The organism is Orrella sp. JC864, from assembly GCF_037026685.1.
In the GTDB taxonomy this organism is placed as follows: Bacteria; Pseudomonadota; Gammaproteobacteria; order Burkholderiales; family Burkholderiaceae_B; genus Orrella.
The window spans coordinates 56,293-111,484 of the sequence record NZ_JBANET010000011.1; the positions used below are offsets into that span (position 1 = coordinate 56,293).

General features: G+C 69.7%; 50 protein-coding genes and 2 tRNA genes (2 of these 52 running past the window's edge). 23 read left to right on the forward strand and 29 right to left on the reverse strand.

Translation table 11 applies throughout. The features are described 5' to 3' along the window. The 5 genes from V8Z80_RS11805 to V8Z80_RS11825 form a co-directional block, all read left to right on the forward strand. Positions 1-998: the 3' portion of an NAD(P)/FAD-dependent oxidoreductase gene (locus V8Z80_RS11805; RefSeq protein ID WP_336062094.1), read on the forward strand. Its footprint begins 136 nt before the window's first position; the window shows 998 of its 1,134 coding nt (coding positions 137-1,134); its start codon lies beyond the left edge, outside the window; the stop codon is at positions 996-998. Next, positions 988-1,344 carry a (2Fe-2S)-binding protein gene (locus V8Z80_RS11810; RefSeq protein ID WP_155193102.1) on the forward strand — a complete coding sequence of 119 codons (357 nt, stop codon included), beginning with the start codon at positions 988-990 and terminating at the stop codon, positions 1,342-1,344. Before V8Z80_RS11805 ends, V8Z80_RS11810 begins: the two co-directional genes overlap by 11 nt. Continuing rightward, positions 1,334-2,716 (forward strand): FAD/NAD(P)-binding oxidoreductase, encoded by a 1,383-nt coding sequence (locus V8Z80_RS11815; RefSeq protein ID WP_336062095.1) that lies wholly within the window; start codon positions 1,334-1,336, stop codon positions 2,714-2,716. The genes V8Z80_RS11810 and V8Z80_RS11815 overlap by 11 nt, the downstream gene beginning before the upstream one ends. 79 nt (positions 2,717-2,795) lie before the next feature. Continuing rightward, positions 2,796-3,167, forward strand: a complete 372-nt coding sequence (locus V8Z80_RS11820) for a RidA family protein (protein WP_336062096.1) — start codon at positions 2,796-2,798, stop codon at positions 3,165-3,167. A 105-nt stretch (positions 3,168-3,272) separates the two neighbouring features. Continuing rightward, positions 3,273-3,764 (forward strand): LEA type 2 family protein, encoded by a 492-nt coding sequence (locus V8Z80_RS11825; protein WP_336062097.1) that lies wholly within the window; start codon positions 3,273-3,275, stop codon positions 3,762-3,764. A gap of 106 nt (positions 3,765-3,870) precedes the next feature. Here V8Z80_RS11825 and V8Z80_RS11830 read toward each other — a convergent pair. Beyond that, a tRNA-Lys gene (locus V8Z80_RS11830) sits at positions 3,871-3,946 on the reverse strand. Between the two features lie 161 nt (positions 3,947-4,107). Between V8Z80_RS11830 and V8Z80_RS11835 the strand changes: the two genes are divergently transcribed. Then, positions 4,108-5,691 carry a sensor domain-containing diguanylate cyclase gene (locus tag V8Z80_RS11835; RefSeq protein ID WP_336062098.1) on the forward strand — a complete coding sequence of 528 codons (1,584 nt, stop codon included), beginning with the start codon at positions 4,108-4,110 and terminating at the stop codon, positions 5,689-5,691. A gap of 47 nt (positions 5,692-5,738) precedes the next feature. Here the strand turns inward: V8Z80_RS11835 and V8Z80_RS11840 are convergent, their stop codons facing one another. Together V8Z80_RS11840 and V8Z80_RS11845 are read right to left on the reverse strand one after the other, a co-directional pair. Continuing rightward, positions 5,739-5,918: a hypothetical protein gene (locus tag V8Z80_RS11840; protein ID WP_155193112.1), complete on the reverse strand. Its 180-nt coding sequence runs from the start codon at positions 5,916-5,918 to the stop codon at positions 5,739-5,741. An 86-nt stretch (positions 5,919-6,004) separates the two neighbouring features. Then, positions 6,005-6,214 (reverse strand): hypothetical protein, encoded by a 210-nt coding sequence (locus V8Z80_RS11845; protein ID WP_155193114.1) that lies wholly within the window; start codon positions 6,212-6,214, stop codon positions 6,005-6,007. A 234-nt stretch (positions 6,215-6,448) separates the two neighbouring features. Between V8Z80_RS11845 and V8Z80_RS11850 the strand changes: the two genes are divergently transcribed. Further along, a complete protein-coding gene (locus tag V8Z80_RS11850) occupies positions 6,449-6,829 on the forward strand; it encodes a response regulator (RefSeq protein WP_155193115.1) in 381 nt (126 codons plus the stop codon). Further along, positions 6,829-7,491 carry a hypothetical protein gene (locus V8Z80_RS11855; RefSeq protein ID WP_336062099.1) on the forward strand — a complete coding sequence of 221 codons (663 nt, stop codon included), beginning with the start codon at positions 6,829-6,831 and terminating at the stop codon, positions 7,489-7,491. The genes V8Z80_RS11850 and V8Z80_RS11855 overlap by 1 nt, the downstream gene beginning before the upstream one ends. 70 nt (positions 7,492-7,561) lie before the next feature. Here the strand turns inward: V8Z80_RS11855 and V8Z80_RS20905 are convergent, their stop codons facing one another. The 8 genes from V8Z80_RS20905 to mdcA form a co-directional block, all read right to left on the reverse strand. Continuing rightward, positions 7,562-8,671 carry a hypothetical protein gene (locus V8Z80_RS20905; protein ID WP_442951968.1) on the reverse strand — a complete coding sequence of 370 codons (1,110 nt, stop codon included), beginning with the start codon at positions 8,669-8,671 and terminating at the stop codon, positions 7,562-7,564. A 98-nt stretch (positions 8,672-8,769) separates the two neighbouring features. After that, positions 8,770-9,690, reverse strand: a complete 921-nt coding sequence (locus tag V8Z80_RS11870; protein ID WP_155193123.1) for an acyltransferase domain-containing protein — start codon at positions 9,688-9,690, stop codon at positions 8,770-8,772. After that, the gene (gene mdcB / locus V8Z80_RS11875) at positions 9,687-10,571 is read right to left on the reverse strand and encodes a triphosphoribosyl-dephospho-CoA synthase MdcB (RefSeq protein ID WP_336062101.1); all 885 of its coding nucleotides are present in this window, start codon (positions 10,569-10,571) and stop codon (positions 9,687-9,689) included. Before mdcB ends, V8Z80_RS11870 begins: the two co-directional genes overlap by 4 nt. Further along, complete coding sequence (gene mdcG / locus V8Z80_RS11880; RefSeq protein WP_155193125.1) at positions 10,565-11,284, reverse strand: malonate decarboxylase holo-[acyl-carrier-protein] synthase; 720 nt, start codon at positions 11,282-11,284, stop codon at positions 10,565-10,567. Before mdcG ends, mdcB begins: the two co-directional genes overlap by 7 nt. A 4-nt stretch (positions 11,285-11,288) precedes the next feature. Then, positions 11,289-11,990: a biotin-independent malonate decarboxylase subunit gamma gene (locus tag V8Z80_RS11885; RefSeq protein WP_336062102.1), complete on the reverse strand. Its 702-nt coding sequence runs from the start codon at positions 11,988-11,990 to the stop codon at positions 11,289-11,291. A gap of 12 nt (positions 11,991-12,002) precedes the next feature. Next, on the reverse strand, positions 12,003-12,908 hold the full coding sequence (locus tag V8Z80_RS11890) for a biotin-independent malonate decarboxylase subunit beta (RefSeq protein WP_442951971.1): 906 nt from the start codon (positions 12,906-12,908) through the stop codon (positions 12,003-12,005). Beyond that, positions 12,908-13,225: a malonate decarboxylase acyl carrier protein gene (mdcC, locus tag V8Z80_RS11895; protein WP_155193128.1), complete on the reverse strand. Its 318-nt coding sequence runs from the start codon at positions 13,223-13,225 to the stop codon at positions 12,908-12,910. Before mdcC ends, V8Z80_RS11890 begins: the two co-directional genes overlap by 1 nt. Positions 13,226-13,238: 13 nt before the next feature. After that, entirely contained in the window at positions 13,239-14,906 is a 1,668-nt protein-coding gene (gene mdcA, locus V8Z80_RS11900) for a malonate decarboxylase subunit alpha (RefSeq protein ID WP_336062104.1), read from the reverse strand. 124 nt (positions 14,907-15,030) lie between these two features. Here mdcA and V8Z80_RS11905 point away from each other — a divergent pair, with 124 nt between their 5' ends. From V8Z80_RS11905 to V8Z80_RS11920, 4 genes are all read left to right on the forward strand, one after another. Further along, positions 15,031-15,681 carry a GntR family transcriptional regulator gene (locus V8Z80_RS11905; protein ID WP_336062105.1) on the forward strand — a complete coding sequence of 217 codons (651 nt, stop codon included), beginning with the start codon at positions 15,031-15,033 and terminating at the stop codon, positions 15,679-15,681. A 155-nt stretch (positions 15,682-15,836) separates the two neighbouring features. Further along, positions 15,837-16,916 carry an alpha/beta hydrolase gene (locus V8Z80_RS11910; protein ID WP_336062106.1) on the forward strand — a complete coding sequence of 360 codons (1,080 nt, stop codon included), beginning with the start codon at positions 15,837-15,839 and terminating at the stop codon, positions 16,914-16,916. A gap of 299 nt (positions 16,917-17,215) precedes the next feature. Continuing rightward, positions 17,216-18,448, forward strand: coding sequence for an amino acid ABC transporter substrate-binding protein (locus V8Z80_RS11915; RefSeq protein ID WP_155193133.1), 1,233 nt, complete (start codon positions 17,216-17,218; stop codon positions 18,446-18,448). Between the two features lie 13 nt (positions 18,449-18,461). Continuing rightward, positions 18,462-19,298 carry a phytanoyl-CoA dioxygenase family protein gene (locus tag V8Z80_RS11920; protein WP_336062107.1) on the forward strand — a complete coding sequence of 279 codons (837 nt, stop codon included), beginning with the start codon at positions 18,462-18,464 and terminating at the stop codon, positions 19,296-19,298. A 68-nt stretch (positions 19,299-19,366) separates the two neighbouring features. On the opposite strand, the gene V8Z80_RS11925 is transcribed toward V8Z80_RS11920, so the two are convergent. The 5 genes from V8Z80_RS11925 to V8Z80_RS11945 all read right to left on the reverse strand — a co-directional run bounded on the left by V8Z80_RS11925 (position 19,367) and on the right by V8Z80_RS11945 (position 25,081). Beyond that, a complete protein-coding gene (locus V8Z80_RS11925) occupies positions 19,367-20,404 on the reverse strand; it encodes an ABC transporter ATP-binding protein (protein ID WP_336062108.1) in 1,038 nt (345 codons plus the stop codon). Beyond that, a complete protein-coding gene (locus V8Z80_RS11930; protein ID WP_336062109.1) occupies positions 20,401-21,480 on the reverse strand; it encodes an ABC transporter ATP-binding protein in 1,080 nt (359 codons plus the stop codon). Before V8Z80_RS11930 ends, V8Z80_RS11925 begins: the two co-directional genes overlap by 4 nt. Before the next feature lie 2 nt (positions 21,481-21,482). Continuing rightward, positions 21,483-22,403 carry an ABC transporter permease gene (locus V8Z80_RS11935; RefSeq protein WP_336062110.1) on the reverse strand — a complete coding sequence of 307 codons (921 nt, stop codon included), beginning with the start codon at positions 22,401-22,403 and terminating at the stop codon, positions 21,483-21,485. Further along, positions 22,403-23,356 (reverse strand): ABC transporter permease, encoded by a 954-nt coding sequence (locus tag V8Z80_RS11940; RefSeq protein WP_155193142.1) that lies wholly within the window; start codon positions 23,354-23,356, stop codon positions 22,403-22,405. The genes V8Z80_RS11935 and V8Z80_RS11940 overlap by 1 nt, the downstream gene beginning before the upstream one ends. 102 nt (positions 23,357-23,458) lie before the next feature. Then, positions 23,459-25,081: an ABC transporter substrate-binding protein gene (locus V8Z80_RS11945; protein ID WP_336062132.1), complete on the reverse strand. Its 1,623-nt coding sequence runs from the start codon at positions 25,079-25,081 to the stop codon at positions 23,459-23,461. Positions 25,082-25,448: 367 nt separating this feature from the next. On the opposite strand from V8Z80_RS11945, the gene V8Z80_RS11950 reads away from it, so the two are divergent. From V8Z80_RS11950 to V8Z80_RS11960, 3 genes are all read left to right on the forward strand, one after another. Then, positions 25,449-26,750, forward strand: coding sequence for a ribulose-bisphosphate carboxylase large subunit family protein (locus V8Z80_RS11950; RefSeq protein ID WP_336062111.1), 1,302 nt, complete (start codon positions 25,449-25,451; stop codon positions 26,748-26,750). Continuing rightward, positions 26,747-28,186 carry a four-carbon acid sugar kinase family protein gene (locus V8Z80_RS11955; RefSeq protein WP_336062112.1) on the forward strand — a complete coding sequence of 480 codons (1,440 nt, stop codon included), beginning with the start codon at positions 26,747-26,749 and terminating at the stop codon, positions 28,184-28,186. Before V8Z80_RS11950 ends, V8Z80_RS11955 begins: the two co-directional genes overlap by 4 nt. Positions 28,187-28,294: 108 nt before the next feature. Then, positions 28,295-28,735, forward strand: a complete 441-nt coding sequence (locus V8Z80_RS11960; protein WP_336062113.1) for a YkgJ family cysteine cluster protein — start codon at positions 28,295-28,297, stop codon at positions 28,733-28,735. Between the two features lie 63 nt (positions 28,736-28,798). Here the strand turns inward: V8Z80_RS11960 and V8Z80_RS11965 are convergent, their stop codons facing one another. Both V8Z80_RS11965 and V8Z80_RS11970 read right to left on the reverse strand, forming a co-directional pair. Continuing rightward, the gene (locus V8Z80_RS11965; protein ID WP_336062114.1) at positions 28,799-31,261 is read right to left on the reverse strand and encodes a penicillin acylase family protein; all 2,463 of its coding nucleotides are present in this window, start codon (positions 31,259-31,261) and stop codon (positions 28,799-28,801) included. Positions 31,262-31,616: 355 nt separating this feature from the next. Continuing rightward, positions 31,617-32,552 (reverse strand): LysR family transcriptional regulator, encoded by a 936-nt coding sequence (locus V8Z80_RS11970; RefSeq protein WP_155193152.1) that lies wholly within the window; start codon positions 32,550-32,552, stop codon positions 31,617-31,619. Positions 32,553-32,700: 148 nt separating this feature from the next. Here V8Z80_RS11970 and V8Z80_RS11975 point away from each other — a divergent pair, with 148 nt between their 5' ends. Continuing rightward, positions 32,701-33,678 carry a Bug family tripartite tricarboxylate transporter substrate binding protein gene (locus tag V8Z80_RS11975; RefSeq protein ID WP_155193154.1) on the forward strand — a complete coding sequence of 326 codons (978 nt, stop codon included), beginning with the start codon at positions 32,701-32,703 and terminating at the stop codon, positions 33,676-33,678. A gap of 133 nt (positions 33,679-33,811) precedes the next feature. Here V8Z80_RS11975 and V8Z80_RS11980 read toward each other — a convergent pair. The 7 genes from V8Z80_RS11980 to mnmD form a co-directional block, all read right to left on the reverse strand. Further along, positions 33,812-33,887 (reverse strand) — tRNA-Lys (locus V8Z80_RS11980). A 70-nt stretch (positions 33,888-33,957) separates the two neighbouring features. Then, positions 33,958-35,214, reverse strand: coding sequence for an acetylornithine deacetylase (gene argE / locus V8Z80_RS11985; protein ID WP_336062115.1), 1,257 nt, complete (start codon positions 35,212-35,214; stop codon positions 33,958-33,960). A 7-nt stretch (positions 35,215-35,221) separates the two neighbouring features. Beyond that, positions 35,222-36,019, reverse strand: coding sequence for a MetQ/NlpA family ABC transporter substrate-binding protein (locus tag V8Z80_RS11990; protein ID WP_155193158.1), 798 nt, complete (start codon positions 36,017-36,019; stop codon positions 35,222-35,224). A gap of 35 nt (positions 36,020-36,054) precedes the next feature. Continuing rightward, entirely contained in the window at positions 36,055-36,708 is a 654-nt protein-coding gene (locus V8Z80_RS11995) for a methionine ABC transporter permease (protein WP_155193159.1), read from the reverse strand. Further along, on the reverse strand, positions 36,665-37,750 hold the full coding sequence (locus V8Z80_RS12000; protein ID WP_155193161.1) for an ATP-binding cassette domain-containing protein: 1,086 nt from the start codon (positions 37,748-37,750) through the stop codon (positions 36,665-36,667). The genes V8Z80_RS11995 and V8Z80_RS12000 overlap by 44 nt, the downstream gene beginning before the upstream one ends. A gap of 171 nt (positions 37,751-37,921) precedes the next feature. Further along, positions 37,922-40,147: a glycoside hydrolase family 31 protein gene (locus tag V8Z80_RS12005; RefSeq protein WP_336062116.1), complete on the reverse strand. Its 2,226-nt coding sequence runs from the start codon at positions 40,145-40,147 to the stop codon at positions 37,922-37,924. Positions 40,148-40,362: 215 nt separating this feature from the next. Beyond that, a complete protein-coding gene (gene mnmD, locus V8Z80_RS12010; protein ID WP_336062117.1) occupies positions 40,363-42,228 on the reverse strand; it encodes a tRNA (5-methylaminomethyl-2-thiouridine)(34)-methyltransferase MnmD in 1,866 nt (621 codons plus the stop codon). Between the two features lie 88 nt (positions 42,229-42,316). Between mnmD and V8Z80_RS12015 the strand changes: the two genes are divergently transcribed. Continuing rightward, positions 42,317-43,189: an inositol monophosphatase family protein gene (locus V8Z80_RS12015; protein WP_155193164.1), complete on the forward strand. Its 873-nt coding sequence runs from the start codon at positions 42,317-42,319 to the stop codon at positions 43,187-43,189. Here the strand turns inward: V8Z80_RS12015 and V8Z80_RS12020 are convergent. Further along, positions 43,173-44,951 (reverse strand): AMP-binding protein, encoded by a 1,779-nt coding sequence (locus tag V8Z80_RS12020; RefSeq protein ID WP_336062118.1) that lies wholly within the window; start codon positions 44,949-44,951, stop codon positions 43,173-43,175. The two genes, V8Z80_RS12015 and V8Z80_RS12020, sit on opposite strands and share 17 nt — an antisense overlap. A gap of 118 nt (positions 44,952-45,069) precedes the next feature. Here V8Z80_RS12020 and V8Z80_RS12025 point away from each other — a divergent pair, with 118 nt between their 5' ends. Continuing rightward, the gene (locus tag V8Z80_RS12025) at positions 45,070-46,266 is read left to right on the forward strand and encodes a M20 aminoacylase family protein (protein ID WP_336062119.1); all 1,197 of its coding nucleotides are present in this window, start codon (positions 45,070-45,072) and stop codon (positions 46,264-46,266) included. Positions 46,267-46,274: 8 nt separating this feature from the next. On the opposite strand, the gene V8Z80_RS12030 is transcribed toward V8Z80_RS12025, so the two are convergent. After that, positions 46,275-47,168 (reverse strand): LysR family transcriptional regulator, encoded by an 894-nt coding sequence (locus tag V8Z80_RS12030; RefSeq protein WP_155193169.1) that lies wholly within the window; start codon positions 47,166-47,168, stop codon positions 46,275-46,277. Positions 47,169-47,282: 114 nt separating this feature from the next. Here V8Z80_RS12030 and V8Z80_RS12035 point away from each other — a divergent pair, with 114 nt between their 5' ends. The 5 genes from V8Z80_RS12035 (at position 47,283) to pagP (ending at position 51,906) form a co-directional block, all read left to right on the forward strand. Beyond that, complete coding sequence (locus tag V8Z80_RS12035) at positions 47,283-48,323, forward strand: YeiH family protein (RefSeq protein WP_336062120.1); 1,041 nt, start codon at positions 47,283-47,285, stop codon at positions 48,321-48,323. A gap of 85 nt (positions 48,324-48,408) precedes the next feature. Beyond that, on the forward strand, positions 48,409-49,335 hold the full coding sequence (locus tag V8Z80_RS12040; RefSeq protein WP_336062121.1) for an HpcH/HpaI aldolase/citrate lyase family protein: 927 nt from the start codon (positions 48,409-48,411) through the stop codon (positions 49,333-49,335). A gap of 79 nt (positions 49,336-49,414) precedes the next feature. Beyond that, positions 49,415-49,831 (forward strand): acyl-CoA thioesterase, encoded by a 417-nt coding sequence (locus V8Z80_RS12045; RefSeq protein WP_155193180.1) that lies wholly within the window; start codon positions 49,415-49,417, stop codon positions 49,829-49,831. Between the two features lie 24 nt (positions 49,832-49,855). Continuing rightward, on the forward strand, positions 49,856-51,322 hold the full coding sequence (mgtE, locus tag V8Z80_RS12050; protein WP_155193182.1) for a magnesium transporter: 1,467 nt from the start codon (positions 49,856-49,858) through the stop codon (positions 51,320-51,322). A gap of 23 nt (positions 51,323-51,345) precedes the next feature. Beyond that, positions 51,346-51,906, forward strand: a complete 561-nt coding sequence (pagP, locus tag V8Z80_RS12055) for a lipid IV(A) palmitoyltransferase PagP (protein WP_155193183.1) — start codon at positions 51,346-51,348, stop codon at positions 51,904-51,906. A gap of 73 nt (positions 51,907-51,979) precedes the next feature. Here pagP and secA read toward each other — a convergent pair whose 3' ends face one another. Further along, a complete protein-coding gene (secA, locus tag V8Z80_RS12060) occupies positions 51,980-54,736 on the reverse strand; it encodes a preprotein translocase subunit SecA (RefSeq protein WP_336062122.1) in 2,757 nt (918 codons plus the stop codon). 96 nt (positions 54,737-54,832) lie between these two features. Next, positions 54,833-55,192 carry the final stretch of a M23 family metallopeptidase gene (locus tag V8Z80_RS12065; protein WP_155193187.1) on the reverse strand. It continues 621 nt past the right edge of the window, so 360 of the gene's 981 nt are visible here — the last part of the coding sequence; its start codon lies beyond the right edge, outside the window; the stop codon is at positions 54,833-54,835.

A 55,192-nucleotide genomic window follows, 5' to 3' on the forward strand; every position in this document is an offset into this window, starting at 1 on the left:
TCGGCCTCATCTGGATGCAAAGCAAGGGCGCCGGCTTTCCCCGCTACGCGCGCTGGTGCCGCGACGCGGTCGACTTCTGGCAGCCGCTGGCGCAGGAGCTGCTGACACTCACCGGCATCGACGTGCACCTGCAACAGCCGGGCGGATTCTGGATCGGCTTTAGCGAATCCGAAATGCAAGCGCGCGCGCAGATGCTGGAAGCGCTCAAGGACATCGGCAAGGGCATTCCTTACGAAATGCTCGACCATGCCGAACTCAAGCACCGGCTGCCCGCCATCGGGCCGACCGTGGCCGGCGGCAGCTTCTGTCCGCTGGACGGCCACGTCAATCCGCTCAAGCTCTTGCACGCCCTGCATGCGGGCCTGAGGGCCCTGGGCGTGCAGATATGCCCAGGTGTCGATATCGCCGAGGTGGTGCGCGGGCATAACGGCGACTACACGGCGCGCAACCGCGACGGCCGAAGCTGGCGCGCGCCGCGCATCGTGCTGGCGGCAGGATTGGGCAACGCCACGCTGGCCGGGCAGCTGGGTTTGCATGCTCCCGTGAAACCCAATCGCGGGCAAGTGCTCATTACCGAACGGTTCCGGCCCTTCCTGCCCTATCCCACCAACAAGGCGCGCCAGACCAACGAAGGCACCGTCCAGCTGGGCTATTCGATCGAGGATGTCGGCCTGGACGACGGCACGACGGTTCCGGCCATCGAATGGATCGCCAGGCGGGCCCTGGCCACCTTCCCGATCCTGTCCGAGGCGCGGCTGGTGCGCGCCTGGGGCGCCCTGCGGGTGATGACGCCGGATGGCTCGCCCATCTACCAGGAGTCGCCCACCTGCCCGGGCGCATACGTCGCCACCAGCCACAGCGGCGTCTCCCTGGCCGGCCTGCATGCCTATGTCGTCGGCCCATGGATGGCCGGCCTGGCCGCGGCGCCCGAAGCCATCGAAGAATTCGCCGGTGACCGCTACCTGGATCCCGGCAGGAGCTTTTCCCATGCACACTGAATCCGTATCCCCGGCGCCGGCGCTCTTTGCATCGGAAACCCCGGCCGCATCAAGCCTGGTCACGCTGCAATTCGAAGGCCGCCCCTTGCGCGTGCCGGCTGGCATCAGCGTGGCCGCCGCGCTGCTGCTGCACGGCGGTGCCCCTTACCGGAGCACGCCCGTGAGCGCCGCACCACGTGCGCCCTATTGCATGATGGGCGTGTGCTTCGAATGCCTGGTCGAGATCGATGGCAAGCCCAATAGACAAGCCTGCCTGGCCCCCGTGCGCGAAGGCATGGCGGTGCGGCGCCAGCAGGGCGCGCCGGCCTTGCCGCTGCCCCGGGAGGAACAAGAACATGGATGCTGAAACCGTCGACCTGGCCGTCGTGGGCGCCGGGCCCGCCGGGCTCTCGGCCGCCGTCGAGGCCCGCGCCTGGGGGCTGAGCGTGGCCCTGCTCGATGAGCAGGAGGCACCCGGCGGGCAGATCTACCGCGGCATCGACGCGGCAAGCGCGCGGGCCCGCTCGGTGCTGGGCAAGGACTACGCCGACGGGGCGGCCTTGACCGGCGCGTTCCGGGCCAGCGGGGCGCGGCACATCGCCGGGGCCGCGGTGTGGGACATCGGACGCGACCTGAAGATCAGCTATCTCGCGCAACAACGCAGCCAGACGCTGCAGGCCCGCAGCATCGTGCTGGCCTGCGGCGCCATGGAACGGCCCTTTCCCGTTCCCGGCTGGACGCTGCCTGGGGTCATGGGCGCCGGGGCCGCGCAGATCCTGTACAAAAGCGCCGCCGCCCTGCCCAGCGTCCCTGCGGTGCTGGCCGGCTGCGGACCCCTGCTGTATCTGCTGGCCAACCAGTACCTGCAGGCCGGCATCAAGCTCAAGGCCGTGATCCACACCACCCGGCGCTCGGACTATCTGCGGGCGGCGCGGTACCTTCCCGGTGCCTTGCGCAACTGGCCCGAACTGCGCAAGGGCCTGCGCCTGCTCGGCAACCTGCGCCGGCACCGGGTGCCCGTCTATGCCGGGGCGCAGGCGTTCTCCATCCAGGGCACCGACCGCGCCGAATCGATCAGCTTCACTCACCACGGCCGCCAGCACCGCATCGAATCGCCGCTGGTCCTGTTGCACCAGGGTGTAGTGCCCAACACGCAGTTCAGCTGGGCGCTGCGTGCCCGGCACAGCTGGGACCCATCGCAGTTGTGCTGGGTGCCCGAGACCGATCGGCACGGACAGATCGAGGATACGGGCATCTACATCGCCGGCGACGGGCGGGGCATCGTCGGCGCCAAGGCCGCGGCCTGCCAGGGGCGCATGGCCGCCCTGGCGATCGCCGCGCGCTTCGGACACGCCGATGCCCAGGATCGCGGCGCCCGCGCGCAGGCCGTGCGCGCCGAACTGCGCCGCCACCTGCGCGTCAGGCCACTGTTGGACGCCTTGTACCGGCCCTTGGATGCGCATCGCATGCCGACGGACGATACCGTGCTTGTCTGCCGTTGCGAGGAAGTCAACGCGGGGCAGATCCGCCAATACGCGGAACTCGGGTGCCTGGGCCCCAACCAGGCCAAGGCCTTCGGCCGCTGCGGCATGGGCCCCTGCCAGGGCCGCCTGTGCGGACTGACGGTGACAGAAGTCCTGGCCCAAGCCCGCGGCGTGTCGCCCGGGGAAGTCGGCTACTACCGCATCCGGCCTCCCATCAAGCCCGTCACGCTGGCGCAACTGGCCGGCGACCAATAGCCGCCGCGCCTGCCGGCACACCGGCCCTTTGCGCACAAGGGCCGCCATCCCATTCCCAACCCGAGCAAGGAAGCATGACATGAACGACATCATCCGCATCGCCACCGATGCGCGGCGCAGCCGTGCCGTGGTCTACAACGGCATCGTCTTCGTAGGCGGCCAGACTGCCGATGACCGCAGCCAGGACATACGCGGCCAGACCCGGCAAACCCTGGCGAAAATAGAAAAGTTCCTGGCCGAGGCCGGCACGGACAAGAACCGCCTGCTGACGGCGCAGATCTGGATCAAGGACATCAAGAACGATTTCGCCGGCATGAACGAAATCTGGGATGCGTGGACAGCCCCGGGGTCGGCGCCCACCCGCGCCACGGCGCAATGCGAAATGGCCGCGCCGGACGTGCTGGTGGAGATCGTCGTAAGTGCGGCGCTGGGAGGCAAAAGCGGTGCCTGACGGCCCATCAGACCGACCCTGGCGCCCGATATCGACCTGCCGGCCCCCGAGGCCGGCGGGCCGCGCGCCACTACAATGAAAGCGTTTCCCCATGAGGCGCCCGCCATGCCCGCATACGCGCGTTCACCGTCACCGTACGCCCGCCTGATCGGGACCTGCCTGCTGGCCGCCGCCTTGCTGTCCGGCTGCGCATCGTGGCCCGGCCGGCAAGCGCCCCGCGTCAGCGTCGTCGGCCTGGAGCCGGCGGCCGGACAAGGGCTGGAGGCCCGTTTCGAGTTGAAGCTGCGCGTCCAGAATCCCAGCGACGCTGCCATTAGCTACGATGGCGTCGTACTGGACCTGGACCTGAACGGCCAGCCTTTCGCCAGCGGGGTCAGCGACCAGCGCGGCAGCATCCCACGCTTGGGCGAAGCCATCCTGACCGTGCCCGTCACGGTATCGGCAGTCAGCGCGCTGCGCCAAGCCAGGCGCTGGCTCGACGGCCAGCCCGGCGGCGCGCTTGCCTACCGCCTGAACGGGCGGCTGGCCGGCGGCATGCTGGGCGGGACGCGGTTCAGCGACGAAGGAGAGCTGGCGCTGCCGGGCGCGGCGCCGTAGGCCATCGCCGGAGATGCCATGCCGCCCCCCTTGGCCGAGCGAGAAAGAAAACCAGGGCAATAAAAAAGGGTTGGCAGGCGCTTGCCTGCCAACCCTTGCGAATACCTGGTGGGCTGTGAGTGGCTCGAACACTCGACCTACGGATTAAGAGTCCGCTGCTCTACCAACTGAGCTAACAGCCCGGCGCCTGGCGCGCAAAACAACAGCGCAACAAAAGCGAAGACAAAGATTATACATGTTTTAGGGGCGTGCGGGTACACTTGTTTGAAATATTCCGCCCCACGCCGCCCTGCCCCGCCAGGACTGCCCGCACCGCCACCCCGGCCCCCTTAGGATTGCCGCGATGCCTTCCCGTGCCCGCCTGCTGCGCGTCGACCTGCGGCGCCTCATCCTCTGGCTATGCATGCTTTCGGTGCTGCTGGCCGTGCTCATCAGTTTCTACGCCGGCTACCTGGTGCAACGCGACGTGCTGCTGCGCAACACGCTCGAATCGAACCGGGTCTACGCGGCCAAGCTGGCCTCGGTCACCAACCACCTGCTGGCCGATGCGCAGCATCTGCTGGCCTATAGCGTCGATATGCTGCAAGGCAGGATGGATGATGCCGGCCGCCTGGGCGCCGAAGCCATGCGGCTGCAGCAGCAAAGCCAGCATTTCGATTCGGTGGTGTTCATCGATGCGCACGCCCGCGTGCTGGCGGTCTCGCCCCCAAACACCGCGCTGGCCAACCGCGAATTGAATTCGCCCTACGCCGCGCAGGTGCTGGCCGAGCGGCGGCCCAGCATCAGCCAGCCGTACCAAGGCACCACCGGCCGCTGGCTGGTCGGCATCTCCTATCCCATATTCGGCGAGGACCAGGCCTATCTCGGCGCTGTCATCGGCACCCTCTTCCTGCACGAGCGCAACGTGCTGTACCGGCTGCTGGGGCAGCACTACTACCGCGATGGCTCCCAGCTGTATGTCGTGGACCGCAAGGGGGTGATCCTGTATCACCCCGATCCCGAGCGCATCGGTCAGCCAACCGGCCGCGATGCCATCGCCCAGGACGCCGCCAGCGGGATGGAAGGCGAGCGCCAGGCGCCCGACGCCGACGGTACGGCCATGCTGGCCGGCTTCGCCTGGATCAACAATGCCAGCTGGGGCGTGGTCGCGCAGCGCCCTACCGCCAGCACGATCGAACACGCCGGCAAGCTGCTGTGGGACACCGTGGGCATCACCCTGCCCCTGCTCAGCGTGCTGCTGCTGTCCATCTGGTGGCTATCCAAGCTGATCGCGCGCCCGCTGTGGCAACTGGCCGGCATCGCGCAGGACATGGAGCAGCGCGACACCTCCGCACGCATCGGCCAGGTGAAGTCCTGGTACTTCGAGGCGGCCCATCTGAAGAAGGCGCTGATCGCCGGCCTGGCGGCGGTGCACGACACCTTGCAGAGCCTGCGGCAGGAAAGCGCCACCGACCCGCTGACGGGGCTGGCCAACCGCCGCGGGCTGGCCCTGTCCATGCAGGGCTACCTGCAAAGCCAGCAGTGCTATGCCGTCATGGCTATCGACATCGACTTTTTCAAGCGCGTGAACGATACCTACGGGCACGACGTGGGCGACCGGGTGCTGCAGCACGTGGCCCAGGTCATACGCAAAAACTGCCGGGACTCCGACCTGCCTTGCCGGATCGGCGGCGAGGAGTTCCTGGTGGTCCTGCCGCGCGCCAGCCTGGATGATGCCCGGCGAGCAGCCCAACGGCTGCACGAGGCGCTGGCGGCTGCGCCTACGCCCACCGGCGAGACACTGACGGTTTCCATCGGGCTGGCCCACTATCCAGACACATCGGGCCATGGCGAAGCACTGCTCAAGCATGCCGATGCGGCGCTTTACCAGGCCAAGCGGGCCGGGCGCAACCGCACCGAAGTGGCAAGCCCGGCCACGCAGGCCTGACGCCACGGCGCGGCCAGGCGGGCCACGCCCAACGCCAGGCGGGCGTGTCAGGCCGGGTGGCTGCGCGCGGCCTGGTGAGCGGCCGTGCGCTGCTCCCAGAGATCGACGTATCGGGCGTAGTCGACCTCCGAAGCCTGCCCGCTGACGATGCGGATGAATACCGCCGTCACGGCGTGCGGGTCGTTGTCGGCGGGCGGACTGTCCGCACCGGTGCGTTTATCGGTCATATCCTATCTCCAGCTTGTTATGTCGGGGCGCCAGGCGGGGCTGCGCGCCTGCGCCGGCGGAAGCCAAGACGCACGCGGCGCCCGCCTCAGAAAACCGGTCCGGTATAGGCGGACAAGGCCGCCTTGCCTTCGGGCGTGATGGTGGCCATGCCCTGCTGCTGCGCCACCAGGCGGCCTGCCAGCAAGGCGCGTGCCACCTCCTGCGGGATATCCTTGCTGCGCAGGCCGCGCTGCACGGACAGGGTCTTCATCCAGCGGTATTGTTCGACGGTCAGGGTCGGGGCGGTGGTGAACATGGGCACTCCGGACTGAAACAGCGCAACGCTGCGCACTGTACCGCCTTACCTTGGCCGGGAATGCTACGCCGAAGTAACAATAATGCGCAGATGGAAAACCGGTATGCCATTTCAGGCACAATCCAGGACTGGCGCACTGCGAAAACGAGCCCCGCGCATACCGGCAGCAAACCGGCTTTCCGCCGATGACATCGGCATGCATTCCTTTCGAAGATCCAACGGCACGACACAGCGATGAATGCTCCCGATCCCATGCGAGTCCTGATCGTCGACGACAACGAGCTGGCCTCCGAACTGCTTTCCGAATTCATCACCCTGCTGGGCCACCGCGTCAGCGTGGCGGGCAGCGGCGAGCAGGCCATGGAAAAGAGCGCACAGGAAAATCCCGACATCGTCATCGTGGACATCATCCTGCCCGACCTGGACGGCTACGAACTGGCCGCGCGCCTGCGCAAGCAGCGCGAGGCTCCCCCCAGGATCGTGGCGCTCAGCGGCCTGCCCAAAAGCATGCAGCGCGAGCAGAACGGGATGTTCGATGCCTGGCTGGAAAAACCCGTGGATCTGGCCGTGCTGGAAAATATGCTTGCGCAAACCGCACAGAAAAGGAGCTTCTGATGTCCCACGCCCCCCGCAAGGCACCCGTTGCCGACGTACAAGCCGTGCAGTTCAAGGTACTGGAGCACGTGTTTCCCGTCTTGCGGCATGACGCGGTCAAGCCTATCTCCAATGCCAAGCTGGCGGCCGCCATGCTTGCGCGCTCGATGGCCGCGGCCGATGGCGCAGGCGCGCCCGACCGCGGACAACAGCTGGTGGAAGACATTGACCAGTTGCTCGACGACGGCGTGGACGCGATGCGCGGGCTGGGCGACTGGTTTGCCGATACGGGCAGCCTGGAAGACCTGCACAACCTGCTGTTCGAATGCCGCAAGCTGCTGTTTACGCACCTGCTGCTGACCGGCAAGAAGATCCAGCTGCCCGAGGAAACCGACACCCGCCGCATCGTCAAGGTCCAACCTTCGCGCTACGTGCTGCTGGCCTGGCTGCTGTACACCCTGCAGGACATGCAGCCGGGCGCCACGCTGCAGCTGGACTACGACGAAGCGGGCCGGCTGACCGCCACCGTCCGGGACGACGGCCCGGCGCCGGCGAACGCGCAGGCCGACGCCGCGCTGTCGGTGGTCACTGCCGAAGAAGCGCGGCAGGTGGCCAGCCATTACGGCTGGTCTATCGAAGGCAACCAGGGCGGCTGGCACGCCAGCGTGCCGATGATCCAATAACCGCACCGTCCGCGCCCGCGCGCGGCGCCTTGCGGGAAAGCGCCGGCGCGGCCTGCGGTGGCCGAGGGCCTTACTGGTTGCCGGGACGCTTGGTCTGGTCGCCGCGGGCCAGGTTGCGGTGCGTGGCGGTGGCTTCGATGCTTTGCGCAGGCGTGGCTTGTGCCTGGCGCTCGCTCTCGGCGACCCGGGCAGCTTCGGCCGACAGGTCCTGCTGGACCCGGTCCTGCACCGCGCCTTGCGGATCGGAACCGTAGGGCGCGCCGGTATAGGCGGTCGCCGCGGCGGTTTCCTCGCGCGCCTGCTTGACCGCCTCGGCAGCCTGGCGAACGGCTTCGGCCACCGGCAGGCGGTTCGATTGCTTGCGCGGCGCACGCGCGGCCTTGGCCGGCGCGGGGGCCTGGACCTTGGGCTTGCTCGTGGGCGCGGGCGGCAGGCCGCCGGCTTTCTTGGCGGGAGCGGCTTTTTTGGCAGCCGGCTTGACGGGCGCCTTCTTGGCAACCGGCTGCGCGGCTACCGGCTTCTTGGCGGCAGCTTTCCGGGCCGGCGCTTTCTTGGCGGCCGGCGCCTTCACCGGGGCCTTCTTGGCCGCCGTTTTCTTGACGGCAGGCTTGGCGGCAGCGGTTTTCTTGACAGCGGTTTTCTTGACAGCGGCCTTCTTGGCGGGAGCCTTGCCGGCCGCTTTTTTCGCAGCGGGCTGCTTGGCAGGCGCCGTCTTGGCTACCGCTTTCTTGGCAGCAACCTTCTTGGCAGCAACCTTCTTGACGGGTGCCTTCTTGACGGGCGCCTTCTTGGCCGGCGCTTTCTTGGCGACCACTTTCTTGGCTACGGCTTTCTTGGCTACGGCTTTCTTTGCCACGACCTTTTTGGCTACAGCCTTTTTGGCCGCGGCTTTCTGCGCAACCGCCTTCTTCGCCGGCGCAGCCTTCTTCGCCACAACCGCCTTCTTCGCCGCAACCGCCTTCTTCGCAGGGACGGCCTTCTTGGCCGGAGCAGCCTTCTTGACAGGCGCCTTCTTGACGGCGGCTTTCTTGGCGGCGGGTTTCACGGCGGCCTTGACGGCTTGCTTGCCGGCGGGAGCCTTCTTGGCCGCGCCAGCCTGCTTGGCGGCGGGGGCTTTCTTGGCGGCCGATTTGCCGGCAGCCGGTTTCTTCACAGCGGTTTTCTTGACAGTCGTAGCCATCCGGAGACCTCCTTGGCGATTGATAACGAGTTATTCAATCGCAATTGTAGAGATCATTATGCGCAGACGCTGCATCCGCACGGCGGGCATTCGCATTTTCAACGCATCGCGTCGCATTCGCGCTGCACCCATGCACGCACGCCGGACAAGGATTGGAAGTCATCGACCGATCGCGCGCGCACGTCGGCATAGCGGGCCGCCACCATGCGCGATAAGCCGTTGCCCGGTCCAAGCTCAATGAATACGCGGCATCCACGCTCGTACAAGGCGTCCATGCAGGCCGCCCATTCGATGGTCTGCGCGACCTGCCGCGACAGGCTGTCGATGGCCGCGGCAGGCGTGGCGATCCGGTCCGCGCTGATGCCGGCGATGACGGTTTTTTGCAACGCGCCGCGCATGTGCTCACGCAGCAAGGCAGATAGCGGCGCCACCGCATCGGCCAGCAAGGGCGTATGCGAAGGCACGCCCACCTTCAACACGGCAACCTGCGCGCCGGCATGTTCGGCCTGCGCCGCCAGACCGGCCAGCGCGGGCGCCGGCGCGCCCAGCACGTGCGCGTCCTCGCCGTTGACGATGGCCACGAACGCGCCATGCGCGCGGCACAAGGCCAGCGCTTGCGGGCGGCGCAAGCCGCGCACGGCCACCAGACCGCCAGGGCGCGCCGCCTGGTCCATCAGGCGCGCGCGTGCGGCCGCCACGGCCGCCAGCGCCTGCCCATCGAGCAGGCCCGCGCAGGCATAGGCCGACACCTCGCCCGCGCTGTAGCCGGCCACCGCGCTGGCCTGCTGCAGCACGTCCTGCAGCGCCTGCCAGCAGGCGTACTGCGCCAGGCAAAGCAAGGGCTGGGCGTTGCGGTTGGCATACAGCGCCTGCGGATCATCCAGCAGCGCCAGCCAGCCCGGCCCCAGCACGGTGGCGGCATGCTCGAGCACGGACCGCGCGGCGGCATCGCCGCGCAGCTTCTCGAACATGGCCGGGTGCTGGCTGCCCTGGCCCGGACACAGCACGGCCAGGCTCATGGCCGCCCCCGTGGATACCGCAGGTCCGCCGTATCGCCCTGCCAGGCATGCACGAAGCAGGCCGCCGCCAGCATGTCGGCGCTGCCGCCGGGCGAAAGACGGCGGACGCGGCAAGCCTGGTGCATGGCCTGGGCGCGGGCGAGCCAGCCGGGGGCGAAGACGCCGCCGTCCGCCAGGAACGCCCGCGCCTGGCCGCGCAGCCAATCCAGGCCCTCGCGCCCGCCGCGGTACAGCAGGTTGGTGTCCTCCAGCTGCGCCAGCAGGTGGAACAAGGCATGCAGGCGCGCCCGGCGCGGGCAGGCGCCTTGGGCCAAGGCCGTGCGCAAGGCCGGCAGCGCCAGTTCGAATACGGCAGGAAACCCTTGCAGCGCCTGGGCTCGCGCGCCGCCGGCCTGGTAGCGGGCCGCCGCCAGCATGCCGTGCGAAGGCGCGGCCGGTACCAGCCGCAGTTCGCGCGTCCAGCATCGCAGGGCTGCGCGCCAGGCCTGGTCGTCGGCGGCCGCATCCTGCGCCCAAAGCCGGCCGGCGGCCGCCGCCAGCAAGCCCAGGGCAAAGATGGCGCCGCGGTGGGTATTCACCCCGCCGGTGGCGCGCAGCATGCGCGCCTCGGCCGCCATGCCCAGGCCGCGCAGCCGGGCGAAGCCGGCCTGCTGCATGCCCGCCATCGCGATATCGGCGTAATAGCGCCGCAGCGCGAACAGGCTGCGCAGGAAAGTGGCGGCATCCATATCGTCATGGCTGCCGCTGTCGACCGGGCTGACCAGCCCCGGCTTGGGATACAGCGCCAGCTCGGCGTACAGGCTGCGCAACGCCAGCCGGCTCAGGCGCTGCGCAGCCGCGGCGCAAGCCGGCGCAAGCGGGCTGGGCTGCGCGTTCAGCATGCCGGCGCCTCGTGCGCGGCGGCCGGCAAGGCCGGCATCATCCGGCGCAAGGCGCACACCGGCAGCAGCGCGGCGCCCTGGAACCGCTTGACCAGGACCTGCGCCCGCGGGTCGTCATGCCGCGTCGCGCGCTGCCATTCGCGCCAGGACACCGCGCTATCGGCGCCGAAGACCAGCTCGCCGTCGACGGCGATGCCGCAGCCGGCCTGCCAGCGGGCCAGCAGCGCGCAGGCGGCCGCGCATCGCTCGGCATCGCCGGCGTGCCAGAGCAGATCCAGGTCGGAGCCGGCTTGCACATACTGCATGCCGGTCAGCCGCTGCCACGCCAGCGAACCGAACACGCGCAGCGGCAGGCCGATCCGCCCGGCCTGCGCCTGCAGCGCGGCCAGCGGGCCCCGCCATGCGGGCGGCGCCGCGGCGGCCGCCTGTTCCAGCGGCAGGGCCTGGGCGCGGCGCGCAACCCAATCGCGGCGCACGCGCAGCGCGATGCGGCGCTTGCCCTGGGCCGGCGGCAGCGGCAGGCCGGCGGCCCACCAGCGTGGGTCCAGCCCTTCGGGCTGGCGGCCGAGCACGACCGGCCGGCCCTGCGCCAGCCAAGGCTCGATCACGTCGGCATCAGCCGCGTTGCCGGCCGCCCGCAAGGGGCCGGCCAACGCCGCGGCCGCCCCGGGCAGCAGCCAGAGCAAATCGTGGCGAGCCGGCGGCGTGGTCATGGCGTCAGGCCCGGTCGCGGATGCCGGCGATGATCTCGTGCGCCAGCCTGCGGCCGCCGCGCGCCTGGCCCAGGGCGGCGCGGCCGTCCTGGGGCGTGGCGCGCGCCCAGGCGTCGTCCAGCGCCTGGCCCAGGTCGCCCTCCCACAGGCCGTCGATGGCGCCCATGCTGACGTAGTTCTGCGCGCCGGGCGCGAACACCGGCGAGCTGCCGCTCAGTTCGCGCAGCCGGCCTTCGTCCAGCCGCGTCACGCGCGCCATGGCCGGCAGGTTCATCACGCGGATCTCGGCCTGGGGCAAGGCGGCGCACAGGTCGGCCGCCATGCCGTTGGGCAGGAAGCCGCCGGACAGCGCCTGGCTGTACACCAGTCCCAGCACGCGATGGCCTTGCCGGCGGGCGGCCTCGACGCATTTGCACAAATGGGACATGTAGCGGTTCAGGCCCAGCAGTTCGTCGCGATGGCGCAGCCGCTGCCCCTGGGTATCGACCAGGAACAGGATGGGGCGCCCCGGGAACGCCTCGATGGTGCGCAGCACCGCGCCTGCCATGGCCAGGGCCAGCTCCACGCCCACTTCGGCATGGTTGGCGGTGCCTATCACCGCATACTCGCGCCCGGGCCGCCGGCCCGTGCCGTGCAGGAAATCGCCTTGCTGCGCGATATCGTGGCCCGCGCTAAACAGCCTGTCGGCCAGTTCTTGCCATTGCATCTCGGGTTCCTCCTAGCGCGCGCGGCGGGTTTGCGCCGCCTGCAGGAAATCGGCGCACTCCAGCACAGGCACCTGTTCGGGCTGCTCCCAGCCCAGCGCCTGCCAGATGTCCAGGCCATCGCCCGCCTGGCCGAAGCGTTCGAGCCTGGCCTGCAGCAAGGCATGCTCGGCCTGCACGGCCTGCAGCGAAAAACCGGGGCACGCCTGCCCGGCATCCTGCAGCAGGGCCGACAGCGCGGCGCGGAAGTGGGCGATATCGTCCTCGACCAGTTGCTGGCAATCGCCCAGCAGGTAGCGGTGCTTGCCGCCCACCGTGCGCCAGACCTTGGCGCGGTCGCGCGAGTCGAACTCCTCGACGCCGCGCGATGTCTCGATCACCTCGGGGCCGGACAGGCCCAGCCGTCCTTGCTCGCTCATGACGATGGCGTCCACGCCGCTGACGGCGATGCCCATGCCGCCGAAGCAGCCGTAGCGCCCGCCGATGGCCGCCAGGACCCGCACGCCCGCCGCGCGCGCCGTCAGGATGGCGCGCATGATTTCCGAGACGGCGATCAGGCCGGCATTGGCCTCTTGCAGGCGCACGCCGCCGGTCTCCAGCAATAGCAGCACGCCATGCGGGCGGCCTTCGCCGGCCAGCCGCTCGGCGCGCTGCAGCAGGCCGACGATCTTGGCGCCATGCACCTCTCCCACCGCCCCGCCCATGAACTCGCCCTCCTGCGCGGCAAGCAGCACCGGGCGGCCATCGAGCCGGCCCTCGCCCACCACCACGCCGTCATCGAAGGCCACCGGCAGGTCCAGCGTTTGCAAGTGCGGACTGACGCGGCGCTCGGCCGGCCCCATCAGTTCGCGAAAGCTTGACGGATCCAGCAGGCCGGCGATGCGCTCGCGCGCCGAGGCTTCGTAGTAGCTGCGCCGGATCATGCCGCACCTCCCTGGCGATAGGCCAGCACCGCCTGGTCCAGCCGCAGGTTGACGATGGCCGGCGTGGCGCCATTGTCGTTGATCGAGATGCGCACATCGGCCAGGCGGTGGCGCGCGAAGAAGTCGTCCATGACAGCCTGCCAGATCTGGCCGAAGCCGCGCGCGGCGGTGTCGATGGCCACCTCGCAGGCGCCGTCCAGCTCGGCCGGCTCGATCAGGATCTCCAGGTTGCCCGAGGCGACCACGCCCACCAGCTGGGCGCTGGCGCGGGCCACGGGCTGGCCCCCTTCATAGCGATAGTTCAGTTGTTCCATGTGCGCTGCACCCCTACCAGTTCCTGAAACGCTTGGGCGGCTGGTACAGGCCGCCGGAGGCCCGCACCAGGTCCTTGATCGAACGGGCGGCCAGCAGGTCGCGCGTGGCCAGGCGCGGATCGACGCCCAGGTCGGCGGGCCGGCGGATCACGCCCCGGTCGCGCAGGTTCTCGACCATGGCGCGGTCGCGCGCCAGGCCCACCGGCGTATAGCCGGCCACCCCGCGGATGGCTTGCTCGCGCTCTTGCGCGTTGCGGCACAGCAGCAGGTTGGCGATGCCTTCCTCGGTCAGGATGTGCGTGACGTCATCGCCATAGATCATGACCGGCGGCAGGTCCATGCCCATGTCTTCGGCCAGCTGCCAGGCGTCCAGGTTTTCGACGAAGGCCGGCGCCATGTGTTCACGGAAGGTCTCGACCATCTGCACCACCAGCTTCTGGCCGCGCGGCATGGCGCCGCCGCGGGCCTGCCGGGCCTGCTCGCCGGCCTTGAGCCAGGCCGGACTGGCGTGGCGGCGCCCGCGCGCGTCCGCGCCCATGTTGGAAGCGCCGCCAAAGCCGGCGATGCGCCCGCGGGTGGCCGTCGAACTGTTGCCCTGCAGGTCGATCTGCAGCGTGGAGCCGATGAACATGTCGCAGGCGTAGTGGCCGGCCGCCTGGCACAGGGCCCGGTTGCTGCGCATGCTGCCGTCCGCGCCGGTAAAGAACACGTCCGGGCGCGCGGCCACGTAGCCTTCCATGCCCAGCTCCGAACCGAAGGAATGCACCGATTCGACAAAGCCGGCCTCGATGGCCGGGATCAGCGCCGGGTGCGGGTTCAGCGCCCAGTGGCGGCAGATCTTGCCCTTGAGCCCCAGCGATTCGGCATAGGTGGGCAGCAGCAGTTCGATGGCCGCCGTATCGAAGCCGATGCCGTGGTTGAGCCGCTGCACGCCGTATTCGGCATAGATGCCCTTGATGGCCATCATGGCCATGAGCACCTGGATTTCGGAGATCAGCGCCGGGTCGCGCGTGAACAGGGGTTCGATGAAATGCGGCCGCGGGCTTTGCACCACGAAATCCACCTGCCCGCCAGGGATGTCCACGCGCGGCACGGCGTCCACCACCTGGTTGACCTGGGCGATGACGATGCCGCGCCGAAAAGCGGTGGCCTCGACGATGACCGGCGTGTCCTCGGTATTGGGCCCGGTATAGAGGTTGCCCTGCGCATCGGCGGCCTGCGCCGCCACCAGGCTCACGCGCGGGGTCAGGTCGATGAAGTAGCGCGAGAACAGTTCCAGGTAGGTATGGATGGCGCCGATCTGGATGCGGCGCTGCTCGACCAGGCGCGCCAGCCGCAGGGCCTGCGGCCCCGAGAAGGAGAAATCGAGCCGCGCGGCGATGCCGCGCTCGAATACGTCCAGGTGCTCGGGCAGCGCCAGCACCGATTGCACCATGTGCAGGCCGTGGACTTGCCGCGGGTCCAGGCCCGCCAGCGCCTGCGCGAGGAAATCGGCCTGCTTCTGGTTATTGCCCTCCAGGCAGACGCGGTCGCCCGGCTCCAGTATGGCCGCCAGCAATTCGGGCAGTTGCCCGGCCTGGACCACCTTGCCGCCGTGGCCCAGCGCCTGCGCCGCCCGCGAAAGGCGCGCCTGGCGGTTGCGCACCGACAGATCCCATTGCTTTTGCCCTTCGGGGGCCATGGCCGCTCCTTCTATGTGTACGCCGTCTGAATTCTTGTATACACAGTAGATCTTTTTTTATACAAAATCAAGACAGCATGGCTTAAGATGGGGCTTCCATTCCAAGCTAGATAGAGCCGGTCTCTTGAACAAACGCCGCTCCGAGTCCCTGCGCGAAGCGCTGGAAGAAATGATCGCCATGGGCGAACTGGCCCCCGGCCAGCATCTGGACGAAAGCGAACTGGCCGCGCGCTTCGGCGTCTCGCGCACGCCCATCCGCGAAGCCCTCATACAGCTCGATGCCGAAGGCATCATCCAGATCCGGCCCAGGCGCGGGGCGGTCGTGGCCCAGGCCAGCCCGGCCCGGCTGGTGGAAATGTTCGAAGTCATGGCCGAACTGGAATCCATGTGCGCGCGCCTGGCGGCCCGGCGCATGGACGCGGCCGACCACCTCGCGCTGCAGGCCGCGCACCGTGCCTGCCAGGCCTCGCGCGACGCCCGCGATCCGGACGAGTATTACTACCGCAACGAGGCTTTTCACCGGACCCTCTATGCGGGCAGCCGCAACCAGTTCCTGATCGAGGAAGCCGAGCGCCTGCACCGGCGCCTGCGCCCCTACCGCCGCCTGCAGCTGCGGGTGCGCGATCGCGTCGCGACTTCCTACGGCGAACACGAGGCCATCGTACAGGCCTTGCTTGCCGGCGACGCCGAACAAAGCGCCCGGCTGGCCCGCGACCACGTGCTGATCCAGGGCCAGCGTTTTGCCGACCTGATCGCCTCCCTGCCGCAACGCTGAGACGCCCGCGCCGGATACATGGTGCTACGCACCGCTACACCCGGCCCCACTTTCGCGCCAGCCCCCATGCCAAGGTATGCGCATGGCGCCCCGGCGCATGCCGGGCCACGCGGGACCGGCGGGCCAGGGTAGACCCAAGAGAGAAGGAGAACCTCATGAGCATCATGGACACCGTCAAGTCGGCCATGGGCCTGAATCCCATCCATCACGCCGACCTGGACATGCAGCGGGTGCTGGACGCCCTGGACGGGCTGGATCCCAAGCCCCTGCACAGGCTCACGCCCGAAGAGGCACGCCGCCAGCCCACGCCCGCCGACGCGGTCCGGCACCTGATGCGGCAGGAAAACATCGCGCCGCCGGCCGATACGCTGCAGGTCGAGGACATCGCCATTGCCGACGCCGCGGGCGGCGCCAACCCGGCGCGGGTCTACCGGCCCGCGGGCCAGGGGCCCCTGCCGGTCATCCTGTACTTTCACGGCGGCGGCTGGGTCATTGCCGACCTGGACACCTACGACGCCACGCCGCGGGCGCTGGCCATGCAGACCGGCGCCATCGTCGTGTCGGCCCACTACCGGCAGGCGCCCGAGCATAAATTCCCCGCCGCCCATGAAGATGCCTGCGCGGCCTATGCCTGGCTGCTGCAAAACGCCGCCGGGCTGGGCGCCGACCCGGCCCGCATCGCCCTGGCGGGCGAGAGCGCCGGCGCCAACCTGGCCATCAACGTCGCCATCCATGCGCGCGACCAGGGCCTGCAGGCCCCCTTGTACCAGGTGCTGGTCTATCCGCTCGCCAATATGGATACCGATACCGAGTCCTACCACGACAGCTCCAATGCCCGGCCGCTGGGCAAGGAGGCCATGCTGTGGTTCCTGGAGCACGCGACCGCTACCGACCAGGATAGGCAAAGCCCGCTGCTGCGCGTGCTGGACGCGCGGCTCCAGGGCCTGCCGGCCGCCACCGTCATCACCGCCGGGATCGACCCGCTGCGCACCGAGGGCGAACAGCTCGCCCATGCCTTGACCGAGGCCGGCGTGCCGGTCACGCACAAGGGTTTCGCCGGCGTCACGCACGAGTTCTTCGGCATGGCGCCGGTGCTGGAAGCGGCGCGCCAGGCCCAGGCCCTGGTTTGCGAGCACCTCAGGCGCGCCCTCCAAGGCACGGGCGGCGCCGCCGGGCCGGCAGACGGCGCGGCCCCGGTGCCGCCGAACGAGACCGGCAAGGCGCCGCCGATGTAGCCCGCCCCATTTAGGTGGCCTACCACCTATCTGCCGCATATCGGTGCGTTTTCCGCCCCGCGGCTGTGCATGGACGGCCGCTGGCGCATACCCAAAAAAGAGGTACACCACCCATATTTCAAAAGCCGCTGGGCCGCGCCAGCATTGGGATTGCGGCCCGTCGCGCCGCCCCTGCGCGCTGAACCGCCAGCACACTGGCACGCTTATTGCATGACCCGCAGCCTGGCGGCACGGGGCCGCCAGGCGGCCGGGGCGCGCAGAAAAACGCCCTTTTCGCCAGACACGAGAAGGGGACCTTCATGCAGCATCCCGCAGCGACACCTGCCTGTTCCCGGGCGCGCTCCCTGGCCCGCGCAGCCGTCCTGGCGCTGGCCGCGGCCAGCCTGCTGGCCAGCGCCCGCGCCCTGGCCGTCCAGCCCTTGCGCATCGGCGCCCCGCTGGCCCTGAGCGGCGGCCTGGCCGACGAAGGCAAGAAACAACAGACCGCCTACCAGCTATGGCTGGAGCGCATCCAGGCCCAGGGCGGCATTCGGGTTGGCGCCGAAAAGGTGCCGGTCGAGCTGGTTACCTATGACTACCAATCCGACGAAAAACGCGCGCAGCAGCTGGCCGAGCGCCTGATCACCCAGGACCGCGTGGACTTCATGACCGCGCCCTTCGGTTCGGGCCACGCCAAGGTGGTGGCCGGCGTGGCCGAACGCTACGGCGTGCCGGTGATCGCGGTGGCCTCCAGCGAGCCGGTGCACAACCAGGGCTACAAGCACCTGTTCGGCACCCTTGCCCCGTCGGTCGGGCTGGTCGACGCCATGATCGGCCACTTCCAGCAAAACAAGGACGACCTGAAAACCATCGCGGTGCTCGGGCGCGACGATGTGTTTCCCAAGGTGATGGCCGCCACCATGCGCGCCCAGGCCGCCAAGGCCGGCATAGAGGTCGTCTACGAATCGCTCTATCCGGTCGGCACCATGGACTTCAGCGCCGCGCTGACCGCCATCAAGGCAGCCAGGCCCGACTGGATCTACGTCACCGGCTACACCAGCGACCTGATCCTGGCACGCAAGCAAATGGCCGACCTGGACGTGACCGCCCCTATCGTCACCATGATCACCGGCCCGGCCTATCGGGAATTCGTGGACGGCCTGGGTCCGCTGGCCGAGAACGTCACCAGCGCCACCTGGTGGCATGCGTCGCAAACCTACGAGGCCGACGACGTGTTCGGCAGCACGCAGGCCTTTGCCCAGGCGGTGCGCGAGCGCACCGGCGCCGACCCCGATTACGTATACGCCTCCTCGGCCGCGGCCCTGGTGGTACTGCAAAAGGCCATCGAGCAGGCCGGCACGCGCGAGCGGGCCAAGGTGCGCGATGCGCTGGCGGCCCTGGACGTGGACACGTTCTACGGCCCGGTGAAATTCCGCGAAGACGGCATGAACATGAACCGCAACCTGCCTATCATCCAGGTCCAGGACGGCAGGCCGGTGGTGCTTTTCCCTGCCGAGATGCAGCAGGCGACGCTGCGTCTGGGCATGAAATAGACAGGAGATGACGATGCCCAGGTACCTGAGCGACGAGCAGGTCGCTTTCTTTCGCAGCCAGGGATATGCGTATCCCTTCGACGCCATCGACAAGCAGCAGGCCGTGCGCCTGCGGGCGCTGATCGAGGACTACGAGCGGCAAAGCGGCCACGACGCCAACCGCACGCTCAAGATCAAGGGCCACCTGGCCTTTCCCGCCCTGGTGGAGCTGGGCCGCAACCCGCGCATCCTGGACGCGGTCCAGGACCTGATCGGGCCGAACATCCTGCTGTTCGGCGCCTCGATCTTCGCCAAGGACGGCGGCGATCCCCGCTACGTCTCCTGGCACCAGGATTCGGCCTATTTCGGCCTGTCACCGCACGAGGAAGTCACCGCCTGGGTCGGCCTGACCGACGCCACCGAGCAGAACGGCTGCCTGCGCGTGCTGCCGGGCTCGCACGTGGGACCGGACTACCGCCATGAGGAAACCTACGCGCCGGACAACATGCTGGCCAAGGGCCAGTCGCTGCTGGGCATAGACGAGAGCCTGGCGGTGTCCATGCCGGTAGAGGCCGGCCAGTTCTCGCTGCACCATGAGCGCACGGCGCACAGCTCGCTGCCCAACCGCAGCGGCGGGCGCCGCATCGGCTTTGCCTTCTTCTACATCCCCACGCACGTCAAGTCGCTCAAGGGCCGGGGGCAGGCGACGCTGGTGCGGGGCGTGGACGAATACGGCTATTGGGATCCGGACGTGCTGCCCGGCCGCGACTTGGACCCGGCCGCGATGCGGCAGCTGCAAGCCGCCTGGGGCAGCTACAAGGACGGCAAGGTCCTGCAGGCCGCGGACATGGCCGGACAGGCTGCAGGCTGAAGGCCGGGCCTGGCGGGCGCAAGCGCGCAATGGGCGAGCCGGGCGCGGATCCGCGCGCCGTCCCAAGCCTAGGCGCTCGCCGGCTCCTGCGCGTGCGTCTGGTCCAGCCGGATGCAGCGCGCCGCGTGCCCGGGGCCGACCGGCGCCATCGCCGGCACCGCGGCCCGGCAGGCGTCGAGCGCCAGCAGACAGCGGTCGGCGAACGAACACCCCGGCGGCAGCGCCGCCAGGTCCGGCGGCGAGCCGGCGATGGTCTGCAGCCGCGTGCCCTTGGCCATGGCGCCGTGCGCCCGGCTGCGCAGCAGCGCCAGCGTATAGGGATGGCGAGGCGCGCGCAGCAGCTGCGCCATGCTGCCCTGCTCCACGATGCGCCCGCCGTACATGACGGCCACGCGGTCGGCGATCTCGGCTGCCGCGCCGATGTCGTGCGTGACGAAGATGATCGACAGCCCAAGCTCCTGCTGCAATTCGCGCAGCAGCAGCAGGATCTGGATCTGCACGGTGGCATCGAGCGCCGTGGTCGGCTCGTCAGCCAGCAGGAGCTTGGGATTGCAGGACAGGGCCAGCGCGATCATGGCCCGCTGGCGCATGCCGCCGGACATCTCGTGCGGGTAGGCGTCCAGCCGGCGCCGCGGGCTGGGAATGCGCACCCGCTCGAACAGCGCCAGGGCGCGCGCGCGGGCCGCCTCGCGGGATAGTCCCTTTTCGTGCCTGCGCATCATCTCGACCATCTGCGCGCCCACCGTGTAGACCGGGTCCAGCGCCAGCAGGGGCTCCTGGAACACCATGGACACCACCGGCCCGCGGCAGGCCGCCAGCTGGGCCGCGTCCATGGCCAGCACGTCGCGCCCGTCCAGCAAGATGCTGCCGCCGACACGGGTGCGCCGGGGCGGATGCAGGCGCATCAGGGTGCGCAGCGTCACGCTCTTGCCCGAACCGGACTCGCCGATCAGCGCCACGGTCTGCCCGCGCGCCACGTCCAGGTCCACGCCGTTCAGCGCCCGGATCACCTTGCCCGGCGCATGGAAAGCCACATTCAGGTCGCGCAGGCTGACCAGCGGCCCATCGGCCGTCAGGGCGGGGACATCGTTCGGCACGGCGCTCATGGCTGGGCTCCTTCCTGGGCGGCCAGCTCGCGGGCGGCCGGATGACCGCTGCCGGACTCGTACATCAGGCAGCGGGTGGCGTGGCCCTGCCGCTCGCGCAGCACGGGTGCGCGCTGGGCACAGACCGGCTGCGCATGGGGGCAGCGCGTATGGAACCGGCATCCCGAAGGCGGATCGATGGGATTGGGCGGATCTCCCGCCAGCGGCGCCTCGGTGGTGCGCTGGGCCGGGTCCATGGCCGGCATGGACTTGAGCAGCGCGCGCGTATAGGGATGGCGCGCCCGCGCGAACACCTCCTGGACCGCGCCGATCTCCACCACCTCGCCCAGGTACATGACCATGACGCGGTCCGAGACGTACTGCACCACGTTCAGGTCGTGGCTGATGAACATATACGTCAGGCCGAAGTCGCGCTTGAGGTCCAGCAGCAGGTTCAGCACCTGCGCCTCGACCGACTTGTCCAGGGCCGAGACGGCCTCGTCCAGGATCACCAGCCTCGGGCCCAGCGCCAGGGCGCGCGCGATGTTCACCCGCTGGCGCTGCCCGCCCGAGAGCTCGTGCGGGTAGCGCCCGGCAAACCGCTGCGGCGCCAGGCCCACGCGTTCGAGCAGGTCGCGCGCCCGGCCCACGGCCTGCCGCGCGGGCATGCCATGCACCATCGGGCCGAAGGCAATGGAGTCCTCGATGGTCATGCGTGGGTTCAGCGAAGAATAGCTGTCCTGGAACACCATCTGGGTCTGGCGGCGGAACTGGCGCAGCGGCAAGGCGCGCGATCCGACGGTCTCGCCGTCGAACACCAGCTCGCCCCGGTCCTGCGCGATCAACTGCATGACCAGGCGCGCGGTGGTCGACTTGCCGCAGCCGGACTCGCCCACCACGCCCAGGGTCTCGCCCTTGCGCACCTCGAAATCCACCCCGTCCACGGCCCGCACCGCCGCGCCCGGGCCGCGCTTGAACAGGGCTTTTTTCAGCGCGAAATGCTTGACCAGGCCATGCACGCGCAACAGCGGCTGCATCGGCCCGCCGCGGTCTGCGGGCTCGCCGGACAGGCTGGGCAGGGATACGGCTGCTTGCATGCTCACTCCTTGACTTCCATGGCCGAGCGCAGGCCATCGGACAACAGGTTGAACGAGATCGATGTCATGAAGATCATCACGCCGGGCAGGGCCGCCACCCAGGGCTGGGTATAGATGGCGGTGCGCAGCGTATTGAGCATCAGCCCCCATTCGGGCTCGGGCGGCCGCACGCCCAGGCCCAGGAAGGACAACCCCGAGGCCAGGATCATCGATACGGAGATCAGGCTGGTGGCGTAGACGAAGATCGGGCCCATCACGTTGGAAAGCACGTGCGCCCGCACGATGGTCAACGCCCCGGCGCCGCTGGCGCGCGCGGCGTCCACGTAATCGCTGCGCCGCACCTGGGTGGTCACGCTTTCGGCCACCCGCGCCAGCGGCGGAATGAACACGATGGTCAGCGAGATCAGCGCGTTGGTGATGCCCGCGCCCAGCGCCCCGGACAGGGCGATGGCCAGCAGCACCGACGGGAAGGCGTAGAGCACGTCGATGGTGCGCATGATGGCGGTGTTGACCAGCCCGCCGGCATAGCCGGCCAGGATGCCGATGGCGCTGCCGATGACAAAGGCCGCCAGCACCGGCGTGATGCCCATGAACAGCGACAGGCGCGCGCCCAGCATCAGCCGCGAGAGCATGTCCCGGCCCAGCTCGTCCGAGCCCAACGGATAGCCTTCGGTGCCGATGGGCCGCAGCCGCCGCAGCATCGAGGCCTGGAAAGGATCGGCCGGCGTGATCCAGGGCGCCAGCACGGCCATCAGGATCAACCCCAGGATGACCAGGCCGGCGAACACGGCCAGCGGGTCGCGGGCAAAGCGCCGCGCCACGTTGCGCCAGTAGCCGCTGGAGCGCTCGTACGCCCCGGCCGGCGCCGGGCCGGCGCCTTGCACGGCCAGGGCCGGATCGCTTGAATTCGGAAGTGCGCTCATCAGGCCCTCTCTATGCGCGGATCGAACAGGCTTTGCAGGATGTCCACCAGCAGGTTCAGCGCCACGAAGAACAGCGCCAGCACCAGGATGGTTCCTTGCAGCAGCGGCAGGTCGCGCTGGAAGATGGCCGTGTTCAGCAGAAAGCCGGTGCCCGGCCACGAGAACACGGTCTCGATCAGGATCGAGCCGCCCAGCAGGTAGCCCAGCTGCAGGCCCATTACCGCCAGCGCCGTCGGCGCGCAATTCTTGACGACGTGGCGGAACACGCCGGCGTCGGACAGCCCGCGCGCGCGCAGGCCCACCACGAACTCCTGCGACAGCGTCTCGGCCACCAGGGCCCGCACGGTGCGCGCGATGATGCCCATGGGAATGACCGACATGGTCACCGCCGGCAGGATCAGGTGCCTGACGTGCGCCCAATCGAAGGCCCAGTCCGAGGAGCCGCCCGGGCCGGCGCCGGTGGGCGGCAGCCACATCAGCTGGGTCGAGAAAATGATGACCAGCACCATGCCCAGCCAATAGTGCGGCACGCTCACGCCCACCACCGACAGGAAGGAAGCGGCCCGGTCGATGAAGGAATTGCGGTAGTAGCCGGCCACGAAGCCGAACAGGCAGCCGAAGAAGAACCCGATCAGCGTGGCCACGCAGGCCAGGATCAGCGTATTGCCCACGGCGTTGAACACTTCCAGCGCAACCGGCCGGCCCGAGGCGATGGAGGTGCCCAGGTCGCCTTGCAGGGCGCGCCAGACCCAGGCGGCGAATTGTTCGGGATAGGAGCGGTCAAAACCGTACAGCTGCATGAGCTGGCGTTGCAGGTCCACCGAGGCGTCCGGCGGCAGGATGGAGACCAGCGGATCGCCTGGCGAAAGGTGCACCAGCATGAAACAGAGCAGCGCCACTCCGAGCATGATGGGTACCGTGTAGGCGATGCGCCTGGCTATGTACTGGATCATGGGCTATGCGTTGGACGGTTGCGGCGCGGGCGCGGCGCGTGGCCGCGCCCGTGCATGTTGCGGGAAAAACGCGGGCGGCCCGGCCAGCCGGGCCGCGCCGCGCTACTCGATGGAGACGGTCGCCAGGTCGATGAACCAGCTCTTGGGCTGCACCACGCCCTTGACGCGGGCGGACATGGCACGCGGACCGACGTCATGGGCGATCCACACGAACGGCGCCTCCTCGACGATGCGCGCGTGCAGCGCGGCCAGCGCCTCGTCGCGCTCCTTGTCGGTGAAGGTGGTGCGGGCCTTCTCGATCAGGGCGTCGATCTCGTCGTTGCCGAAATAGCCCCAGTTGTTGGAAGTGGGCGGGAAGGTCTTGGTGCTGGTAAAGCGCACCATGGCGAAGAACGGGTCCATGGCCGCGAAGCTCACGTTGATGGCGTTGGCGCCGTTGGCCGAGGGGTCCTTGGCGCCGCGCCGCCAGTTGGTGAACAGCGTGTTCCACTCCACCACGTCGAAGGACACGTCGAAATAGCATTCCTTGAGGTTCTGCTGCAGGAACTCGTTCATGGGCAGCGGCTGCATCTGGCCCGAGCCCGACGCCGAGGTCTGCACCAGCACCTTCAGCGGCTTGGATGCCGAATGGCCGGCCTCGGCCATCAGCTTGCGCGCCGCGTCCGGGTCGTAGCGGATGTCGAAACCGGGGTTGCCCCACCAGGGATGGCCCGGCGGCACCGTGCCCTTGGGCTCGGCCATCATGCCGCCCAGCAGCTCCTTGAGCTCGGACCGGTTCACGCACAGGTTGGCGGCATGGCGCACGCGCTTGTCCAGCCAGGGCGAGCCCTCGGCGAAGGACAGCTGCCAGGGCCATACATGCGGCTGCTCGTTCGAATAGATGACGTTGCCCCGGCTCTTGATGGCGTCGAAGGCATCGGGCGCGGGCGCCTCGATCCAGTCGACCTGGCCGGACATCAGCGCGGCGGTGCGCGAATTGGCCTCGGGCAGGGGCAGCAGCACCACGCGGTCGACCTTGGGCACGCGCTTGGCGTCCCAGTACTTGTCGTTCCTGACCAGCTCCAGGCGCTCGCGCGCCACGAAGCGGCTCATCTTGAAGGGCCCGGTGCCCGATGCGTCGGCGGCGAACGCCGTCCAGGCCTGCTGGGCACGCTGGGCCGGATCGCTGACCGAGGCCGGCACGGCCTCGAACTTGGCCTGCCAGTGCGCCGGCGAAGCCATGTACAGGTTGGTCAGGTTGATCGGCAGGAAGGAATCGGGCTCGGAGGTGCTCAGCTCCACCGTGTAGTCGTCGATCTTGCGGGCCGAGCGCAGCGTGGGCATGCGCGAGGCCGTCACGCCGACCTGGCTGGCGTCGAAGTGCGGCGCGGACTTGTCCAGCACCTTCTGCACGTTCCAGACGACCGCATCGGCGTTAAATGGCGAGCCGTCATGGAACACCACGCCCTGGCGCAGCTTGAAGATCCACTTGGTCTTGTCCGAGCCGTCCGCTTCCCAGGACTCGGCCAGGCCGGGGATCAGCACGCTGGGCGCGTCCGCCTTGGACAGGTCCCATTGCGTCAGGCTGTCGTACATCGGGATGCCGGTAAAGCGGTTGCCCTCGAAGCCCTGGTCGGGCTGGCCCAGCGTGCGGGGAATGTCCCCGGCGGTCATGGCGATGCGCAAGACCTTTTCCTGCCCGTGCGCCATGGTGGGCGCCAACAGCGCCGCGCTGCCCAGGGCCATCGCCAGGGCGGCGGCGCAGGCGTCGAAGCGGAATTTCCCTTTTTGCATTGACTTCTCCGGTTTGCGAGTGGACCGACGAGCCCTTCGATACGAAGGGCGGGGAAAAGGACGAACCCGGCGCGCGCCTGGGCGGCCCGCCACAGATGCACACATAGTTCGTACACAATTTCCGTTCAAGCAAGATGCATGCCATCACCGCGCCGCCTGTGCGGCACGATGCGCGGCGGCCCGTCCGGCACTGCGCCCGCCCGCGTGCCGGCGCCCATGCACCAACAGCGGGATTTCCCTGACGCCAGGCCCCGTTCTGGTGCACGGCACGCCGGCGGCGATTGCTAGAATCGCCACACACCCGCCCGGAGGCTTGCCCATGACGCCCGCCATCGACGTTCCCCCGCTCGCCAGGATTGCCGGACACCCGCGCGTGCGCGCGCAGTACCTGCTCGAAACCGCGGGCGATCCGGCCCGCGCCGCCGCCGTCATGGCCGGCGAGCAATCCTCGGGCACCTTCACCAAGCTGGCGCAGGAAACGCCGGCGCTGATCGAGCGCTGCGGCGCGCGCGTCGAATCGCTGCAGGAGATCGACGGCCTGCCGGCCGCCAGCCTGCCGGTGCATGGCCGCTACGCCGGCCCGACCCGGCGCGCCGTGGTCGAGATCAGCTGGGGCATGGACAACTTCGGCGCCTCGCTGCCCAACCTGGTGGCCACGGTGGCCGGCAACCTGTTCGAGCTCAAGGAAGTGGCCGGGCTGCGCCTGCTGGACCTGGACCTGCCCGACGCTTTCGCCCTGCGCTACGCGCCGCCGGCCTTCGGCGCGGCCGGCACCCGGCGGCTGGCCCAGGTCGCGCGCGGGCCGCTGATCGGCACCATCATCAAGCCCAGCGTCGGGCTCTCCCCCGAACAGACCGCCCAGAATGTCGCCGCGCTGTGCGAGGGCGGCATCGATTTCATCAAGGACGACGAACTGCAATCCGACGGCGCGCATTGCCCCTTCGAGGCGCGCGTGGCGGCGGTGATGGCGGTGATCGACGGCCACGCCCAGCGCACCGGCAAAAAACCCATGTACGCCTTCAACATCACCGGGGACCTGGACCAGATGCGCCGCCGCCACGACATCGTGCTGGCGCACGGCGGCACCTGCGTGATGGTCAGCCTCAACAGCGTGGGCCTGGTGGGCGTGCACGCCTTGCGGGGCCACGCCCAGCTGCCCATCCACGGCCACCGCAACGGCTGGGGCTATCTCTCGCGCCATCCGGCCCTGGGCTTCGAGTACGCCGCCTGGCACAAGCTCTGGCGCCTGGCCGGCGTGGATCACATGCACGTGAACGGCCTGCGCAACAAATTCTCGGAAACCGATGATTCGGTCATCCGCTCGGCTCGCGCCTGCATGACGCCGCTGTTCGACCCGCCCCATCCCGGCTTCCAGGCCATGCCGGTATTCTCCTCGGGCCAATGGGCGGGGCAGGCCTTCGACACCTACGCGCAGTTGCGCTGCACCGACCTCATCTACGCGGCCGGCGGAGGCATCGTCGCGCACCCGGGCGGCATCGCCGCCGGCGTGGACAGCATCCGCATCGCCTGGCAGGCCGCCGAGCAGGGCGTGCCCATCGAGCAGGCCGCGCGCGAACACAAGGCCCTGGCGCAGGCCATCGCATTCTTCGGCAAGGCATGAACGCCGCCCGGCCGCCCGACGGCGTTCATGGCCAAGCCCGCCAGGGCGCAGGCGGCCCGGCCCGCGCCGCCCGGCCGCCCGAAGGCGTGCTGCTCGCCTTCTACGGCGACGACTTCACCGGCTCGACCGATGCCATGGAAGTGCTGGCCGGCAACGGCCTGGACACGCTGCTGTTCCTGGACCTGCCCGATGCCGGCCGCCTGCGGGCCGCGTGCCGGCGCCACCACGCCATCGGCATCGCCGGCACCAGCCGCGCCAAGGACGTGGCCTGGATGGACCGCGAGCTGCCGGCGGTCTACGAAAGGCTGGGCCAGGCCGGTGCGGCCATCTGCCATTACAAGGTGTGCTCGACCTTCGATTCCTCGCCGGCCGTGGGCAACATCGGCAGGGCCATCGAAATCGGGCGGCGCTGCCTGGGCGCGCAGCTGCCCGTGCCGATGGTGGTCGGCGCGCCCGCGATGCGCCGCTATACGGTGTTCGGACAGCTGTACGCCGGCGTGGGCGAGGCCATCTACCGCATCGACCGTCATCCGACCATGTCGGTGCATCCGGTCACGCCCATGCACGAGGCCGACCTGCGCCTGCACCTGGCCAGCCAGGCGCCCCTGTCCATCGGCCTGATGGACGTGCTGGCGCTGGGCTCGCCCGATGCCCAGGCCCGCATGCAGACGCAGCTGCGCGACAAGGACGTGCTGATGCTCGACGTGCTGGACGATGCGACGCAGGCGCGCGCCGGGGAACTGGTATGGTCGCTAGCGGCGCAGGCCCGGCCGCTGTTCTGCGTCGGCTCGTCCGGCCTGCAATACGCGCTGGTGCGCCACTGGTCGCGGCTGTGGCCCGAAACGGTCAAGCCCACGCCGCACCGCGCCGATGCGGTGGACCGCATCGTGGTGGTCTCGGGCAGTTGTTCGCCGGTCACCGGCGGCCAGATCCGCCACGCGCTGGCCCACGGCTTTGCCGACCTGCGCGCCGACGCCGTGGCGCTGGCCAGCGACACCGGCCACCAGCAGGAGGCCGACCGGCTGCTCGCGCTGGCCACGCGCGCGCTGGCCGACGGCCTGAGCCCGCTGATCTACACGGCCACGGGCCCCGACGATCCGGCGGTGGCCCGGCTGAACGCGCACATCCGGCAGCACGGCTGGGACGAACGCGCCGCCCTGGCGCGCATGGCCGCCCGCAAGGGCGCGCTGCTGGCCAGGCTGCTGCGGCAGGCGCCGGTCGCGCGGGTGGTGGTCTGCGGCGGCGACACCTCGGGCGAAGTGGTGCAGGCGCTGGGCCTGTCGGCGCTGCGCATGAAGGCCCGGCTCGCGCCGGGTGCGCCCTTGTGCGAAGCCTATACCGACACCGAGGCGCCGCCCGCGCTGCAGATCGCCTTGAAAGGCGGCCAGATCGGCGACGAGGACTACCTTAGCGTGGCGCGGGCCGGCGGGCGCTGACCGGCGCGCGCGCCGCACTCGCGGCCCGTGCGCCGGCCTGCTAATATCTGCGCCCGCCGGCCGCCTGCGCCGGTGCGACCCGTCCAGCGTGTTTCCCGGATCCGCGCCATGTCCCTGCCGACGCCGCTTCCCCTCCAGGCCATCGATGGCCCCGCGCTCAATCCCTGCCTGAGCTGCGGCGCCTGCTGCGCCCATTTCCGCGTGTCCTTCTATTTCGGCGAAGCCGATCCTGCCTACGGCGGGACGGTGCCGCCCGGACTGGTCACCCAGATCAGCCCCTCGCGCGTGTGCATGCAAGGCACCGAGAAAGGTGCGGGACGCTGCGTGGCGCTGCGCGGCGAACTGGGGCAGCCAGGCATACACTGCGCCATCTATGACCTGCGCCCCACGCCATGCCGCGAATTCGAGCTGTGGCAGGCCGATGGCACGCCCAATCCCGATTGCCAGCGCCTGAGGCTGGCCATCGGCCTGCCGGCGCTGGCGCCGCGTCCCGATGCCAGCAACGATCCCCAGGGCCCGGCCACGCCCGACCAGCCGCGCGCGGCCTGAACGCGCCGGGCGCCCGGCGCCGATACCGCAGCGCTAGCGGATCCCTTGCGGGGCGGGGCGCGGCTAGCGCGGTGCCGGCCGCAGCGTCAGCGTGTCGGCCAGCTGGCTCTGCACCTTGGCGCGGCTGAACGCCATCGGGAAGTACTCGCCCTGCGCCCAGCCTTGCAGCAGGTCCTTGTAGTGCGGGCTGCGCGGATCGGCCGACTGGCCGGGCACGTTCTGCGCCACGGAGTCGTCCCAGTTCGCCAGGTCGATCACCTGGCGGTAGGACGCGCCGCTGACCTGGCGGAAATCCGACTGGCGGAAGGTCGCGCGCAGCACCGTCTCGTTGTCTCCGCCCACCGGGTAACGCTCGCTGGCCCAGGCGCGGGCACGCTCGGGCGGCAGCAGCGGCGCCAGCGCATGCTCGAACTGGATGTGGTGCAGGCGGCCCCATTCCCACTGGCGGGGATCGGGCCCGAGCCGCGCCTGCAGCTTGGCCATGCCGTCGCCCAGGGCCGCCACCAGCAGCGCGTCGCGTCCTTGCTGCGGGCGCGGGCCGAAGGCCGAATCGGGCAGGGCCAGCTTTTCCATGACCTTGACGGTCGAGAGCTTGTCCAGCACCGGACGCGCCTGCGGCGGCACGTACAGGGCCGTGACGCGCTCGACGATCTCGGGCAGCCAGAAGGCGTAGACCGTGGCCGCCGCCGAGTCGGCCTGCATGCGCGCATCCCAGTCCTTGAGCAGCCGCAAGCCCTGCCCCACGCCCGCATCGGCCGAATCGAGATGGCGCACATAGCCCAGCAGCGTGCGCGCCGGCAGCGACACCGTGTCGTACTGCAGCTGCTGCAAGGTCTGCACCGTGGCGCCCTGGACCGAACCGAGCACCTCGTGGATGCGCTGCGCGCGATAGGGCTCGGCCCAGGTCCGGCCCGACATCTCGCGGTAGGGATAATCCTGGGGCAGGTTGTATTCGTTGGCCGTGGCGATATAGCCCTCGGGCGGATTGCTGCGCATGGGCAAGGAAGCCGGATCCAGGTAGCCGTTCCATTCGAAGCTGCCGTCGCCGGGCACCGGCAGCATGCCCGACCAGTCCGCGCGCGGGCGGATGGGCGCGATGCTGCCGCCGAACCAGCCGATGTTGCCGTCCACGTCGGCATACACCATGTTCTCGCTGGGCGTGTAGTGGCGCTGCATCCCGGCCACGAACTCCTGCCAGTTCCGCGCCTGGTTCAGCCGCAGGCTGGCCAGGTAGGCGGCCGTGCCCGGGAACTCCAGGTAGGCCGCGCGCAGCGCATAGGCCTTGCGAGAGGCCGGGTCCTCGAAGATCACCGGGCCGTGGCGGGTGAACTTGAGCCGGCGGCTGACCGGCTGCTGGCCGCGCACGGCGATGGTCTCGTCCAGCGCGCGCATCGGCTCCCAGCGCCCGGCGTAGCGGTACTCGTCGGGATTGGCCGGATTGGTGTCGTAGACGTACAGGTCTTCCTCGTCGCCGAAGGCGAAGATGGTCAAGCCGAAGGCGATACGTTCGTTATGGCCCATCGAGACGCCCGGCAAGGCCGGTTCGCCCGCGCCGATGACGTTCCAGCCCGGCGCGTTCAGGTGCACCATGTAGCGCAGCGAGGGCATGGTGATGGCCCGGTGCGGATCGCCGGCCAGCATGGGCTTGCCGGTGGCGGTGCGCTGGCCCGACAGCACCCAGTTGTTGCTTTCGTAGCGCGTGGCCTCGGCCCGCAGCGAAGGATCGAGCGCGGCCACCCGCGCGGCCGACAGGCGCTCGGCCAGTTCGGCGCGCTGGGCTTGCGCCAACGGGCTGCCGGGAAAATCGGCCGCGGTGAAATCCTGTCCGTCGCGCGCCAGGCGGTACTGGCTCAGCACGTCGGGATGGATCTGCCGCACGTCCAGCCCCGCGGGGATCTGCAAGGCGATGGGCGGCTCGAACACGCTCAGGTCCTGCACCGCGTTCAGGCCCAGCGCGGCGATCTGGCGCGCCAGCCTGACTTCGCCGCTGACATTGCGCGTCAGGCCGTACAGGCGGATCAGCGAGGTCTGCGGGCTCCAATAGCCCGGCAGCGTGCCGGTCAGGCGGAACTCCTCGGGCAACTGCTCCGGATGCGCCCGCACGTGGTCCACATAGGCGTTGATGCCTTGCGAGAAAGCCGTCAGGATGGCCTGGCCGCGCGGATGGTAGCTGGCGAACTCGGCCTGCAGGTCGCCGCGATACAGGAACAGCCGCGCCGCGCGGTCCTGCTCGACAAAGCGCGGGCCGAACTGCTCGGCCATCTTGCCCTCGCCCTGCCGGCGCCACAGGTCCAGCTGCCACAGCCGGTCGCGGGCGGCCGCGAAGCCTTGGGCAAAAAACAGGTCGTGCTCGTTGCCGGCATAGATGTGCGAGACGCCGTGCTTGTCGCGCAGGATCTCCACCGGTTCGGTCAGCCCCGCCAGCTCCAGTTCGGCCGGTGCGCCCCCGCGCGAGGCGCATCCTCCCAGAAACGCAAGAAAACCCGCAGCCAGGCAGATGCCGGCGTGGCGCTTGAAGGCACGCATGATTCCTCTCCTCCAGGTCAGCCGCCCGCCGCTGCGGGCCGGCTATGGCAAGGCGTCATGGTTGGCGTATGGAATCAGCCGTGCGCCGCGGCCACAAGGCAGACCTTAAAAGCTTTGCGCCCGTGCGGCTGTATCGCCGCCGGTAACAGATGTGTGGAACGGTAGGGCGTCCCTTTCTTTTTTCTTAATGGCGATAAACATTATTTGAATTTTCAATTCACCCCCCTCCCCCTACCGTAACGCCCATCGCCGGGCACACCGGATGACGATACGAACAATGGCCAGAGCACGCCTGGAAATTTCCCGGCGCCGCCGCCCGCTACGCGGCGACGGACGCCGCCAAGACCGATGCCGCCTAGGACGCCCGCTGGCTCGCGGGGCCGCCCGCGCGCCGTTGCGGCCGCGTCATGGCTTCGCATACGCCTTGCCGCAAGCGTTGCGCCGCGGGCGAATGGGCCTGGCCGCGGCGCGTGATGACGCCCAGGTCGCGCAGCAGCGGCGGGTCGGTCACCGGCACGATGCGCAGGTCCTCGCCCAGCGCCTCGGGCACCGCAATGCGCGGCAGCACGGCCACGCCCATGCCGGCCTTGGCCATCTCGACCAGCGTCTGGATGTACAGCGCCTCGCAGCGGATCTGCAGCGCCAGGCCGCTGCGCTGCAAGGCGGCATCGAGCATGGCGCGCAAGCCCGATTGCCGGGAGATCAGCAGGATGGGCATGCGGCTCAGCGCAGCCAGGCCGATGCCGCGGCGATAGGACTTGGCGCCGGCCGCCGGCATCAGCACGCAGATCGCATCCTGCATGAACGGCTCGAAGGCGAACTCGTGCAGCCGTTCGTCGGGCCGCGGCCCTACGCCGAAATCCACGTCCTGCCGGCGCACCGCCTCCAGCAGCTCGGGCAGGGCCAGTTCGCGCACGAACAGCGCGACGCCGGGATACTGCATGCTGAACTCGGCCAGCACGCCCGGCAGCAGCGTGGCCGCCAGCGTCGGCACGCAGGCCACCGACAGGCGGCCCTGCTGCATCTCGACCGCCTGCCGGATCTGGCGCAGGCCGGTTTCCATCTCGGCCAGCGCCCGCCGCGCGTAGGCCAGCAGCTGCTGGCCCTCGGCCGTCAGTTGCACGCGCCGCGTGGTGCGATGAAACAGCGATACGCCCAACTGCTCTTCGAGCCGCCGGATCTGCATGCTGATGGCCGGCAAGGAACGGTGCGACTGCTCGGCCGCCTGGCGGAAACTGCCATGCTCGGCCACCAGCAGAAAACTGTGCAGCAGCTTGAGATTGACGCTCACCGGGGTCTCCTCCTGTGGCTGCTCGGCACCGGCCCGCAAACGGGGCGCCCATGCCAGCCTCCGTGAAGGCGCAGCGGCTGGTGAATGCCGCCTCGGCGGGCGGCAAGTTTTTCTTAACTATTCCAATTATATTTTCGAAGGAGACACCATGAACCCCATGCTCAGGCGATGTCTTTGCGCATTGCTGCTGGCAGCCGGCGCGGCCGCGCCCCTGGCCGGCCATGCGCAGGCCTATCCCTCCCGGCCGGTGACGCTGATCGTGCCGCAGACGCCGGGCGGCTCTTCCGACCGGCTGGCCCGCATGATCGCCGCCGAACTGGGCGAGCGCTGGAAGCAACCGGTGGTGGTGGAAAACCGCTCGGGCGCGGGCGGCAACATCGGCATGGCCGCGTTCGCCAAGACCCCGCCCGACGGCCATGCCATGCTGCTTTCCTACGTGGGCACCCATGCCGTCAACCCCAGCCTGTACAAGGACCTGGCCTTCGACGTACAGAAGGACTTCGTGGCCGCCGCCACGCTGGCCAGCGTGCCCTTCGTGCTGGCCGTCAACAGCAAGGTGCCCGTCCAGGACTTCGCCGGCTTCGTCCAATACGCCAAGGCCCAGCCGAACCTGACCTACGGCTCGGCGGGCACCGGCTCGCTGAACCATCTGCTGGGCGAAATGCTCAACCAGGTCACGGGCGTCAAGCTGATGCACGTACCTTACCGCGGCGCGGCCGAGGCCATGACGGACATGATCGGCGGCCAGATAACCGCCGTCTTCGCCAGCCTGCCTTCGATCGCGGGGCTGATCCGCGAAGGCACCGTCAAGGCCCTGGCCGTGACCAGCGCCCGGCGCGCCGCCCAGTTCTCCGATATCCCGACCATCGCCGAATCCGGCTATCCGGACTATGTGGTCGATCCCTGGTTCGGCCTGTTCCTGCGCGCCGGCACGCCGCAGGCCATCGTCGCGCAGGTCAATGCCGATACCAACGCCATCCTGCGCGATCCGGGCTTTGTGCAGAAGCTGGCCACGCTGGGCGCCGAGCCCATGATCATGAGCCCGGAGCAATTCGCCGAGCAGGCCGACAAGGATCTGCAGACCTGGAGCCAGGTCGTGGCCAGCACGGGCGCCAGCCGGGATTAAAAACGGCCAGTCACATCGGCCACCAGCCACATGGCCGCACATGCCAGGACGGTCAAGTTTTGGTCAAGCAAGGCCGCCAAGAAAAAACGCCGCTGGCAAGAGCGGCGTGAATTCTTGATGCGCAAGGCTTAAATGGTGGGTCGAGCGAGACTCGAACTCGCGACCAACGGATTAAAAGTCCGCTGCTCTACCGACTGAGCTATCGACCCAGACCAAGCCCACTATTATGGCTGAAAATACCCCTTCTGTCAAAAGGGCCAAGGCGCCGTCCTGGCCCGCCTATCGGGCGCCGAAGGCCGGATCGCCCTGCGCCAGGCGCAGCATGAACTGCTCGCACTGGGCCAGCTGATCCAGCGCGATCCATTCGTTGGGCTTGTGGGCCTGCGCGATATGGCCCGGGCCGCACAGCACGGTGGGGATGCCCGCGCGCTGGAACAGGCCGGCCTCGGTGCCAAAGGCCACGTAGCGGCCCTTGTCGGCGGCCGGCTCGAAGCCGGCGCCGGGCTCCTGCGCGCCGGACTGCGCGCCCAGGCGGCTGGCGGCGAGCTTGCGCGCGAAGTCCGTCAGCGGCTGGCCCGGCTCGGCCTCGAAGGCCGGCAGTTCGGCCAACTGCTCGAAGGCGATGGCCGCCTCGGGCGCCACCTCGCGCATCTGCGGCAGCAGCTCGCGCTCGGCATAGACCCGGATCTCGTCCAGCACGGCCTGCGGGTCGGTGCTGGGCAGATAGCGGCATTCGAACACGAAGCTGCAATCGCGCGGCACCACGTTGATGGCGATGCCGCCTTCGATCAGGCCCGTGTTGAGCGTGGAATGCGGCACGTCGTAGCCGAAATGGCGCTGCTCCAGCGCGCGCAGGCGGTCGGCGATCATGCGGATGTAGACCACCAGCCGCGCGGCGTATTCCACCGCGTTCACGCCCTGCGGCGTCAGGGCCGAATGCGCCTCGCGTCCGCGAATGCGGCAGCGGTAGCCGACCAGGCCCTTGTGGCCCACCACCGCCTGCATGCCGGTGGGCTCGCCCACGATGCAGCCGGCCGGCTGGATGCGGGCCTGGCGCAGGTCGCGCAGCAGCCCGCGCACGCCCAGGCACCCCACTTCCTCGTCGTAGGACAGGGCCAGGTGCACGGGATGAGGCAAGCCGGCGGCAAGAAAGCGTTCGAGCTGCGCCAGCGCCGCGCCGATAAAGCCTTTCATGTCGGCCGCGCCGCGCCCGTATAGCCTGCCGTCGGCCTCGCGCAGCGTGAAGGGGTCGCTGTCCCAGTCCTGGCCGTCGACCGGCACCACGTCGGTATGGCCCGAAAGCACGATGCCCGCGCCAGGCCCCTCGCCCAGCGTGGCAAAAAGATTGGCCTTGCCGCCGGCCGCGTCGTAGGTCAGGCGCGCCGGCACGCCGCGGCGCGCCAGCAGGTCGCGCACCCATTCGATCAGGCCGAGATTGGAGTCGCGGCTGACGGTCGGAAACCCGACCAGGGTACGCACGGCCTCGAGCGTGGCTTCGGAAGGACGCGCGGCGGGCCCGGCGGCCTGGACCGTCATCGCCGCCTTACCAGGCCGCGACCACCGCGTCCTGGTACTTCTGCGCGATGAAGTCCTTGACCGGCTGGGTATGGTAGATCTCGACCAGCTTGCGCACCTCGGGACGGTCCTTGTCCTGCTCGCGCACCACCAGCACGTTGGCGTAGGGCGAATCGGGCGACTCCTGGGCGATGGCGTCCTGCTTGGGATTCAGGCCCGCCTCCAGCGCGAAGTTGGTGTTCACCGCGGCGGCGTCCACGTCGGCCAGCGAGCGCGGCAGTTGCGCCGCGTCCAGTTCGATGAAGCGCAGCTTGCGCGGGTTCTCGACCACGTCGATGGGCGTGGCCCGCAAGCCCGCGCCCGGGTCGAGCTTGATCAGGCCCTGCGCCTGCAGCAGCAGCAGGGCGCGCCCGCCATTGGTCGGATCGTTGGGGATGGCCACGCGCGCGCCGTCCTTGAGCTCGTCCAGCGACTTGACCTTCTTGCTGTAGATGCCGATGGGGAAGATCACCGTCTTGCCCACGCTGACCAGCTTGTAGCCGCGGTCGGCGTTGGCGTTATCCAGGTAGGGCTGGTGCTGGTAGCTGTTCAGGTCCAGGTCGCCGGCGGCCAGCGCGGCGTTGGGCTGCACGTAGTCGGTGAACTCGATGATCTGGATGTCCAGGCCCTGCTTGGCCGCTTCGCCCTTGACCACTTCCATGATCTGCGCGTGCGGGCCGGCGGTCACGCCCACCTTCAGCGGCTTGTTCTGGGCCAGCGCGGGCTGCGCGGCGACAAGGGCGCCCAGGGCCAGGCCGGCCAGGGTCTTGAACAGTGCGTTCTTCATGATTCGGTTCCGTTCCAGGATGAAAAAACAGAGGGTCAGCGGTGCGAGAGCCTGCGCACCAGCCAGTCGCCCAGGCTTTGCACCGACTGCACCAGCAGGATCAGCACGGCCACCACCGCCAGCATCACCTCGGGCAGGAAGCGCTGGTAGCCGTAGCGGATGCCCAAATCGCCCAGGCCGCCGCCGCCGATGGCCCCGGCCATGGCCGAGTAGCCGATCAGGCTCACCAGCGTGACGGTGGTGGCGGCGATCAGCCCGGGCAGCGCCTCGGGCAGCAATACCTTGACGATGATCTGCAGGGGCGTGGCGCCCATGGCGCGCGCGGCCACGATCAGGCCGCCGTCGACCTCGCGCATGGCGTTCTCGGCGATGCGCGCCATGAACGGGATGGCCGCCAGCGCCAGCGGGACGATGGCCGCCTGGGTGCCGATGGACGTTCCAGCGATCAGCCGGGTCAGCGGGATGATGGCCACCATCAGGATGACGAAGGGCACCGAGCGCGCCGCGTTGACCACCGTGCCCAGCACGCGGTTGACCGACAGGCATTGCAGCATGCCGCCGCGGTCGGTGACGATCAGGGCCACGCCCAGCGGAATGCCGAACAGCACGGCCGACAGGCCGGCCACGCCGACCATCAGCAAGGTCTCAAGCAGCGAGGTGTAAAGCAGGTTGATCAGTTGCGGACTCATGGATGATTTCTTCGATCTGGATGTTTCGGGCTTGCGCGGCGCCCTGCGCGGCCGCGACGGCTTCGGGCGCGCCCTGCACCATCACGAACACGGTGCCCACGGCAATGCCCTGGATGTCCTCGACGCGGGCCTGCACCAGCGTGACCGACACGCCGTGGCCGGCCGCCAGTTCGCCCAGCAGGCTGCCCGCATCGCCGCCGGACAGGGCCAGGCGCCACACGCGCACGGCCTGGCCGGGCTGCTCGGCGGCCTGGCGCGCCACTTTCTGGCGCAGCGCGGCCAGCGTCTCGTCCGACAGGTCGGACGCCGTCACCGCCGAGACCATGGCGCGCGTGACCGGATGGCGCGGCGCGGCAAAGACATCCACGGTGCGACCCGACTCGACCACCTGCCCCTTGTCCATCACCGCCACGCGGTCGCAGATCTGGCGCACCACTTCCATCTGGTGGGTGATCAGCACCACGGTGATGCCGGTCTTGCGGTTGATCTCGCGCAGCAGCGCCAGGATGTTGCGCGTGGTCTCGGGATCGAGGGCGGAGGTGGCCTCGTCGCTGAGCAGCACGTCCGGGTCGTTGGCCAGCGCGCGCGCAATGCCCACGCGCTGCTTTTGCCCGCCGCTGATCTGGCTGGGATAGCGGTCGGCCAGATGGGCCAGGCCCACCAGTTCGAGCAGGCGCCGCACCTTTTCGGCGATGCGGGCACGCGGCACGCCGGCGATCTCCAGCGGCAGCGCCACGTTGCCGTACACCGTGCGGCGAGTCATCAGGTTGAAATGCTGGAAGACCATGCCGATGCGGCGGCGCTGGGCGCGCAGCTGGCTTTCGCGCAGGCCGGTCAGGCGCTGCCCGCCGATGGAAATGGCGCCGCTGTCGGGCCGCTCCAGCAGGTTGATGCACTTGACCAGGGTGCTCTTGCCGGCCCCGCTGGGGCCGATCACGCCGAAGACCTCGCCCTGCGCGATGTGCAGGTCGATGCCGCGCAAGGCCTCGTAGCGCCCGTGCGGCGTCGCGTAGGTCTTGTTCAGGTGCTCAATGTCGATCATGGCGATATTCTGTGCGTGCTCTCAATAAATGAGAACGACACAAATTTCTTTCCTAAATAACCATAAGAAATAAAGAAGCCGTCCAACATGCCGGACGGCCTGCGGCGTGGTTTTTGCCGGCCACGCCAGCCGGCGGCCGCGGCAAAGCGCCGCAGGCCGGACCGGCGCGCCCTAGCGGGCGCGCGAGATGCGCACCTCCGCGCCGCGGCGCTTGACCTCCAGGCCTTCGGACGGAAGGATGCGCAAGCCTTCCAGGCCCTTGATGTAGCTCGATCCCTGCATCTGCATGACGCGGATCTTGTTGCGCATGACGGCGGGATTGTGCACCGGCATGCCGAACATCCAGACTTCGTCCAGGATGCGGGCCGAATTAAATTCGCCGGTGTGCTGGCCGGCCGGGCCCAGGCAAAGCATGTGGCCCTCGCGGCCGAACACGGGGTAGCGGTCGTAGCCGCACTCGTATTGCAGCAGCGTGCCGCCCTCGTAGCGCCAGCCGGTGTTCAGGTCCCACCACGCATCGCCCTTGGGCAGGTAGACCCCGACCTTGCCGCCAGGCTGCAGCACGGGCGCCACCAGCAGCGCCGGACCGAGCAGGTATTGGGTATCGAAGGCGTGCGCATCGGTATCGGCCGGATAGCTCAGGGCCATGGAACGCTGCACCGGCAGCCCGGTGCGCACGGCATCCTCGACGGCGCCCAGCACGTAGGGGATCAGGCGGTAGCGCCACTGCAGCCAGGTGCGCGCGTGCGCCTGCGTGGCCTCGTCAAAGGCCCAGGGCATCAGTTGCGGCACGCCCTGGAAGACGAAGTTGCCCGAGAACACCGCGGCGGCCAGCCAGCGCAGGTACAGCTCGGGCGTCATCGTATCGAGCGGCGCCTGGGCGTTGCCCAGCCCGTGCATCTGCACCGGCACGCCGCTGGCGCCCAGCGCCAAGGCGGTGCGCAAGGTCTGGGCCAGGCCTTCCCAGGTGTTGGGCACGCGCGGGCCGGCCTGCCAGGGCAGGCGCTGCGCGGCCGGGAACAGGTCGGTGCCGTAGACCACGCCCTCGGGCGGGGTCTTGTGGCCGGCCACGGCGTCGAACAGCGCGCGGCGGGCCAGCAGCGGGTAGATGGTGCGCAGCGCGGCGCCCGATTCGCCGCCGCGCGCGGCGATGTCGTCGGGCAGGTCGATCTGCACGCTGCAGGCCGGCGCGCCCACGCCGTCCTCGAAGATGTGATGGTTGCGCTCGACCCACAGCGCATAGACGTCGCGATGGGTCAGGTCCAGCAGGCCATAGGGCTTGCCGCCGGTGGCCGGCACGCCGTCAAAGACACGGGCGCTGCCGTCCTCGCCGGCCAGCAGCCAGCCGCGGTCCTCGAGCTCGGCGAAGGCGGGCGTGTCGGCGGCCACGCCGGGCAGCACGGGCGCGCACACGTGGGTATCGTGCCGGCGCAGCAGCGCCATCGCCTGCTTGGCATCGGGAAAGCGCCCGGCATCCCATTCGAGGGTGAGCTTGGCGTCCTGCGGCCGCCAGGCGGCCGGCGGGGCCAGCAGCACCACGTCCAGCGGCACCTTGGCCTGCCTGGCCTGGGCCACGAGCTCGGCGGTCTGCGTGACGGTCTGCCCGGCCGGCTGCTCCAGCCAGGCGCCCATGGCCCACAGCACCGGCTGGCCGGCGCGCCCGGTCAGGGCCGAATACTGGTTCAGAATGTCGCACGGCTCGCCGGCGAACAGGAACAGGTCCAGCACCGGATCGTCGATGTTCAGCATGTACGAGGACGGCGCCTCGGCCGCGCCCAGCGCGTGCTCGACGCGCCGCACGGTGTTGACGTACACGCCCCAGCCGCGCGGGCTCCAGGCCAGCGGCAGCGCGCGGTGCGCCGGATCGTCCGAAACCACGGTCTCGTCGCGGCGGTTCAGGTCGCCTGCGGTCTCGCCCAGGCCGTAGATGGGCTCGGTCTTGTCCAGCGCGAAGCCGACCGTCCAGTATTCGGGCGGCTCGCCCTCCCAGGCGAAGGCCGGCACGTCCTGCGAAATGTCCGAGGCCAGCACGCAGGTGCCGTTGCGGTAGAGCGCCACGTGCACGGGATCGACGGAGATCTCCAGCGCGGTGTCGCCCTGCACCACCCGCCAGCCGCGGTGCGCGCCGCCGGCCTGGGGCTCGACGAGCAGCTCGCCCACGGCCTCCTGGCGGGCCAGCAGCATGTCGGCGATGGCCTTGGCGCGAATGCCGGGCAGGCGGTCCTCGGCCACTTGCGCCGGCAGCCCGCAACGCAGGCGGAACACCCCCGGCGCATGCGGCTCGACCACCAGGCTCAGCCCCCCGCCCGCGTCGAAATCCAGCCGCGTGGCGCGCGACTGTTTCAGATCCAGGTTTTCTAGATGGTTCGCGCGATCGGAGTCGGACGTGGACGGCACTGGGAATCCCCCGGCTTGGGCGCAAGGCAGCCGACCGGGCCACCGGGGCCGTCGACGACGACGCAGCCAACGGCGGGCCGGGACGAATGCCCCTAGCCAAATAGCGTGAAAAGCCGCTATTTTGACGGATTTATCCAACGAAATAAACTCGGGCCTGCCCGGGCCGCACCCGCGGCCGGCCCGCCCGCCGCCTTGGCGCGGCCCTGGCGCCGCATCTAACGCGGTCCGACCGCCTTTAGCAAGTCGCGCTCCAGCGGCATCGGCTCGCCCTCGAGCGCGGCGCCGATGACGTCGCCAGCCAGGGCCGACCACGAAAATCCCCGCGACGCATAGCCGCAGGCCAGCCACAGCCCGGCCTGCCCAGGCACCGCGCCGATGGCCGGCAGGCGCCCGGGCAGCACCGCGCGCCAGCCGGCCCAGCCCGGCCAGCCCTGCGGCGGCGGGTCGGGCGGATCGAAGTCCAGCAGGCCGGCCGCCTTGCCCAGGTTGCTTGCCTGGCCGGCCGGCGTGACGGCCGAGGCCGCCGCGCCGTGCACATAGGTGCTGCCGGCCACGCACCATCCCTGCTGCGCCGGCAGCAGATAGCCCTCGCCGCCCACGATGCAGCGCGGCCCGCCGCCCAGCGCCGCAGCGGGCAGCTGCGTCACTTCGCCGGCCAGCGCATGGGCGCGGGCCAGCGCGGGCCAGGCCTGCAGGCCGCCGGCGGCCGAGGCCAGCAATGCCGGCGCGCCGGCGGCGTTGGCGATGACCGCGACCGGCGCGCTGGCCAGCGTGCGGCCCTGCTCGTCGCGGGCATGCCAGAGCCCGTGCCCGGCGGCCAGGGCCGCCACCGACCCGGCCAGGCATTGCACGCCCGGCGTCTCCAGCAGGGCCGCCAGCAGCGGCGCGGGCCTGACCAGCATGCCCTCGGCCAGGAACAGGCCGCCGCGCCGCACCGGCATGCCGGCCAGCTCGCTGGCCTGCGCGGCGCACACCTGCCGGACCCAGCCCGCCGGAAACGCCAGCGTCTGCAGCAGCGCCGACAGCCCCGCCTCGCGCTGGGCATCGCGCGCCACCTGCACGGTACCGCACACGCTGGGGGCGGCCTGCTCCGGCAGGCCCTGCCAGCGCGCCAGCGCCCGCCGGCTGCCGGCGCGCGAGAGCCGCGCGCGGGCGTTGTCGTCGCGCGCCAGCAAAGGCGTGCAGGCGGCCGCAAGGTGGCCGGCGTGCAGGCCGCGCGCGCCGCATGCATCCAGCACCGTCACGCGCCAGCCGCGCAGCGCCAGCGCCTGCGCCACGCCCGCGCCGGCCGGCCCGCCGCCGACCACCAGGGCATGCCGCGGCGCACCGGCCGGCGCGGCGTCGGACGCGGCCGGCCCGGCGCCGGCCGTGCGCACCCCGACGGTGATATGGCGCTTGCCGCCCACGCCCTCGCGCCGCGTCACTGCAAAGCCGGCATCGGCCAATGCGCGCCGCACCGCGCCCGCGCTGCACCAGGTCGCCAGCGTGGCGTCGGGCGCGGCCAGCTCGCCCAGCTGGCGCAGCAGCGCCGCCGACCACATGGCCGGATTGCCGGCGGGCGCGAAGCCATCCAGGAAATACGCATCCACCCGGGCGGCCAGGCGCGGCACCAGTTCTTCGGCCCATCCGAAACCCAGCGTCAGCGTCAGGGCGCCGCCCTCGAATTCCAGGCGATGCAGGCCCGGCAGCAGCGGCGGCCACTGCGCCAGCAGCGCATCGGCCAGGCCACGCTGGCACGCCGGCGCATGGCGCGCCAGCATGGCGCGCAGGTCCTCGCGGGAAAAAGGGTGCGCCTCGACCGACACCACGTGCAGGCGGCGCGGCCGCTGCGGATCCTCGCGCCAGGCCTGCCACAGCGCCAGGAAGCTCAGGCCCAGGCCGAAGCCGGTCTCGCAAACGGTGAACGAGGCCCTTGCGCGCCAGCGGCCGGGCAGCCCGTTGCCCTGCAGGAATACCTGGCGCGCCTGCGCCGGCGCGCCGGCCAGGGGATGGTAGACGTCGCCATAGGCGCGGCTGACGGGACGGCCCGAATCATCGTGTTCGGGAACGGCGGGAATCAACGGTCGGTAAGCCGGGGACATCGGGCGCGGGCCGCGGCGGCAAGCCACGGTATTGACGGTGCGTAAAGGAGCATGAGACTGTAACCCGCTAGGCCTTACACTGGACGCCATGGAACCCCGACCCCCTACTTCCGAACACGCGCCGCGCGACCTGGGCATCGCCGTCGACGCCGCCGTCAGCGCCGCGCACGCCGGCGCAGCCATACTGCAATCCTACGCGCATCACCGCGCCGACCTGGTGATCGACCGCAAGGCCCGCAACGACCTGGTCTCGCAGGCCGACCGCGAGGCCGAGGCGGCGGTCATCGAGGTGCTGCGCGAACGCACGCCGGCCTATGGCCTGATCGCCGAGGAAACCGGCGGGCGCCGCGAGGGCGAGGCCACCTGGTACATCGACCCGCTGGACGGCACCACCAACTTCCTGCACGGCATCCCGCACTACGCGGTGTCGATCGCGCTGGTGGCGCACGCCGGCTCGCGCATGGGCCCGGGGCCGCAGCTGGCGCAGGATACGCCGGTCATCGGCGTGGTCTACGACCCCTGCCGCGAAGAGCTGTTCACCGCGGTGCACGGCGTGGGCGCCTGGCTCAACGGCCGCCGCATCGCCTGCTCGCGCACGGCCGGCCTGGACGATGCGGTGCTGGCCACCGGCTTTCCGTTTCGCGACTTCTCATTCGCCGACCAGTACATGCCCATGCTGCACCAGGCCATCCATACCAGCCGCGGCGTGCGCCGGCACGGCGCGGCGGCGCTGGACCTGGCCTGGACGGCCTGCGGCCGCTTCGACGGTTATTGGGAAATGGGCCTGGCGCCGTGGGACGTGGCCGCCGGCACCCTGCTGGTGCGCGAGGCCGGCGGCACGGCGCTGGACATGCGCCAGGCCGAGCCCTGGCCCAAAAGCGGCAACGTGGTGGCCGGCAACCCGCAGGTCGCGGCCGCGCTGCTGGGGATGATCGCACCGCACCTCAAGCCGCAGGCTTGAGACCGTCCTTGCCCGGGCCGTCCTTGCCCGGGCCGTCCTTGTCCGGCCCCGCCGCCGCATCCCCGCCCCCGCCGGCGGACTGTCCGTCCTCTGCCGGCCGCAGCTCGCGCCGCAGGATCTTGCCCACGTTGCTCTTGGGCAGCTCCTTGCGGAATTCGACCTGCCGGGGCCGCTTGTAGCCGGTCAGGCGCTCGCGGCAAAAATCCATCAGGGCCTGTTCGGTCAGCCCGGGATCCTTGCGCACCACGAACAGCTTGACCACCTCGGTGGAATGCTCGTCCGGCACGCCGATGGCCGCGCACTCGAGCACGCCGGGATGCTCGGCCACCACTTCCTCGATCTCGCTGGGATAGACGTTGAACCCCGAGACCAGGATCATGTCCTTCTTGCGGTCGACGATGCGCGTATAGCCCCGCTCGTCCATGACGCCGATGTCCCCGGTCTTGAAATAGCCGTCGGCGGTCATGGACTCCTGGGTCTCCTTTTCCTTGTTCCAGTAGCCGGCCATCACCTGCGGGCCGCGGATGCCGATCTCGCCGCGCTCGCCAAGCGGCAAGGGCCGGCCCTGCTCGTCCAGGATGGCCAGGTCGGTGCTGGGCAGCGGCAGCCCGATGCTGCCCGAGTACTCGGTGGCGGTGGTGGGGTTGACCGTGGCCACCGGCGAGGTCTCGGACAGGCCATAGCCCTCGATCAGCGGGCGGCCGGTCAGTTGCAGCCAGCGCTCGGCCACCGGCCTTTGCACCGCCATGCCGCCGCCGAAGGTCAGCCGCAGCGAGGAAAAATCCAGCGACTGGAAGCCGGCATCGTGCACCAGCGCGTTGAACAGCGTGTTCACGCCCGGAAAGATGTTGATGGGCCGCTTGCGCCAGGCCTTGACGATGGAGCGCAGGTCGCGCGGGTTCATGATCAGCACCTGGCACATGCCCGCATGAAAACCGTACAGCCCGCACACCGTCAGCGCGAAGATGTGATAAAGCGGCAGCGCCCCCAGCAGCGTCAGCTGCTGCCCTCGCAGGTCCTTCAGAGCGGGCTGCGCCACCGCCTCGACCTGCAGCACGTTGACCACCAGGTTGCGGTGCGTGAGCATCGCGCCCTTGGGCGTGCCGGTGGTCCCGCCGGTGTATTGCAGCACGGCCAGGTCGTCCAGGTCCGGCGAGGGACGGTGATAAGGCAGCAGCGCGCCGCGCTCGAGCACTTCGCCCAGGCGCCGCGCGCCAGGCAGCTCCCAGCGCGGCACCAGCCGCTTGACGTGGCGCGCCACGAAATTGACCACCGCGCCCTTGGCCAGGCCCAGCAGGTCGCCGGGCGAGACCACCACGACGTGTTCGAGCTCGCCGCGATCCTGCACCGCCTGCAAGGTATGGGCGAAGCTCTCCAGGATGAAGATCACGCGCGCGCCGCTGTCCTGCAGCTGCTGCTGCAGTTCGCGCGGTTTGTACAGCGGATTGACGTTGACCAGCACGTGGCCGGCGCGCAGCACGCCGACCAGGCAGGCCAGGTAGGCCGGCACGTTGGGCATCATCAGCGCCACGCGCGCATCGGCCGGCAGCTTGAGCGATTGCAGCCATGCCGCCACGCTGCGCGAATAGCCGTCCATCTGGCGATAGGTGACGGCCGTGCCCAGCGTATCGCAGGCCGGCAGCCGCGCGTGCTTCTCGCAGGCCTGGTCGAGCAGGTCCACCAGCGACCGGTAGCGCTGCGGCGAGACCTCGTGCGGGACGCCTTCCGGGTAGTGCGCGAGCCACGGACGTTGCGTTGTCATTGTTCGTCTCCCAGGTCTGTTTTGATTGATGATACCCTTACCGCAAGGCCGCGCCGCAACAGGCAGCACGCCCCGCCCGCGGCGCGCGGACAAGCCCATTTCACCGCTAGGTCCCCCAATGAAACTCATCGAACCCATCGTCGCCTGGCAAGCCGAGATGACCGCGCTGCGGCGAGACATCCACGCCCACCCCGAGCTGGGCTACGAGGAACATCGTACCGCCGACCTGGTCGCCGCCAAGCTGCAGGAATGGGGCATCCCCGTGCATCGCGGCCTGGGCGGCACCGGCGTGGTCGGCGCCATCAAGGGCCAGGCGGGCGAAAGCCCGCGCGCCATCGGCCTGCGCGCCGACATGGACGCCCTGCCCATGCAGGAGGTCAACACTTTCGCGCACGCCAGCAAGGTTCCCGGCAAGATGCACGGCTGCGGCCACGACGGCCATACCGCCATGCTGCTGGCCGCGGCGCGCCACCTGGCCGCCTATCCGGACTTCGCCGGCACCGTGTATGTCATTTTCCAGCCCGCCGAGGAAGGCGGCGCCGGCGCGCAGCGCATGATCGACGACGGCCTGTTCGAGCGCTTCCCCATGGAAGCGGTGTTCGGCATGCACAACTGGCCCGGCATGCCGGCCGGCAGCTTCGGGCTCACCACCGGCCCCATCATGGCCTCGAGCAACGAGTTCGACGTGATCGTCAAGGGCAAGGGCTCGCATGCGGGCATGCCCAACCTGGGCGTCGATCCGGTCATGGCCGCGGTGCAGATCGCCCAGTCGCTGCAAACCATCGTCACCCGCAACCGCAATCCGCTGGACGCGGCCATCCTGAGCATCACGCAGATCCACGCCGGCAGCGCCTACAACGTCGTGCCCGGCCATGCCGAAATGCGGGGCACGGTGCGCACCTTCACGCTGCAGACGCTCGATCTGATCGAGCGCCGCATGGGCGAGATCGTCGAGCACACCGCCCGCGCCATGGGCTGCGAGGCCGAGTTCACGTTCCGGCGCAACTATCCGCCCACCGTCAACGAAGCCGGCGAGACAGCGCTCTGTGCCGAGGTCATCCGCGACCTGGTCGGCGAACAGCGCCTGGACGCGCAAGTGCAGCCGACCATGGGCGCCGAGGACTTCGCCTTCATGCTGCAGGCCAAGCCCGGCTGCTATGTCTGGATCGGCAATGGCAACGGCGAGCACCGCGCCGACGGCCACGGCATGGGGCCCTGCATGCTGCACAACGGCAGTTACGACTTCAACGACGAGATCCTGCCGCTGGGCGCCAGCTACTGGGTCAACCTCGCCCGGCGCCGGCTGGCCGGCTGAAGCGGGCTTTACGCCGGCGGCTCCTGCCGCGCGGCCAGGGCGCTTTGCAGGAAGTCGGCAGCCACGCGGCTGGGCAGGTCCGCGTGCGGCAGCAGGATGCTCAGCATGCGCGTCAGCGGCCTGGGGGCGACGCGCAGCGCGCGCAGCATGCCATCCTCGTGCCGCATCGACAGGGCCGAGACAAAGCCTATGCCCAGCCCGGCGCGCACCGCCTGCTTGATGCCTTCCACCCCCGCCAGGTAGACCGACACGCGCGGGCTGACCTGCGCCCGCGCGCAAGCCTGCTCGACCAGGTGCCGCACCCCCGAGCCCGGCTCCCGCATCACGAATTCGTAGCGGGCCAGCTCGCGCAGGCTGGCCGCGCCGCGTCCGGCCAGCGGGTGGTCCGCTCCCACCACGGCCACCACCTCGTCCTCGCGCCAATCGTGGATCGCCAGGCCCGCGGGCAACCCGGCCGGCACCGCCCCCTCGATGAAGGCCATGTCCAGCTCGGGCAGCAGCTCCACGATGTCGCGCGTATTGCCGTCGGAGATGCGCACTTCGACGCCGGGATGGCGCCGGCGAAACGCCGCGACCAGCGCGGGCAGCAGATAGCTGGCCGGCGTGGTGCTGGCGCCCAGGCGCAGCAGGCCGGTCTGCATGCCGCGCCGCGCATCGCGCAAGGCCAGCGCCTGCTGGTAGCCCTGGTGCATGTGCCGCGCGCTTTGCGCCAGCGCCTGCCCGGTGGGCGTCAGGGCGATGCCCCGGCCGCTGCGCCGGTACAGCGGCTCGCCGAAGCTGGCCTGCAGCAGGCGCAACTGGCCCGACACCGCCGGCTGCGACAGGTGCAGCCGCTCGGCCGCATGGCTGATGTTGCAGGTTTCGGCCACGCACGCGAAGGTGATCAGTTGCTCGGGGGTCATGGGCAGGCGCCAGATATCGCATTTCCAGATATTTTTTATCCAGAATAACGATTTTTCTAATGGATGGTGCGGTTTTAATATAACCAGCGGAAATAATCTAATAGCCATATCCGCATGAACACCACGGCAGTGCCCTCTTCCCCGCTCTGGCGCGACACCCTGGGCGGCATCCTCTTCACCGGCCTGCTGGCCGCCGCCGTCATGCAATTGGCCTCGCTGCCCTGGTTCGTGCGGGCCGGCCTGAGCCCGCTGGTGGTCGGCATCGTCGCCGGCATGCTGTACGGCAATTTCCTGCGTGGCAACGAAACCGCGGGCTGGAAGGCCGGCGTGCATTTCACGGCCCGCCGGCTGCTGCGGATCGCGGTGGCGTTCTACGGATTGAACATCAGCGTGCAGCAGATCGCCGCCATCGGCCTGCCGGCGGTGGCCGTCTCGGTGGCCGTGGTGCTGGGCGTGCTGGTGCTGGGCACCCTGCTGGGCACGCGGCTGCTGGGACTGGACCGCGACACGGCCATGCTCACCTCGGCCGGCAGCGCCATCTGCGGCGCGGCGGCGGTGCTGGCCTTCGAACCCACGCTGCGCTCGGCCCCGCACAAGAGCGCCGTGGCCGTGGCCAGCGTCGTGCTGTTCGGCACGCTCTCCATGTTCCTGTATCCCATCGTCTACCGCGCGGGCCTGCTCGGGCTGGATGCGCAGGGCTGGGGCATCTACATCGGCGCCACCGTGCACGAGGTGGCCCAGGTCGTGGGGGCGGCCAGCGCCATCGACCCGGCCACCACGCAGGCGGCCACCATCGTCAAGATGACGCGGGTGGCGCTGCTGGCGCCGGTGCTCATCGTGCTCGGGCTGTACCTGCGCCACGCCGCCGCCGGCCACGCCGACGGACAGCGCGCGCCGGTGGCCGTGCCCTGGTTCGCGGTGGGCTTCCTGGCGCTGGCGCTGGTCAATTCGGCCGGCGTCATCCCGCCCGACCTGCTCGATGCGCTGCGCCGGCTGGACGTATTCGCGCTGACCATGGCCATGACCGCCCTGGGCATGGAAACGCGTTTCGCCCAGATCCGCCAGGCCGGCGCCAAGGTGCTGGGCCTGGCCGCGATACTCTTCGTGCTGCTGGGCGCCGGCGGCTATCTGCTGGTGCGCCTGGCCCTGGGCTGAGCCTGCAGGCCCTGGGCGAGCACAACGAAGAAATCCTGGCCGAACTGGCCGCGCTCGAACGACAGGAAACACAGGAGCCCCAAGCATGATCGAATCCGGCAAAACCGCCCACGACCCCGCGCACTGGCGCTCGCTGCTGTTCGTGCCGGCGACCCGGGAGCGCTACGTCGAAAGCGCCCTCAAGCGCGATGCCGACGCGCTGATGCTCGACCTGGAAGACAGCGTGGCCGCCGACCAGAAAACGCTGGCGCGCGAGCGGGTACGGCAGATCGCCGAACGCTACGTGCAGGCCGGCTTCGGCGTGGCGGTGCGCGTGAACCGCCCCTGGCGCCTGCTGGTGCGCGACATCGAGGCCTGCGTCAGCCCCCAGGTCCATGCGCTGACCCTGCCCAAGGTCAACGAGCCGGGCCTGGTGCGCGCGGTCGCCGAGATCCTGCAGGACTGCGAGCATGAGCAAGGGCTGGCCCAGGGCCACACGCGCCTGATCGTCATGGTCGAGGATGCCGAGGGCCTGGAAAACGTTTCGGCCATCGCCCGCGCGCATCCGCGCATCAGCGGCCTGATCGTGGGCGCCGAGGACCTGGCCGTGTCCATGCGCATGGCGGTGCACGAGGACACGCTCTACGTGCCCAACGTCCTGGCCCTGGCGGCCTGCCGGCGGGCAGGCATCACGCCGGTCGGCTTCATCGGCTCGGTGGCCGACTTCGCCGATCGCGAGGCCTTCAGGGCCAAGCTCGAACGCGCGGCGCGCCTGGGATTCGAGTCGGCCTTCTGCATCCATCCCCAGCAGGTGGACATCGTCAACCAGGCCTTCACGCCGGCGCCCGAGGCAGTGGCCCGTGCCCGCGCGCTGCTGGCCGAATTCGACGCCCAGTGCGCGGCCGGCCGGGCAGCCTGCACCTTCGAGGGCCGCATGGTCGATGCGCCGGTGGCCGAGCAGGCCCGCCAGTTGCTTGCGCGCCACGAGGCGCTGGCCGCCCGGGCGGCCGCCCGCGCACTGGCGCGCGGCTAGCGGCGCCAAGCCGGCCGCGCCCTCGCGCGCGGCCGGTTTTTTCCTGCATAATCGTCCGGTATCCACCAGGAGCCGGCGCATGCCTTCTTCACCCCCCGTCACCGCGCCGCTGTCCGAACTGGCGCGCGGCCGCGAGCCTGTCCTGCGCGTCATGCCCATGCCCAGCGACGCCAACATCCACGGCGATGTCTTCGGCGGCTGGATCATGTCCCAGGTCGACATCGCCGGCGCCGTCCCGGCCGCGCGCCGCGCCGCCGGACGGGTCGCAACGGTCGCGGTCAACGCCTTCCAGTTCAAGCATCCGGTCTTCGTGGGCGACCTGCTCAGCTTCTATGCCGAAGTCATCAAGACCGGCACCACCTCCATCACCGTCTTCGTCGAGGTCTACGCCCAGCGCCAGCGCCTGGATGCCGAAGTGGTCAAGGTCACCGAAGCCACGCTGACCTACGTCGCCACCGATGAGGCGCGCCAGCCCCGTCCGCTGCCCAATCTCTGAACGCCCGCCTTGCCGCAGCAGAACATGTCGTCTTCCCCCGCCGCCCAGACCCCGAGCCCGCGCCGCCTCGACCCCGAAGACGCCCAGCTGGCCCTGCACAAGGTTCAGGAGCTGCTGCGCCGCCAGCAGCTGGTCGAGGACCTGACCCACCGCCAGGCCGAGGGCGACCGGCGCGCCGATCTGGTCGAAAGCCTGCTGCACCGGCAGCACGAAAGCGAAATCAAGGCGCTGGTCGACGACCTGCATCCCTCGGACATCGCCTTCATCCTCGAATCGCTGCCCAAGGACGAACGCCAGCTGGTCTGGCGCCTGGTGGCCGCCAAGCACGATGCCGACGTGCTGCTCGAGGTGGACGACTGGGTGCGCGAGTCCCTGCTCGAAGCGATGGACCGCCACGACATCGTGGCGGCCACCGAGAACATGGACGCCGACGAGCTGGCCGACTTCGCCCACGTGCTGCCCGACGACATCATGGCCGAGGTGCAGAAGGGCCTGACCGACGAAGAGCGCGCGCGGCTGGTCGAGGCCATGGGCTACCCCGAGGACAGCGTGGGCGCCATCATGGACTTCGAGATGGTGCGCGTGCGCGAGGACGTCACGCTGGAAGTCGTGCTGCGCTATCTGCGGCGCCTGCACGAGCTGCCCAACCATACCGACCAGATCTTCGTGGTCGACCGGCGCGACAAGCTGCTGGGGGTGCTCTCGCTTTCCCGCCTGCTGCTCTCCGAGCTGGAGACCGAGGTGCGCGAGGTCATGAGCACCGACTTCCTGGCCCTGAACCCGCTGGATTCGGACGCCGACGCAGCCGGCGCGTTCGAGCGCTACGACCTGGTGTCCGCGCCGGTCATCGACGACCACGGGCGCCTGATCGGCCGGGTCACCATCGCCGACGTGGTGGACGTCATCCGCGAGGACTCCGAAGAGCAGGCCCTCTCGCGCGCGGGGATGCAGGAAGAGGACATCTTCGCGCCGGTGCGCAAGGCCCTGCGCAACCGCGCGCCCTGGCTGATGCTCAATCTCTGTACGGCGGCCACCGCCTCGTTCGTGGCCTCGCGCTTCGAGGACACCGTCAGCCACATCGTCATCCTGGCCTTCCTGATGTCCATCGTGGCCGGCATCGGCGGCAACTCGGGCAACCAGACCATGACCATGATCATCCGGGCGCTGGCCGTGGGCCGCATCACCGGGCGCAACGTCTGGCAGCTGGTCAAGCGCGAAATGCTGGTCACGCTGCTGGTGGGCCTGTGCGGCGCGCTGGTGGCCGGCGTCTTCGCCTGGGTGATCTCCAGCTCGTTCGCCATCGCGCTGGTCATGATGGCCGCCATGGTCTGCAACATGCTGGTCGGCGCCTCGGTCGGCGTGCTGGTGCCCATGGTGCGTGCCCGTTTCGGCAAGGATCCGGCCATAGGCTCTTCGGTGCTGCTGACCTTCGCCACCGATTCGCTGGGCTTTTTCATCTTCCTGGGGCTGGCCACCCTGTTCCTGATCTGACCGGCATTGCGCCGCAGCCCACCATGTCCCGACGACTGCTTCCCGCGCTGTGCTGCCTGGCCCTGGCGGGCGCCGCACCGCCTTCCCTGGCCGGCCCCTGCGAAGGCCGGCCAGGCTGGATGCAGCCGGCCTGCCAGCGCCTGGCCCAGGTCTGGCAGCAAGGCAGCAACGACCTCTACCTGACGGGCTACGCCTGGCACAACCGCTGGACCTACACGCGCGAGAAAGTGGACAGCTTCCGCGAACTGGCCTGGGGCGCCGGCTGGGGCAAGGGGCTGTACGACGAGGACGGCGATTGGCACGGCCTGTATGCCATGGCGTTCCTGGACTCGCACAGCGACTGGCAGCCCATCGCGGGCTACGGCTTTCAGAAGATCGGCCGGATCGGCGCGCAGGGCCGGGTGGGAGCGGGCTATACCGTCTTCCTGACCTCGCGCTCGGACATGTTCGGCCGCCTGCCCTTTCCGGGCGCGCTGCCGCTGGTGTCGGCCGGCTACCGCAACGCCGACCTGTACGCCACCTATATTCCCGGCGGACGCGGCGCGGGCAACGTGCTGTTCATGTTCGGCAAGGTGGCCTTCTAGGGCCCGCAGCCGCCCCGCCCGCCCCGGGGGCCGCGCCGGCCCGGCGCGCGAGCCGGCCCGCCGCCTGGGGCGATCAGGCCAGCTTGCCGTGGCAGTGCTTGTACTTCTTGCCGCTGCCGCAGGGGCAGGGATCGTTGCGGCCCACCTTGGGCACCGCGCCGGCGGGCAGGCGGGCCGGGCTGGCGGCAGCGGCGGCCGCCGCGCCTGCCTTGTCCCCGGCCAGCGCCTCGTCATAGTCCGAGTGATGGTACTGGACGTTCTGCACCTGGGGCTGGGCCGCCTGGGCCTCGGCCTGCTCGGCCTGCTCGGGCGACTGGATGCGCACCGTGACCAGGATCTTGATCACGTCGTTGCGCACGCGGTCGAGCATGGCCGAAAACAGTTCGAAGGCTTCGCGCTTGTATTCCTGCTTGGGATTTTTCTGCGCGTAGCCGCGCAGGTGGATGCCCTGGCGCAGGTGATCGAGCGCGGCCAGGTGCTCGCGCCACTGGCTGTCCAGCGACTGTAGCAGGATCGAACGCTCGAACTGGTTCCAGGCTTCCTGCCCCACCCGCTCGACCTTGGCCTGGTAGGCCTGGTCGGCCGCCTTGAGCACCCGCTCGACGATGTCCTCGTCGGTCAGGTTGGGCTCTTGCTCGAGCATCTCGACCAGCGGCAGCGAGATCTGCCAGTCCGCCTCCAGCGCCTTTTGCAGCGCCGGCACGTCCCATTGCTCTTCGACCGACTCGGCCGGCACGAAACCGCGCACCAGCTCTTCGAAGGTGGCATGGCGCAGGCCCGCCACGATCTCGGTCACCTGCGTGGCCTCCAGCACCTCGTTGCGCTGGCTGTAGAGCACCTTGCGCTGGTCGTTGGCGACGTCGTCGTATTCGAGCAGTTGCTTGCGGATGTCGAAGTTGCGCCCCTCGACCTTGCGCTGCGCGGTCTCGATCGAGCGCGAGACCATGCCGGCCTCGATGGGCTCGCCTTCGGGCAGCTTCAGGCGCTCCATGATGGCGCGCACGCGGTCGCCGGCGAAGATGCGCATCAGCGAATCTTCCAGCGACAGGTAGAAACGCGAGGAGCCCGGATCGCCCTGGCGGCCGGCGCGCCCGCGCAGCTGGTTGTCGATGCGGCGCGACTCGTGGCGCTCGGTGCCGATGATGCGCAGGCCGCCCGCGGCCTTGACCTGCTCGTTCAGGGGCTTCCATTCGGCGCGCACCTGCTCGATGCGGGCGTTCTTTTCTTCCTCGCTCAGCGAGGCATCGGCGCGGATCAGGTCGATCTGCTTCTCGATGCTGCCGCCCAGCACGATGTCGGTGCCGCGCCCGGCCATGTTGGTGGCGATGGTGATGCGGCCGGGCTTGCCCGCCTCGGCAACGATTTCGGCCTCGCGGGCATGCTGCTTGGCGTTGAGCACCTCGTGAGGCAGCTTGGCCTGGCGCAGCAGCCCGGACAGCAGCTCGGAGTTCTCGATGCTGGTCGTGCCCACCAGCACGGGCTGGCCGCGCTCGTGGCAGTCGCGGATGTCGGCCAGGATGGCGTTGTACTTTTCCTGCGTGGTCTTGAAGACCTGGTCGTTCTGGTCCTTGCGGACCATCGGCCGGTTGGTCGGCACGATGACGGTCTCCAGGCCGTAGATCTCCTGGAACTCGTAGGCCTCGGTATCGGCCGTGCCGGTCATGCCGCCCAGCTTCTCGTACATGCGGAAGTAGTTCTGGAAGGTGATCGAGGCCAGCGTCTGGTTCTCGTTCTGGATCTTCACGCCTTCCTTGGCCTCGACGGCCTGGTGCAGGCCGTCGGACCAGCGCCGGCCCACCATCAGGCGGCCGGTGAATTCGTCGACGATGACCACCTCGCCGTTCTGCACCACGTATTGCTGGTCGCGATGGAACAGGTTGTGCGCGCGCAGCGACGCCATCAGGTGGTGCATCAGCGTGATGTGGCGCGGGTCGTACAGCGACTCGCCCTCGGGCAGCAGGCCCAGCTTGACCAGGGCCTGCTCGGCATGCTCGTGGCCGGCCTCGGACAGGTAGACCTGGTGGCTTTTCTCGTCCACCCAGAAGTCGCCCTCGGGCTCGGGCTCCTGCGGCTTGGGCTCGGAAGCCATGCGCTGCAGCATGCCGGGCACGGCGTTCATGCGCACGTACATCTCGGTGTGGTCCTCGGCCTGGCCCGAGATGATCAGCGGCGTGCGCGCCTCGTCGATGAGGATGGAATCGACCTCGTCGACGATCGCGTAGACCAGCTTGCGCTGGCGGCGATCCTCGACACGGTATTCCATGTTGTCGCGCAGGTAGTCGAAGCCGAATTCGTTGTTGGTGCCGTAGGTGATGTCGGCGGCGTAGGCGGCCTTTTTCTCCTCGTTGGCCTGCTGCGGCACCACCACGCCCACGGACAGGCCCAGGAAGTTGTACAGCCGGCCCATCCACTCGGCATCCCGGCGCGCCAGGTAGTCGTTGACCGTGACCACGTGCACCCCGCGCCCGGCCAGGGCATTGAGGTAGACGGGCAGGGTCGCCATCAGGGTCTTGCCCTCGCCCGTGCGCATTTCGGCGATGCGGCCGGTATGCAGCACGATGCCGCCGATCAGCTGGACGTCGAAGTGCCGCATGCCGAACACCCGCTTGCCGGCCTCGCGTACCACGGCAAAGGCCTCGGGCAGCAGGTCGTCGAGCTTGGCGCCCTCGGCCAGGCGCTGCTTGAATTCATCGGTCTTGGCGCGCAGTTGTTCGTCGGTCAAGGGCTCGAACTTCGGCTCCAGGGCGTTGATCTGCGCAACCTGCCGGCGAAACTGCTTGAGCAGCCGGTCGTTGCGGCTGCCGACGAGTTTTTTGATCAGAGAAAACATGCAAGTGTCCGTCCGCGCCAGGCAGGCCTGGCGGCCGGCCCTGGCGGCCGATTCGAGTTTGGGTTGGCGGCCACACGCCGCAGATAACGAACCAGTTTAACGCACCTGCGCGGCGGAGGCGGTAGCCTGGTTTCCGGCGCCGGCCACGGCCGGCCCGATGGAGCCCGTCCCGAGGAAGAGCTTGGGGTCGAGCGGCTGGCCGGCCAGGCGCACCTCGAAATGCAGGTGCGGGCCAGTCGAGCGGCCCGAAGAGCCCACCAGGGCGATGCGCTGGCCGCGCTCGACCACGTCGCCCTGCTTGACCAGCAGCCGCTGCGCGTGCGCGTAGCGGGTGACCAGGCCGCCGCCGTGGTCGATCTCGACCATGTTGCCGTAGCCCAGCTGGTACTTGGCCTCGATCACCACCCCGCCCGAGGCGGCGAGGATGGGCGTGCCCGGCGGCGCGGCAAAATCCAG

What these genes read in the sequence shown, in the direction of transcription:
- V8Z80_RS11810 (WP_155193102.1), top strand. Translation starts at nt 988, where the DNA reads ATGCACACTGAATCCGTATCCCCGGCGCCGGCGCTCTTTGCATCGGAA.
- V8Z80_RS11815 (WP_336062095.1), top strand. Translation starts at nt 1,334, where the DNA reads ATGGATGCTGAAACCGTCGACCTGGCCGTCGTGGGCGCCGGGCCCGCC.
- V8Z80_RS11820 (WP_336062096.1), top strand. Translation starts at nt 2,796, where the DNA reads ATGAACGACATCATCCGCATCGCCACCGATGCGCGGCGCAGCCGTGCC.
- V8Z80_RS11825 (WP_336062097.1), top strand. Translation starts at nt 3,273, where the DNA reads ATGCCCGCATACGCGCGTTCACCGTCACCGTACGCCCGCCTGATCGGG.
- V8Z80_RS11835 (WP_336062098.1), top strand. Translation starts at nt 4,108, where the DNA reads ATGCCTTCCCGTGCCCGCCTGCTGCGCGTCGACCTGCGGCGCCTCATC.
- V8Z80_RS11840 (WP_155193112.1), bottom strand. Translation starts at nt 5,918, where the DNA reads ATGACCGATAAACGCACCGGTGCGGACAGTCCGCCCGCCGACAACGAC.
- V8Z80_RS11845 (WP_155193114.1), bottom strand. Translation starts at nt 6,214, where the DNA reads ATGTTCACCACCGCCCCGACCCTGACCGTCGAACAATACCGCTGGATG.
- V8Z80_RS11850 (WP_155193115.1), top strand. Translation starts at nt 6,449, where the DNA reads ATGAATGCTCCCGATCCCATGCGAGTCCTGATCGTCGACGACAACGAG.
- V8Z80_RS11855 (WP_336062099.1), top strand. Translation starts at nt 6,829, where the DNA reads ATGTCCCACGCCCCCCGCAAGGCACCCGTTGCCGACGTACAAGCCGTG.
- V8Z80_RS20905 (WP_442951968.1), bottom strand. Translation starts at nt 8,671, where the DNA reads ATGGCTACGACTGTCAAGAAAACCGCTGTGAAGAAACCGGCTGCCGGC.
- V8Z80_RS11870 (WP_155193123.1), bottom strand. Translation starts at nt 9,690, where the DNA reads ATGAGCCTGGCCGTGCTGTGTCCGGGCCAGGGCAGCCAGCACCCGGCC.
- mdcB (WP_336062101.1), bottom strand. Translation starts at nt 10,571, where the DNA reads ATGCTGAACGCGCAGCCCAGCCCGCTTGCGCCGGCTTGCGCCGCGGCT.
- mdcG (WP_155193125.1), bottom strand. Translation starts at nt 11,284, where the DNA reads ATGACCACGCCGCCGGCTCGCCACGATTTGCTCTGGCTGCTGCCCGGG.
- V8Z80_RS11885 (WP_336062102.1), bottom strand. Translation starts at nt 11,990, where the DNA reads ATGCAATGGCAAGAACTGGCCGACAGGCTGTTTAGCGCGGGCCACGAT.
- mdcC (WP_155193128.1), bottom strand. Translation starts at nt 13,225, where the DNA reads ATGGAACAACTGAACTATCGCTATGAAGGGGGCCAGCCCGTGGCCCGC.
- mdcA (WP_336062104.1), bottom strand. Translation starts at nt 14,906, where the DNA reads ATGGCCCCCGAAGGGCAAAAGCAATGGGATCTGTCGGTGCGCAACCGC.
- V8Z80_RS11910 (WP_336062106.1), top strand. Translation starts at nt 15,837, where the DNA reads ATGAGCATCATGGACACCGTCAAGTCGGCCATGGGCCTGAATCCCATC.
- V8Z80_RS11915 (WP_155193133.1), top strand. Translation starts at nt 17,216, where the DNA reads ATGCAGCATCCCGCAGCGACACCTGCCTGTTCCCGGGCGCGCTCCCTG.
- V8Z80_RS11920 (WP_336062107.1), top strand. Translation starts at nt 18,462, where the DNA reads ATGCCCAGGTACCTGAGCGACGAGCAGGTCGCTTTCTTTCGCAGCCAG.
- V8Z80_RS11925 (WP_336062108.1), bottom strand. Translation starts at nt 20,404, where the DNA reads ATGAGCGCCGTGCCGAACGATGTCCCCGCCCTGACGGCCGATGGGCCG.
- V8Z80_RS11930 (WP_336062109.1), bottom strand. Translation starts at nt 21,480, where the DNA reads ATGCAAGCAGCCGTATCCCTGCCCAGCCTGTCCGGCGAGCCCGCAGAC.
- V8Z80_RS11935 (WP_336062110.1), bottom strand. Translation starts at nt 22,403, where the DNA reads ATGAGCGCACTTCCGAATTCAAGCGATCCGGCCCTGGCCGTGCAAGGC.
- V8Z80_RS11940 (WP_155193142.1), bottom strand. Translation starts at nt 23,356, where the DNA reads ATGATCCAGTACATAGCCAGGCGCATCGCCTACACGGTACCCATCATG.
- V8Z80_RS11945 (WP_336062132.1), bottom strand. Translation starts at nt 25,081, where the DNA reads ATGGCCCTGGGCAGCGCGGCGCTGTTGGCGCCCACCATGGCGCACGGG.
- V8Z80_RS11950 (WP_336062111.1), top strand. Translation starts at nt 25,449, where the DNA reads ATGACGCCCGCCATCGACGTTCCCCCGCTCGCCAGGATTGCCGGACAC.
- V8Z80_RS11955 (WP_336062112.1), top strand. Translation starts at nt 26,747, where the DNA reads ATGAACGCCGCCCGGCCGCCCGACGGCGTTCATGGCCAAGCCCGCCAG.
- V8Z80_RS11960 (WP_336062113.1), top strand. Translation starts at nt 28,295, where the DNA reads ATGTCCCTGCCGACGCCGCTTCCCCTCCAGGCCATCGATGGCCCCGCG.
- V8Z80_RS11965 (WP_336062114.1), bottom strand. Translation starts at nt 31,261, where the DNA reads ATGCGTGCCTTCAAGCGCCACGCCGGCATCTGCCTGGCTGCGGGTTTT.
- V8Z80_RS11975 (WP_155193154.1), top strand. Translation starts at nt 32,701, where the DNA reads ATGAACCCCATGCTCAGGCGATGTCTTTGCGCATTGCTGCTGGCAGCC.
- argE (WP_336062115.1), bottom strand. Translation starts at nt 35,214, where the DNA reads ATGACGGTCCAGGCCGCCGGGCCCGCCGCGCGTCCTTCCGAAGCCACG.
- V8Z80_RS11990 (WP_155193158.1), bottom strand. Translation starts at nt 36,019, where the DNA reads ATGAAGAACGCACTGTTCAAGACCCTGGCCGGCCTGGCCCTGGGCGCC.
- V8Z80_RS11995 (WP_155193159.1), bottom strand. Translation starts at nt 36,708, where the DNA reads ATGAGTCCGCAACTGATCAACCTGCTTTACACCTCGCTGCTTGAGACC.
- V8Z80_RS12000 (WP_155193161.1), bottom strand. Translation starts at nt 37,750, where the DNA reads ATGATCGACATTGAGCACCTGAACAAGACCTACGCGACGCCGCACGGG.
- mnmD (WP_336062117.1), bottom strand. Translation starts at nt 42,228, where the DNA reads ATGTCCCCGGCTTACCGACCGTTGATTCCCGCCGTTCCCGAACACGAT.
- V8Z80_RS12015 (WP_155193164.1), top strand. Translation starts at nt 42,317, where the DNA reads ATGGAACCCCGACCCCCTACTTCCGAACACGCGCCGCGCGACCTGGGC.
- V8Z80_RS12020 (WP_336062118.1), bottom strand. Translation starts at nt 44,951, where the DNA reads ATGACAACGCAACGTCCGTGGCTCGCGCACTACCCGGAAGGCGTCCCG.
- V8Z80_RS12025 (WP_336062119.1), top strand. Translation starts at nt 45,070, where the DNA reads ATGAAACTCATCGAACCCATCGTCGCCTGGCAAGCCGAGATGACCGCG.
- V8Z80_RS12030 (WP_155193169.1), bottom strand. Translation starts at nt 47,168, where the DNA reads ATGACCCCCGAGCAACTGATCACCTTCGCGTGCGTGGCCGAAACCTGC.
- V8Z80_RS12035 (WP_336062120.1), top strand. Translation starts at nt 47,283, where the DNA reads ATGAACACCACGGCAGTGCCCTCTTCCCCGCTCTGGCGCGACACCCTG.
- V8Z80_RS12040 (WP_336062121.1), top strand. Translation starts at nt 48,409, where the DNA reads ATGATCGAATCCGGCAAAACCGCCCACGACCCCGCGCACTGGCGCTCG.
- V8Z80_RS12045 (WP_155193180.1), top strand. Translation starts at nt 49,415, where the DNA reads ATGCCTTCTTCACCCCCCGTCACCGCGCCGCTGTCCGAACTGGCGCGC.
- mgtE (WP_155193182.1), top strand. Translation starts at nt 49,856, where the DNA reads ATGTCGTCTTCCCCCGCCGCCCAGACCCCGAGCCCGCGCCGCCTCGAC.
- pagP (WP_155193183.1), top strand. Translation starts at nt 51,346, where the DNA reads ATGTCCCGACGACTGCTTCCCGCGCTGTGCTGCCTGGCCCTGGCGGGC.
- secA (WP_336062122.1), bottom strand. Translation starts at nt 54,736, where the DNA reads ATGTTTTCTCTGATCAAAAAACTCGTCGGCAGCCGCAACGACCGGCTG.